The organism is Rhizobium bangladeshense, from assembly GCF_017357245.1.
Lineage (GTDB): Bacteria > Pseudomonadota > Alphaproteobacteria > Rhizobiales > Rhizobiaceae > Rhizobium > Rhizobium bangladeshense.
The window spans coordinates 113,142-168,956 of record NZ_CP071616.1; the positions used below are offsets into that span (position 1 = coordinate 113,142).

Consider the following 55,815-nt stretch of genomic DNA (forward strand, 5'->3'; position numbering starts at 1 on the left):
CCGGACCCTTGCAGCCAACCCTGCTCGACCGCCTGACAGGTTCCAAATCGTTGGAATTCTCGCCGGCCTTCATCATGTTCGACCTGGTGACACGGCTGATGTCGCCCTACCAGTTCAACCCCTTCAATTTCAATCCCCTGCGCCAGGTGCTGGAACAGTCGATCGATCTGGAGGCAATCCGGATGGCACGCTGCCCTGTCAAGCTCAGCATCTGTGCCACAAACGTTCGCACCGGCAAGGTAAAGGTATTCGGGAACGACGAACTCTCGATCGATGCCATCATGGCGTCAGCCTGTCTGCCATTCTTGTTCCAAGCGGTGGAAATCGGAGGGGAAGCTTATTGGGACGGTGGCTATATGGGCAATCCCGCGATCTTCCCGCTGATTTACGGCTGCGACACGCCCGACGTGATCGTGGTTCACATAAATCCGATTGAACGAACGGAACTGCCGCGCACGGCTGGAGAGATTCTCAATCGAATCAATGAGATCAGTTTCAATTCGTCATTGCTGAGGGAAATGCGGGCCGTGGCCTTCGTTACACAGCTGATCGATACGGCAGCGACGCCGCCTTCCAATCTCAAGCGCATTTTCGTGCACGGTATCTCAGACGACGAGGCGATGAAAAACCTCAGCGTCGCGAGCAAGCTGAACGCCGACTGGGGAGCGCTCATGGACTTGAGGGATCGCGGCCGCCGATGCGCTGACCTCTGGCTGGAAACGAATTACCAGGATATCGGCAAACGATCGACCGTGGACGTCCGCGAACGCTATCTCTGATCCTCGGCTATCTCAGAAAGTCCCGCCTCCCGCCTGCAACTTGAGCCCCCGCCTCCGGCGGGGGTTTTTTGTCGTGAGGATCAGCCGCGACGCATAGAGACAGCGTATCGAAATCATGCAGAGACAGCATTTCAGGTGAAGGCTGACTTCTGGGAAGGTGAGGACAGGCAAGCCGATGGTGGTTTGACCTCACGCAACCCAGGAGATTCTCATGAATGCCACTCGTCTTCTCATCAGTTCAGCCCTCGCGGCCGCCGCCTCTGTGGCGGCGGGCAATGCCTTTGCCGGCCCGACCGCCAAGCCGGATTTCTCGTTCGAAAAATGCTTCGGCGTCGTCAAGGCCGGCCTGAACGATTGCCAGACCGCCAGCCACTCCTGCGCCGGCACCTCCACCGCTGACAATGCCAAGGATTCCTGGATCTACGTGCCGGCCGGCACCTGCACCAAGATCACCGGCGGAAGTAACCAGCCAAAGGCCTGACCTTTCCGAGTTTTCAACCAGAGGAGTAGTCGATGTCCAAGATATTTCCCAGCAATCCGGTGCCAACCGCCGCGGGCATCGGTCTTCGCTCCCAGCATATCGGCGAAATGCTGTCTCGCCGCCCTTCGGCGGGATGGCTTGAAGTCCATGCAGAAAACTACATGGGCGGCTCGGCGGCCGTCGATGCTCTCGAGCGGCTGCGGGAAAGCTATCCCTTGTCCATCCACGGCGTCGGCCTTTCACTTGGAAGCAGTTCCGGTCTCGACCGCGACCACCTGGAAGGTATGCGCAAGCTCTGCCTGCGTTTCCAGCCCGGCTTGGTGTCCGAGCATCTCGCCTGGAGCGCCGCTGATGGTGCCTATCTGAATGATCTCCTGCCTCTGCGTTACGACGCCCAGGCCCTGGTCATCGTCGCCGCCAACGTCTCGAGGCTGCAGGATACGCTTCAGCGGCGCGTCTATATTGAAAACCTGTCAGCCTATGTCGCCTTCGAGGGATCGACAATGACCGAGTCGGAATTCCTGGCCGAACTCGTGCGCCTGACAGGCTGCGGCCTGCTCCTCGATATCAACAATGTTCATGTCTCGGCCTGCAACCTCGGTTTTGAACCCAAAAACTTCATCGATCAGCTTCCCGCGTGCGCCATCGGTGAGATTCATCTTGCCGGACACGCGGTCAACGAGGTCGAAGGCGATATCGTGCTGATTGACGACCACGGCTCGCGCGTTCCGCCGCCGGTCTGGTCGCTCTATGCTTATGCGATCCGCAAAATCGGCCCGCGGCCGACGCTCATCGAATGGGATACGGATGTTCCCGCTCTCGACGTGCTGCTCGGTGAAGCCATGTGGGCCGACATGCTGGCTCAATCGATCGCCTTTGAAGATCACAGGCTGGCGAAAAGGCCCACCCCCAAACAAGCAGGTTCGACGGAATGCTCCTTCCATTGCGGTCCGACAGTCCGAAGGGACCGATGCCGGCTTTGGCGGCACTTGCAACCATCAAGCCTTCCGTCTTCGCCAACCATTCCGGCGCAAGGAGGATTGGCCATGCTCTCTAATTGCGCCCTGCAATCGCGGGTCGCCCAAGCCATTCTTGGTGACGATGGCTGCGATCTTGCGCCGGTGCTGGCGAAAGGTGCTTTCGACCCGCTGCGCCGGTTCAACATTTACCGCAACAACACGTTCGCGTCGCTGACGGCAACATTGATCGCCGTTTTTCCGATCACGGTGCAGCTTCTGGGCGAAAACTACTTTCGTTATGTTGCCGGCGTCTTCATCCGGAACAATCCGCCGCAGGAAGCGCGGCTTGTTCGCTATGGCGGCAGTTTCCCTCGCTTCATGGCCGGCTTCGAAGGCATCCGCTCCATGCCCTTCGTTGCCGAGACGGCGCGGCTTGAATGGCTGGTTGCCGAGGCGCTGGATGCCCCGGCGCTGCCGGGCTGTAGCTTGGAGCAGTTGGGGGATGGTGAAGCCGACACCGCTCCCGAGATTTTCGTTCAGCCCTCGCTACGCCTGCTGGTTTGCCGTTGGCCTGCGCTGGGCATATGGGAGGCGCATCAAGCCGGCGGAAATATCGAAGCATTGGCGAGGCTAAGCCGTCGACCGGAGCGGATCGCGCTCTGGCGCGGCAGCGAGAGCATGCGTTTTCTGCGCCTGGATGCCAGCCATTTCGCGTTCCTTCACGCGCTGAAAAGGCGCGCAGGCCTGGAGGCTGCGGTCAGCCGCGTCCTCGCCCGCGCTCCCGGCTTCGACCTAAGCGGTGCCTTTGACGGTCTTTTCGCCTTTGGCCTCGTAGCTCGCATTCGCCACATCAAACCCGCAACCAAGTGAACAGGATTGAAATCATGACTATGATATCTCCTTCTTCAACGCGCCACAGAGGCGGCATTGCCGGACTCTATGTTGCCGCTCTCGAGAGCTTCAACAGCGTGCCGTTGTCCCTCGTCCAGCTCGTTTCGCGTGTGGCAGTCGCCCACGTCTTCTGGCAGTCGTCGCAGAGCAAGCTTGCCTCCTGGCAGGTGACAGTTCAGCTGTTCACGCTCGAATACCAGCTGCCCGTCATCGATCCCGGAGTGGCCGCGGTCCTTGCGACGACTGCCGAAGTGAGCGGCTCGGTTCTGATGTTTCTCGGCCTGTTCTCTCGGCCCGCCGCCCTCATGCTGCTTTGCGTCATCTCGACGATCCAGTTCCTCGTCTACCCGCAGAACTGGCCGGATCACCTGCTCTGGACGGCGCCGTTGCTGTTGATTCTGGCACGGGGCGCCGGCACCGTTTCGATCGACTATGTGGCAGCACGTCTGTTCCCGAAGGAGCGCTGAGCCATGCGCGCCACGATTCAAGAGCCCAGTGGCAGTTCCCTGTCCGTGGAACCGGACACCCGCCAGGTGGTGGCGCGCCGCGCGAAAGTCGTCATCCTGGGAGCCGGATTCGGCGGCCTCGCAGCCGCGAGGGGACTTCGGCATGCGGACGTGGAGTTAACGGTCATCGACCGACGCAACTATCATCTGTTCCAGCCGCTGCTTTATCAGGTTGCGACGGCCGTGCTTTCGCCGGCCCAGATCGCCATGCCGATCCGCCGCATTCTCTCTCGGCAGTCCAATGTGACGGTGCTGATGGAGCGTGTCGAGGGGATAGACAAGGAGAGCCGGACCGTCCAGACCACAAACCGCCGCATCACATATGACTATCTGGTCGTCGCCACCGGCGCCAGGCACGCATATTTCGGTAAGGACGAATGGGCGGAGACCGCGCCCGGGCTGAAAACGATCGCCGATGCGACCGAAATTCGCGCCCGGATCCTGTCGGCCTTCGAGCGCGCAGAGGCAGTGGAGGACGAAGCCGAGCGTCAACGGTTTCTCACCTTCGTGGTGGTTGGCGGCGGTGCGACTGGCGTCGAACTGGCCGGAGCCATTACCGAACTTGCAAGAAGGGTCATCGTCCGTGACTTCAGGCGCATCGATCCGTCGTCGGCGCGGGTGGTGCTGGTCGAAGCTGGCAATGTTGTTCTGCCGACCATGCCGCCGAAATTGTCCGAAGAAGCGCGGCGGCACCTCGAGACGCTTGGCGTCGAAGTATTCCTCGGAGAGGCGGTGACGCGCTGCGACGCTGAAGGTGTCGCGCTTGCCGGGGGCCGGCAAATCCGGTCGTCTTGCGTGCTGTGGGCGGCTGGCGTTATGGCTTCCAGGGCGGCGAAATGGCTCGGCGTACCAGCCGATCGCGCCGGCCGTGTCCATGTCGATCGCAACCTTAACCCGCCGGATCACAACGAGATTTTCGTGATCGGCGACACCGCCTCCGTCATCGGCAAGGACGGCAGGCTGGTTCCGGGAGTTGCGCCGGCTGCCAAGCAGATGGGCGAACACGCGGCCCGTGCCATTCTCTCCCGCCTCGATGGCCGGACCACCGGCCCATTCGACTATCGCGATTACGGCAATCTGGCGACGATCGGACGCAAGGCGGCGGTCGCCGATCTTCGGCGGATCCGGCTGTCGGGTTTCTCCGCCTGGCTGCTTTGGAATATCACCCATCTCTGGTTTCTCATCGGTTTCCGCAATCGCGCCGTTGTCTTTGTCGATTGGGCGCTGGCCTATGTCTGCTGCGACCACGCCGCCCGTCTGATCACCGACCGCCATGAACGCTAGAACATTCCCACGGCTGAAAATGGGACGTGCGGTCGCTGCCCTGCTACTGCTTGCGGTTTTGTCGACGGCAGCGCTCGTTCATCTCGTGTGGTATCACGCAGCGACCCAGAACATCGAAGCGGTAGTGGCCAGCCTGGACGCTCAGAGCACCGCTGCGGTTCGCAATGAGCTAGCCTCAAACCTGGCCTTGGTATCGAGCAGCGCCGAGATCGTCAGATCTGTCTTCTTTCAGGGTGCGATCAGGCCAGACGACGAGGTGAAGCGTGAGTTCCTGTTCCTGTCGCTGCTTCGTGAGCAGCCGGCAATCACCTGGATCGGCTTCGGCTTCCCCGATGGCCGCTTCTTCGGCGCGCATGCGCTGCCGGATGGTAAGATCGAAATGGTGGAGATCGGCCAGGCACCGCCGGGAAAGTCGCGTCCTTTGCGCCGCGATCTCTATAGGCCGATCCCCGGAGACATCTTTTTCGAAAATCGCCTGAAGGCCGAGAGCGTCTACGTTCCGGAGGGCTCGCCATGGTACAGACTTGGCCGGACCAGCGCGGAGCCGGCATGGAGTTTCGTCAATATCCTTCCAAACGGCTTCGAACCGGCCATCGTAGTCTCGAAGAAGGTCGAGGTATTCGGGCATTTCGAGGGGGTGGTGATGGTGGCGGTCAGCCTGCATCGGCTGTCGGCCATTCTAGGAGGGCTCAAGATACCTGAAGGCAGCAAGGCCTTCGTGCTGGCGCGGGATGACGCGGTACTCGCGACATCCGAGCCCACCGACGGTCTCGTCGCTGCCCATCTCAAGGATTTCGCCGCGTCTGATGCCCTGGCGGCGGCAGTCGCCCTGGCCACGGGGAGGGACGAGGCTGATCGCTCCCGCATGCAGGTAGCAAGCAAGTCCCTCGGTCCGATCTTCGTGTCATCTGGCAAGTTGCCGTTCGAGGACTGGCGGCTGGTCACCGCAATACCGCGGGCTACTTTTGCCGGCGATATCGATGCCAATACCGAGAGACTGATTTTCATCATCGGGGGAATTGCCGTGTTGGCGGCCGTGACGGCGGTCCTTTTTGCCAGGATTCTCTTCTCTCGGCCACTATCGCGCCTTGCCGAGCAGCTGCACATGATCGAGAGGTTTGAGCTCGACGCCGTGCACCATCGACCGGCGCTGTTGACCGAACTCGATGAGTTCTCCTCCGCCCTCAAGCGCATGTCGAGCGGCCTTTCCGCGTTTGCCCGCTTCATGCCGGTCGAGGTCGTTCGTCCCCTTGTCGATGGCGGTGTCCAGCCCCGACCAGGGGGCGAGCTCAGGGAGCTAACGGTGCTGTTTGCCGACCTGCCGGGGTTCACGGAACTCACGGAAGAGCTCGGCGCGGGTGTCGAACCAAGCCTGACGCGCTTTCTGACCCTTTCAATTGCCGCTATTCATGCCGAGGGCGGCACAGTCGACAAATTCATTGGGGATGCAGTAATGGCGATCTGGAATGCGCCCGGCGATGAACCGGATCACGCATTGCGCGCGTGCCGCGCCGCGTCGGCGATTCGTGACGCGATGCATGCCATGGCGCCGATCGCGCCCAAGCACGATGCGATTCGCGTTCGTATCGGTATCAACACGGGTGTAGCGCTTGTCGGCAATATCGGCTCGACAGAACGCCTGAGCTATACGGCGATCGGCGACGCCGTCAATCTCGCCAGCCGGCTCGTTGGCGTGGCCAAGGACAAAGGCGTGGAGATTGCGTTGAGCGACGAAACTTTTCGGAGGACGCATGGCCTTCTCGATGCGAGGCTGCTTGGCTGCGTCCGCATACGGGGAAAGATGACGCCGGTCCGTGTGCACACGATCGACCCGGTGGTTCCGGCGGACTGAAGGGAGCGTGACTTGACCATGCTGCTGCTCACGATGCTGATTTGGTTGCAGGTCAAGCATTTCATGGCTGACTATGTGCTGCAGGCCGAATGGATGATTGGCGGCAAAGGGAACCTGAGGAAAGCCGGGCCCTATGCCCACGCGGGCATCCACGCCGTCGCCACCACGCCAATCCTCTGGCTTTCAATCAAGGATTCTAGCTGGATTGTTGTCATTGCCTGCGGCGAGTTTCTGGTCCATTTCCTGATAGACCATCTGAAGGCCATCCACGGTCATCGTCAGCCGCACCCTATGAATACGCGTTCATTTTGGGTGCTGCATGGTGCCGATCAGCTGGCTCATCATCTCACCTATTCGGCGATTTTGGCTATTACGTTCTGGCATGGTAACCTCCCCAACGGATAAAGCCCTCATAATCCTCTTATTCCTCATAGGTGCGAAGATATGTGCTCTCGCTGCGAAGGTCGTCAGCAAGAGCTGTCGTGACGAAAAGAACCAGCAATCTCGTTCTTCGCCATTCACCCTTGCCGCCGGTATGGCGGTGGGATTGCAGCAGACCGCCGCCGGCTAAACCCTCGAACCTGAATTGAATGCGGTTGCTGGCCGACATGACCGCGGTCGCCGAAATAGCCCGCGTCCCGCCTTCTTCCACCCACGTTTCAGGCGCGTCGCCTGTTCGGCGGCGAACATGATCGAGTAGGGGAAATAGAGAAAGTCGATATGCACTCAGTCCGGTCGCATACCCTGTTCGAGGAATGCGCGATAAACGCCCCACATGGCTTCGGGATAGGGCTTGTCCTTGCGGGCATAATTCACGAGGTAATCCGCATTCCTGCGTTTCGGGAGGACGAGGATGCCCACCTCGCCACGAACGAGCTTAGCTTCCCACAGCATTGCCTGCGCCGGATCGTTCGCCATTTCGCCGCATGTCGGAACGTGCGCGCGCCCGTCGAGCAGCTGACGCCAGCGCGAGTTCAGGACCCCCGCCCGCGCCGCTGGCAAAGGAGTCATGGTCCAGATGCCGATGTCGTAGGTACCGCTCGGCGAGCGGTTCCATAAATGGCCTTTATGCCTCAACGCATTGATTTCGTTGAAGCGGCGATTGTTTCTTGAGGATCACTGGTTCAAATCCTTTCAACTGCACCAACCCAAACTCGGCTGCAGTTCCACGAATCCAGCACACGAAAATCATCTCCAGATCCGGCGGCCTAAGAAACCTGAATCGCTATCTCGGCTGCTCTCGACCCGGACGCGACTGTGGCCGTCGACTATATGGCTGCGGAACAGCGCAGCCAGGACTTCCGCGCCGTCTAGAATCCGCGCTCCTGGAGCAAAGCGGCCAAAGCCTCGTCAGGCCAACCCGCCATCTCGAACAGCGCCTCATAAGGATTGCACGTCTCGAGACCGAGCGTAGCTGCAAATGCGGGCTCGGTTTTCATGCCGCCGCCTCGAAGCTGCATGACGGCCGCGCGGAAGCGGCTTCCACCGATTCCAAGGAGCCTATGCTCGACCTGAAAATGCTTCCAGCCATGCTGCTCGGGCACCGGCAGAGCTTGACCAAACAGTTCGAACGTCCAGTCAGCGGCTGCAAACACGGCGATGATCGGCTTTTCTCTACCGGTCCACTGCCGGACAGAAAATTCATCGCACGTGGAATAGGCGTCCCAAACGGTCTGGGTGAATACCTGTGGATCTGGAGCAAAGCAGAGGATGTCTAGATCGCTGGTGGGCAGATCGAGGCCGAGTGGCGGCGTACCCGCGACATGGGGATCGAATGGAGCCAAGGTTTCCAGAAGATTTATCCGGCTCAACGCTTCCATAAAGTAAGGTCTTTTCATGGATTCAAATTTATCCGAGAGACGGATCATTGCAAAGCGTATCGCCTTGCACCCGTCGATGCGACGAAGCCATCTTTGTGTCGCCGGTCATGCGATGGATAGCCGATGGGCAGTCGAAGACCGCAAACGCGCTGGTTGCGGTCGCGCTCGACAAGCGGGGCCAACAGGACGGCGTCCGTGCCTTTTCTCTTCATCCCGGGCAGATTCTACCGATCTCGCGCGCCATCTGCGAGGCCGCGGGGTGCGAGGAGCTGTTTCGAGAAATCGCATGGCGAGACCACTGGTCTACTCGCCAATGGTTTGGTTCTCCAGACCAAGTCACAATATCCATCCTACTTGCCGCTTTGTAAAAAATACTCAAGGATGCAGATCGTAGCCAGGGTATGCTAAGTATACATATAATGCAGATTCTCTGCTTTGCAGCTATAAGGAGACATATATTGATACAACTCAATTAAAAACGAATTTTACTGATGAGATTTTGAAGGGATTCCCAAAAATTGATTGTGGATTCACTGGCATTTTAGCCGTCAATTGTGAAGCAAAACGATCACCCATCCATCGGCGCAAGCCGGAGAACAATCGTCCGCCATGAACGGATACGGGATAATCGATGACAGAAACGAAATCACATGAACTGGCCGATCCCGGCCGACGCGACCTGCTTGCCCTTGGGCTCGGAGCGACGACGCTGGCCCTATTGCCGAGCTCGCCGGCCGCAGCGCAATCAACCCCAGCTCAAAACTCAATCTTTGAAAGGAACCAAAGCATGGCCACCGTCACCACACGCGACGGCGTCGAGATCTTCTACAAGGACTGGGGTCCGAAGACCGCCCAGCCCATCATGTTCCATGGCTGGCCGCTATCGTCCGATGACTGGGACACGCAGATGCTGTTCTTCCTGCAGCACGGTTATCGCGTCGTGGCGCACGACCGGCGCGGGCACGGGCGCTCGGCACAGGTGAGCGAGGGCCATGACATGGACCATTATGCCGCCGACGCAGCAGCGGTCGTCGAGCATCTCGACCTCAGGAATGTCGTGCATATCGGCCACTCCACCGGCGGCGGCGAGGCGACGCATTACGTGGCCAAACACGGGCAGCCGCAAGGCAGGGTCGCCAAGCTGATCATTATCGGTGCGGTCCCCCCGATTATGGTGAAAACGGCAGCCAATCCCGGCGGCTTGCCGATCGAGGTCTTCGACGGACTGCGTAAGGCGCTGGCCGACAACCGTTCCAAATTCTACGTCGATCTGCCGTCGGGTCCTTTCTACAGCTTCAACCGGCCTGGCGCGCAGCCGATCCAGGCTGTCATCAACAATTGGTGGCGACAGGGCATGATGGGCGGCGCCAAGGCGCATTATGACGGCATCAAGGCCTTCTCCGAGACCGATTTCACGGAAGACCTGAAGATCATCACCGTACCTACTCTGGTTATGCATGGTGACGACGATCAGATCGTGCCGATCGCGGACTCCGCGCTTCTGTCGGCAAAGCTGCTGAAGAACAGCACGCTGAAGGTCTACGAGAAGTTTCCCCACGGCATGTGCACGACCCATGCCGATGTGGTGAATCCCGATCTCCTGGCCTTTGTGAAGGCGTGAGTCAGCGCAGGCCGGCGTCCGGGGCGCCGGCCTCCGGCCAGCGTTTCAATGGAGACAAGTTCATGAAAATCGTCGTTATCGGCGGCAGCGGACTGATCGGGTCGCGCACCGTCACCCTGCTGCGCCAAACGGGTCACGAAGTGTTCGCCGCCTCGCCCAGCACGGGTGTCAACATGCTCACCGGCGAAGGGCTCTCGGAAGCCCTTGCCGACGCGGAAGTGGTCGTCGATGTTGCCAACTCGCCCTCGTTCGAACCACAAGCGGTGCTCACCTTCTTCGAAACCTCAGGCCGGAATCTGCTGGCGGCTGAACGTGCGGCGGGTGTGCGCCACCATGTTGCTCTGTCGATCGTCGGCACAGACCGCATGCCCGACAACGGCTATTTCCAGGCCAAGGTGGCACAGGAGAAGCTTGTCGAAGGCTCGGGCATTCCCTTCAGCATCGTGCGCGCCACCCAGTTCATGGAATTCCTCGGCGCCATCGCCGATACCAGTGTTGTCGATGGAACCGTCCGCCTGCCGGACGGTCTGTCCCAGCCGATTGCCGCGGACGATGTGGCAGCTATCATAGCAGAAACGGCTACCGGCGCTCCGCGGGGCAAGCATTTCGATATCGCGGGCCCCGACCGGGCGCCTTTCGACCGGATCATTGCGCGCTATCTTGAGGCGATCGGCGACGGCCGACGCGTCGTGAGCGATCCGCAGGCGCGATATTTCGGCGGCACCTTCGTGGAGACCTCGCTGGTGCCGCTTGGCGAAGCGAGACTCGGTCGCATCTCGCTCGACGATTGGCTGCGCGGCCACCGACCCACCTGACGCTTGCAACTTCAAGGATATGCGATGAAATACTATTTTTTCCCATTGCTCTTGGCTGCCGGCTACGCTGTGCCTGCATTCGCCGATAATGTGCAAGGCGCCAAGAACGCGAAGATTACACTTGTCTACGAGCATGCGCTGCCAGATGTGCCCGGCAAAAGCATTCGGGGCGTTCTCGTCGAATATGGTCCCGGCGGCTACTCTCCGGCACACACGCATGCGAAGTCGGCGATCATCTATGCGACGGTCCTGGAAGGCGCCGTGAAGAGCCAGATCAACGGAGGGCCGGTCCGGACCTTCAAGGCCGGCGAGAGCTTCACGGAATTGCCGGGCGACCACCACGGCGTCAGTGCAAATGCCAGTGACAAGGAGCCGTCTAAACTGCTGGCGGTGTTCGTCGTCAATACCGACGAGAAGGTGCTGACCATCCCGGATCAGAAGTGACGTGCAGCCGCCGCTCGCCATCCGCGGGCGGCCCATCCAGCAAGAACCGGAGTCGACCATGACTGAAACTGCCAGTCGGATGCTTGCCGGCGTGTCCGTTCCCGACACACCGCTCGTAAACAAGGCGATCGACTACGCGCGTGAAAACTGCGAGCCCTATCTGTTCAACCACGTAATCCGTTCCTGGCTGTTCGCGGCGCGGCTTGGGCAGATCGATAGCATCGACCACGATGCGGAAGTCGTTGCCGTCGGGACACTGCTCCACGACATCACGCTGAACGCAAGGTTCGCCGGACCCCGCCGTTTCGAGGTGGAAGGGGCGGATCTTGCGCGAACATTCGCGACGCAAAGCGGTGTCGAAGGTCGTCGCGCCCAACTGATCTGGGACAGCGTCGCTCTCAACTCGACACCTTCGATCGGTCTGTACAAGGAACCGGAGGTCGCGCTCTGCACCGCCGGGATCGGCCTCGATGTCATCGGTTGGCGCTACGACGCTCTTCCCCCTGCCGAGATGGCGAGGATCGTTTCGGAGTTTCCCAGACTGGGAATGAAGCGGAAGATGACGAAGTGCTTTTGCTGCATCGTCGAGAAGAATCCAGAGACGACATATGACAACTTCGCGCGGGATTTCGGCGAACGCTTCGTTCAGGGCTACGAAGCTCCCTCGGTCGTGGATCTCGTCCTGAACGCCCCCTTCGACGAATGAGATCCTGCTGCGGCTCTCCGACCGCCAGCCTCCTCCCGGTAGCCGGTCAGGGGGCCGTCAATTGATGCTCATATTTGAGCATCCAGTCGCGCATCTCGCGGAGCATCGGCATCAGGTCGATGCCGGCCTGCGACAGCTCATATTCCACACGCGGCGGAATCTCCGCGAAGGCGTTGCGGATCACGATGCCGTTGTTGGCGAGATCTCGCAGCTGTTCGGTCAGCATATGCTGGGTCACCCCCGGTAGCCGTCGGCGCAGTTCGCCGAACCGGAGCGGCCCTTCGACCAGGATGCAGACGATTTCGATCTTCCACTTGCCCGTGATGGCGCGAATGGCTCGTTGGAAGCGCAGGATATCGATCGGCTCCGGGCCTGTGCATCCGGCGCATTCGCCTTCGTCGTAGACACGTGGCTCAATGGTCTGATTTTTCATACTGGGTCCGAAAATCCATCCTACTTGATAATTCCATATAACAGCTCGATGTTGCGGTAAAGCAAACAATCAGAGTGATGTTATGAGCAAGATTTTGGTTACAGGTGGTTCTGGTTTTGTCGGCAGCCACGTCGCTGCAAAGCTTCTGAAGGAAGGTCACGAGGTTCGTACGACAATACGGAGCGCCCGCCGCGAAGCCGAAGTTCGGTCGATGGTGCGCAATGGTGGTGCCGAATCCGACCAGGCGCTTTCTTTCAGCCAGACCGATCTGACTGATGATCATGGCTGGGCCGCTGCCGTTAGCGGATGCGACTATGTATTGCATGTGGCTTCGCCGTTTCCACAGCAAGCTCCCGATAACGAGGATGAACTGATCGTTCCGGCGCGTGACGGTACGTTGCGCGTTTTGCGCGCCGCCAGAGACGCCGGCGTGAAGCGTGTCGTATTGACCTCTTCCTTTGCAGCCATCGGATACGGCCACACCAACTACGACAAGGTCTTCGACGAGGAGGACTGGACGGACCCGAACGGACCAGATGTGCAGCCCTATATCAAATCCAAGGTCCTTGCCGAGCGAGCCGCCTGGGACTTCATCGACAGGGAAGGCGGCTCTCTGGAAATGTCGGTCGTCAACCCGGTGGGCATTTTCGGGCCGGTTCTGGGGCTGGACATTTCTGCTTCGATCGCCTTCATCAAACGGTTACTCGAAGGCGCTCCGCCCCTGCCTGGCTTGAGCTTCGGCACGGTCGATGTCCGCGACCTGGCGGAACTCCACATCCTCGCCATGACGGCGCAGGCGGCTAGGGGACAGCGCTTCATCGCTGTGAGCGGCGACGTCGTCACGTTCTTCGATATCGCGAAGACCCTCAGGGAGAAGTTGGGCGAACTCGCTCCAATGGTACAAACACCGGAGATGGAAAAGGTAGCGAGCGCGCCCGTTCGCAGGAGCACCAGCGAGAAGGCTATGCGAGTGCTGGGATGGCGTCCTCGCCCCCAGGAGGAAACCATCATCGATACGGCCCGGAGTCTATTTCGTTATGGCGTCTTAAGCTCGGTTTAGCGGCCACCGCATGTCTTGGTGTCGATTGGGCGAATGCGAATTGCGGTATTTGTTCTGATCTCTTGAGCTGCTGCGGACGAAGAATGACGGAATCAAAGATTCTGCTCCCGTCAAGAGCAATGGCGTTGATTATCATCGCCGGCCGAAATGATGCGTCACGTGACGCCGACACCCAATGTCGAACACGTGGCTTGCCTGTCCAGAGATGATGCTTCGCTTCATCACTGCAGAAAATCGGTCGTGTCCCCTGACTGCGTAAATTAGCTTAGGTGTCGTCTCCGGCGCCTGTCGAATGCAGGCTTCAGACCTGAGCCATGCCCCCGTCAACCGCAATTTCTGCACCTGTGGTAAAACTGCTCTCGTCGCTTGCTAGGAAGAGGGCAGCCGCCGCCACCTCATCAGGTCTGCCCATCCGCCCAAGAGGGATCATCCTGGAGAGTGCGTCTCGAATGTCCTGTGAGGCGGCGGCCATCATCGCCGTATCGGTCGGTCCAGGGCTAACGACGTTGACGCGAATGCCCTTGGCGGCGAGTTCGTTAGCCCATGTGCGTGTGAATGAACGGACTGCGGCCTTGGTCGCACCATAGACGCCGTATCCTTTGGTGCCTATATCGCCTGCGATGGAGCCAATCAGCACAATCGTTCCGCCGGGCTGCATGATGTCGATTGCGCCCTGTGCCGCGAATACGAGGGATCGGACGTTCAGGCCGAACGTTCGATCGAAATGCTCCTCAGAAATGTCTGCAAGGGGTGCATATTCGGACAAGCCCGCATTGACGACGAGCACGTCGACGCGCCCTTGTTCCGATCGAATCTGATTGAGGACGCGCTGAAGATCGGCTTTGTTGCTGGCATCCGCCCGAAGCAGGCGAAAGCTACCCATGCCGACTGACACTGATGTGCTCTCCGCGCCCTTGCGGCTGGTCGCGTAGACCTGCGCTCCTTCGATGGCGAACCTCTGAGAAATGGCTCCGCCGATGCCGCCGACTCCGCCGATCACGAGGGCAATCTTGTTTGCTAATCTGCTCATGTGAACTCCATCAACAATAATGATGACGTTAGATATAGCCTCTATATCTACGGTCAATAACGCACTATATGTAAAGCAGATATCGAGGAGTATACCCATGTCCGCAGCGAACGAAGGTCTGCCCGTCAAAGCTTGCTTGCCACACAGGCCCAAGGCTGTCTCCAGTGAGGCATTACTGGACGTAGAGAAAGCGCGGCCGGCACTTGAGCAGATCGCTAACAAGTGGTCGGTCCTGATCCTGACCGTTCTGTGTACCAGGCCGTCACGGTTCAACGAGATCATGCGGCGCCTCGACGGGATCACGCACAAAGCGCTCGCCGACGCGTTGAAGCGCCTGGAGCGCAATGGGCTCATACGCCGAGAGGTACTTACGACAACGACGCCGGTCGGCGTCGAATATACCATCACCTCGCTCGGCCGCTCCCTTCAGCAACCGTTCGAGGCGCTCTATGCGTGGTCCATGACCTACGGCCCGGAGCTTGAACGCGCGCAGGAAGAATACGATCGGGTTCGAGATTAGCTCGAGTGGCATAGGCCGACGGCCTATGGCGCGGCCGGACCGCTCATCATGCGGTCGCGTTCACGAGATGGTCCGATACGGTTGCGATAAAGGCGCGAAGCCGCTGAAGACGTCGTAGGTCCCGGTGATATCCCATCCAGATGTCTCGCGCCGGCGGTGGCATCGGCAGTTCCAGTCTGCGGATACCCGCTATCTGATCGCCGACCACGCGGGGAAGGACGGCGATCCCGACGCCTTGCCTACACATGCGCCCTTGGACGTTGCGATTGTTCGATCGCAGGACCGGTCTCGCGTTGGGGAAACTCTCGGTGAGCCAAGCGATATCGGGAAACTGACCGGTCGAGGTATCATGGGTGATCAGCCGGAAACCATTCCCGTCGCCATATTTTGGATCAGGCGACTCCTCGGCGATGTAGACGCCGTATTCGAGCCTGAAAAGCCGCCGCTGAACCACATCGGCAGTGTTGAAGGGAACGATACGAAAAGCGACGTCGGCCTCGCGCTGAGCGAGGTTGAACAGGCGCGTGCCGGTCAGGATCTCGACGTCGACATTGGGGTAGGCGTTCGCAAAATCCGCCAGGATGGGAGGCAGCACATAGGCGCCGAACCAGTCCGCTGATGAAACGCGCAGACTGCCTTTGAGATTCTGCTCCTGCCCGGCAAGCCGGCGCTCCATGGCCAGCGCTCCCTCTTCCATCTGCTCCGCCAGCGCGATGATCCCGTGGCCTTCGTCGGTCAGGACAAGACCGTCCGCGGTCCGCTGGAAAAGCGTGTGGCCGATCGCCTGCTCAAGTGCGCGCAGGCGCCTGCCGACGGTGGGATGGCTCGTCTGAAGAGAACGCGCAGCACCGCCGAGCGTGCCAGATCGCGCGACAGCAAGAAATATTCGGACGTCACTCCATTCCATCGCCACACCCTTACAAAACTGCACGACGAGAATACATTTATGTCACTTAAAGAACAAATCTAAGCACCTAGATTCCAGCTGTCATCTGGAGGTGCCTCCTTCTGTTCATTCATCGGACCCATGAGGACCGCCGCTTGGGTGCAGGAAGCGCGATCCTTGACGTTGTCTAAAAACAACTCGGAGAAAAAGTAATGAAAACCTGGCTCATCACAGGCTGCTCAAGCGGCTTCGGCCAGCGGCTCGCGATCGCTGCAGCACAGCGCGGCGATCAGGTCATCGCGACTGCCCGGAATGTCAAAACGATCGAAGAAATGTCTGAGCCCTTCGGCGGCCGCATGATCATCTTGCCGCTCGACGTGACGGATGCGGCGGCAGCCAAGGCGGCGGTCGCAAAGGCGGTCGAGACATTCGGCGGCTTTGACGTGCTCGTGAACAATGCCGGTTACGGGCTGTTCGGGTCGATCGAGGAAGGCACGCCCGAGGAATATCGACCGATGTTCGAGGTGAACGTCTTCGGTCTGATCGAAACCACCAGAGCGGCTCTGCCTGTCCTGCGTCGTTCGGGCGGCACGATCGTCAACATGTCGTCCGGCGCAGGCATCGCAGGCAGCGGCGGCGCTGGATATTACAATGCTGCCAAGTTCGCTGTGGAAGGGATATCAGAGGCGCTCGCCGGCGAGCTGAAGCCGTTCGGGGTCCGCGTGCTGATCGTCGAGCCGGGGCCGTTTCGCACCGAGTTCCTTGGACGCTCGATCACGATGGCAGCCAACGAGATGCCGGAATACGCCGCGAGCTCGCGCAGGCACTATCGCGAAACCAACAACGGCAATCAGGCGGGCGATCCCGACAAGGCGATTGCGGTGATCCTGCAGGCGGTCGACGCCGATGACGCCCCGCTTCATCTGCCGCTTGGCCCGATCGCGCATTCGATCGCTGAGCGAAAGCTGGCCTCCTTTCGTAGCGATATCGACGCCTGGCGTGACATCACGATCGCCACCGATTTCGACGAGCCCTGAGGCCTGGCCGTAAGCTCTGTTTGTATGGATCGACTGGAAGTAATCATGATCGCAACTCTGAAGGGGTTTACCCAGCAGCTGGTGCCGGCGAATGGCATCAAGATCAACGTCGTTACGGGGGGCTGGGGCCTGCCGATCCTTCTGCTGCACGGCTGGCCGGAGACATGGTGGGAATGGCACCACGTGATGCCGCGGCTCGCCGAGCAATTTAGCGTGGTGGCCATGGATCTGCGCGGCGCGGGTTTTTCCGACTGCCCGCTTGACGGCTATGACAAGGCGACGATGGCGCGCGACGCGCACGAAGTCATGGTTGCCCTGGGCCACGAACGCTACGCCGTGTGCGGCCATGACATTGGAGGAATGGTGGCGTTGCCGCAGGCCGCCATCTATCGAAAGGCCGTTACCCACCTGGCCGTCCTCGACGTTCCGCTTCCCGGCTGGACGCAATGGGAGGCGACGACGGCAGGGATCTGGCACTTCAGCTTTCATATGAACCGGGATCTACCGGAGCGCCTGATCCATGGACGTGAATATGATTATGTTTCGGCCTTCATGGCTGAACGGTTCTACGATCACAGCACCTTCGATCCGGCTGACATCGAGATCTACGCGAAAGCGATGGCTCTTCCTGGCCGCACGCGCGGCGGCATGGAATGGTATCGCACGCTGGCCGGCGATCATGCGGCTGCGCTCGAGTACAAGAAGCAGCCGCTCGAGATACCGGTGCTTGGCCTGGGTGGGGAACAGCGTTTCGGTGCGAAGATGGTCCCCATGCTTAAAGAGTTTGCCACCAATGTGAGGGGCGGCTCGATTGCGCGGTGCAGCCACTATGTCGCTGACGAGCGGCCAGATGAAGTGGCGGCCGCTCTGATCGATTTCCTCCGGGCCAGTTGAAACTCTGCGACTGCCCCGTCGTCGGCTGGGATTGTGCGCGAGTGGCGCCCGCACCTATCGCGTTCGATTAATTAAACAAGAAAGGAAAACTGTCATGACCGCACCTGTTGTTCGCGGCGTAAATCATATCGGCATCACGGTGGCCGACATCGAAGCTGCAAAATTTTTCCTGGTGGAAGCTTTTGGCGGCGAGGTAATCTATCAGTCCTTCGGACCACAGGATCCGCCGCGGCAGGGACCTGAATTCGAGCGGGCCACTGGTGCTTTCCCTGGAACGGTCGTGCGCGCGCAGGCGGTGGTCAAGATCGGAACCGGACCTGACATCGAGCTTTTCGAAATGCACGGCCCCGAACAAGCCCAGCCGGTTCGAGCGAGCGACTTCGGCATTACGCATTTCGGAGTCTACACCGACGACATCGACGCATCAGTTGAGCGATTCGAAAAAGCTGGAGGCACGTCTCTTACCGCGCCGCGCGCTATTCCCTACGCAACCGAAAAAGGCCCCGGAAACAAGGTCTGCTATTGTCGTATGCCATGGGGCACGACTGTGGAATTCATCACCACGCCCGACCGCATGGGCTATCATGACCAGACGGATCTGCGCAGGTGGCAGGACTAGGACAGAGCGTTATGAGCTTCGACCACAATGTCTCGCCGCAGGTTTCTGCCGCTCTCGGCGATAGCTGCGGCCTCGGTGCTGGCAGTTTGCTCCTCCACCTCCGGCACCAGCCGGACGGTGGGGCAGCAGCCGGTACGGTGTTACCGGACAGGCAGATCCGATCGGAGAGCCTGTCGGCCATGATTTCCCGATTCGACGACGGCGGCGATGACGATTGCGGTATCGAGGGCTTGGGCAAACGAGCCTGCGCCTGAGCCGACGCCCGTCACGATCCAAGGTCCTTCACCATCAAGACCGCTGATGACGGACAGATCGACGCTGCCTGCCGGGTCCGAAGGATTGCCTCGGGCGCGTCCGCGCGGTCGATCTGAACAAAGCCAAGCCTTTCAAAGAAAGGTGCCGCGGATGTCGTCAGCAGATAGGCTTGGGTGGCACCGAATCGGCGAGCCTGTTCAAGGACGTCCAACGCTATCCTCTTGCCGATGCCCCGACCTTGGTGGCCTGGGGCTACGGCAATCGACCGGAGCAGGATATCGTGGCCCGTGGGTTCAAAACCGCCGCAACCGCAGACTGATCCGTTCTCAGCTGCAATAAAGAATATCCGCCCGACGCCTTCAAGGTCGTCGGTGGGCAGGCCTGCGCCATCTAGCAAGGCCTTGAGAGAGGGGTCGGTTCCACCGACCGGTTCGATATCGATCACTGAGAGCTTCTCCGGACCTCGAGGAGCGCAGCAACCCCCGGCCGTGCCAACGGGGGCGCATATTTCTGGGTGGGCCGCACGGCGGTCCTGCATCTGAAAGGGCGCCCTCGGTTTAGCATGAACTTCGCCGTTCCGTCACTCGGACCCCGACCGCGGTATCTACGCGGGTATTTCGACGCGCGAAATGTTGCAGCTTGCTGTCTTGCAAGACGGTTATTCCATGATGATGAAGTTCGTTTCATCAGCGGTTCATCGACAATCGTGAAAGTTGCTTTACTCTAAAACAATCGTCCGCTTCAGGCGCCGAATCCAGTCTTCCAACGCGTGGGATAATGCCAAGCCTTCTATCCTTGAATTACCGGAAATCTCCGGCTTTAGGGAGTAGGCTAGGCACAGGCTCGGAATAAATCCCGGATCTTCCCATCGATACGCTGAAGGTGAAGAACCAGTATTTTCATTGAGCGTAGCCGACTATATGAAAGCCTAAGGCTGCTCAAATGCGGATCCAGACGATCGTCCAGTGATCACAAGGGTGATACGTTTTCTGCCTTCGACTTTCCGGTTTTGCGATCTTGGCCGACCTCGAAGCTGACCTTATCGCCTTCGCGGAGTGATCCGCCGCGCTGCAAGGCAGATACGTGAACGAAGACGTCCGGTCCGCCATTCTCAGGCGTGATGAAGCCAAATCCCTTATCTTCGTTGAAAAATTTAACAGTTCCGGTAGGCATGACAATTCCTCTTCGCTTGCGCACCAAACGCACACGGGCTGAACGTATAACGCGAATGCGCTGCCATCAACGGAAAGCTTTTCGCCCATGCAATGATTCGAAAATCTCCACGAGGCTGGCTCGTCAACTTGAGCCGGATGAGGCCTTTTTTCCAAGGCGGCAGCCGTAGCTTTGTACAAGGGACTTGTGCGGCCGACTTCATTGGGGCAGCTCTCTTCCTTCGACGTGCAAGCTCAAAAGCTTTCTATAGAATAGGGAGCATCCTTTGAACCGAAACGGGGCTGAACCCCGAGTAGAGGAGCGGCACGAGCGATAATCGCCTTCACCATCGGCGCCGCAGTGGATGCGGCGGTTCGTCCGCCGTGCACGCCAGTCTTCGGCGCGTCGATGATCGAAAGGACCATGTATTTCGGCTTGTCCATCGGGAAGGCCCCAACGAAGGCGTTGAAGTTGAGGTCGCTGGCATAGCGTCCATTGACGACTTTGTCGGCGGTTCCGGTCTTGCCGCCAATATCGAAGCCCTCGACTTGGGCCGCCCGGCCCGATCCCTTCTGCCCGTTCCTCCTAAAGAGGGTGCGCATGTCCTCGCTCGTGCTTTGCTTGACAACGGTTTTCACCAGCGTCGCGGCCTGTTCCGGCGACCGTGGCAGGAAGGTGGGCGGAATAAGTTTGCCGCCATTGATGAGTGCCGAGGCTGCTGAGGCGGTCTGAAGTGGCGTTGTCGCTACGCCATGGCCAAAGGAAATCGTGACTGAATTGATCTTCTTCCAGGTGCGCGGTTGGGTCGGTGTGGCCACGCCCGGCATCTCGGTCTCCATCTTCGAGAGAAGGCCGAGTCTGGTGAGGAACTCCTGGTGGCCTTCTATCCCCACCATGTCCGCGACGGCCGCGGTGCCGATGTTCGACGAGTATTGGAAGACCTCCGGAATCGTCAAGGGCCTGTTCTTGCCTTTAAAATCCTTGATTGTGAAGCCGCCCATGCGGATCGGCCGCGATGCATCGACCACAGAATTTAGAGTAATCTTTTCGGCGTCCAGGCCCATCGCCAGCGTGAAGCTCTTGAAGGTGGAGCCCATCTCGAAGGTGGCGTTGCTGATGCGGTTGAACCAGCCCTTCTCATACTCCTTGTCGACGCTGCCGTCAGTCAGCGTGCGCGACGGCTCGTTAGGATCGTAGTCGGGGACCGAAGCCATTGCCAGAACTTCACCTGTCTCAACGTCGAGAACGATAGCGCCGGCCGCCTCCGCCTGATAGGCGTTCATCGCCTTTGCGGCGACGTCGCGCACGATGTTCTGAACGCGGATGTCGATCGAAAGCCTGACGGGCTCGAGCGAAACGCCCGAAGTCATTCCGATGGCCCGCAGGTCGGCTAGACCCTGTTGGTCGAGATAACGCTCCATGCCGGCCAGGCCGAGATTATCGACGTTCACGTGGCCGACAATATGTGCCGCCGAACGACCGCCGGGATAGAAACGGCGTTTTTCAGGTCTGAACCCGATGCCGGGAATGCCGAGGGCGAGGATATCAGCCTGCTGCCGTGGTGTCAGTTGTCGCCGCAGCCACTGAAAGCCGCTATCCGTCCTCAGCTTCCGATGTGTGTCTCGCCAGTCGAGGTTCGGTAGGATGGCGGCGAGCTTCTCCACTACCTCGTCGGCATCGATGATCCGTCGGGGATCTGCGTAGAGAGAGACCATGTTCACGTCGGTCGCCAGTAGCTGGCCATTGCGGTCGACGATATCAGGCCGCGACGCAACGGCACTTGGATTTCCGAGAGAGGCGGTCGTCGGCTCCTCGGCAAGCCCGTACTGGACAAGGCGCCCACCAATCAGCAGGAAGCCGCAGACGAAAGCGCCGACCGTTATTCCCAAGCGCTGCCTTGCCTGGCCACCCCGCTTGTTTCTTGTGCCGAGGATTTTTTCCGGAAACAACCCGCTTTCTGGTCTGGTGATCAGGATATGAGAGCGGCTTTTGACCTTCAATATGCGGGCAATGAGACTCATCGAGATCATTCAGAGGTGAAGACTGAAATCAAAGAAACATCGCCCGAAGCGCGACACGATTTCGGGTTGTCTCTCCTGGAGCACTAACGTCTAAAATTGCACCCTATGTCTTAGAAGAGCGTTAACGCCTTGCGGTTTTGAAGTCGCGCGGGCCCGCTCCTGACGGAACTCAGCTTCTCGACCTAAAGGCGAACCGTGCGGAGATCGTGGTCATCTTACACGCTCCTATAGTGAGGTCGACCGTTCGATACCTTTCAAAAGCAAGTCGCGGCGCCTGCACTAAACAGCTCGACCACAGCTTCTGCGGCGCTACCCGGACCACATAAACTTGCGAAGAGGAAATCCTCCGGCCGCTGCCGGCAGGGACATTCGGGGTCAAGCGCCACGCGGGCGCTTTTTCCAGCCGATGCTGGCGTCTAAAGCGCCAACCTCAATTGCGGCTCCGTTGCTGAGATGCGCCGCTCCAATGACGACAATGTCACGCCGAGCAGACGGATACCTTTTCGCGGCGGGAAGATCGGTGAAAGCAGGAGGCCAACTATCTCTTCGAGGTCGGCGATCGCCGCCAGAGGTGCCGGAACCGTCTTGCTGCGGGTGATCTGGTTGAAGTCGGCATATTTGACCTTCAGCGTCACCGTCTTGGCGCCGATTTCATTGGCCTCGCAATACCCCCACACTTTTTCGATCAGCGGCTGAAGCCCTTGGCGGGCCGGCTCATAGGCGTGGAGATCCTGTGAGAAGGTATCCTCCGCGCCGACAGATTTGCGCACCCGGTTCGGCTTGACCTGGCGCTCGTCGATGCCGCGGGCAATGCCGTAGAAATAGGGTCCCGATTTCCCAAAATGTTCGACGAGGAACTCCTGCGTCTTCTCCTTGAGGTCGGCGCCGGTCTCGATCCCGAGCCCGTGCATCTTTTTGGCCGTTGCCGGACCGACGCCGTGGAATTTCTTGACGGGGAGAGCCTCGACGAAGGCCGGCCCGTTCTTCGGGGTGATGACCGCCTGGCCGTTTGGCTTGTTCAAGTCGCTTGCCATCTTTGCCAGGAACTTGTTGTAGGAAATTCCCGCGGACGCGTTGAGGCCGGTCGCTTGCTTGATCCTGGCGCGGACTTCCGACGCGATCTCGGTGGCGATCTCCATGCCCTTGAGATTTTCGGTGACATCGAGAAAGGCCTCGTCCAGTGAGAGCGGCTCGATCAGTAGCGTGTATTCGGCGAAGATTTCGCGAATCTGCTGCGACACCGCCTTATAGACATCGAAGCGTGGCGGCACGAAGATCAGATCCGGGCATTTGCGCTTGGCGGTCACCGATGGCATCGCCGAATGGACGCCATAGGCGCGCGCCTCGTAGCTCGCTGCGGCCACCACGCCGCGGGCGGCCGATCCGCCGACGGCGATCGGTTTGCCGCGCAGTCCCGGATTATCGCGCTGCTCGACCGACGCATAAAAGGCATCCATGTCGACATGCACGATTTTTCGGACGGGAGGTGAACTCTTTTCGTTCATAGCGGCTTCGCCAATCAATCGGCATCTGAACTCGCGCCGAAAACAAAAAGGGAACATAGCAGGCTTGTGCGCGATATCAACCGTTACGATGGGCGCCGTGTCGCAGCTTGCGAAACTACCGTCCATCAGATGTGGCATCGGCGCCACCCACTGCCTTTCCTCTCCGCTTTCACAATTGGCAGGAATCGTGCGATGATTGCTCTGTCCTCCTGACAGGAGCCCCGTGAACCTCAACACCCATAACCGCTTTGTCCTGGACTTCATGGCCATGCGCACCATAACGGTCACTGAGAGCGTGCCGGTCGAGTTGATATGCCAAACTGCAATGGCGTCCGAAAGCAGAAATTTTCATGATGGAGCCCAGCAGTAAGACGTGAGGCTGTGATACAAATACCTGTCAGACGAGAGCACAGACTTATACAAAGCAGGTTGCAACGATGCTGAAAACCGATACCCGCCAAGCGAATTGGCGTCGTGCCAATCCGGGCAAATATGATGCTCACCTTGCTGTGCAGCGAGCAGTGAAGACAGGCGAGTTGGAAAAGCAGACGTGTGAGGTGTGCGGGGTCGAAGCGGTTGATGCCCATCACGATCAATACGACGAGCCTTTGAGGGTGCGGTGGTTATGCCGACGGCATCACACAAGGCTTCACCACTACGGCGAAGACATGTTTCCGATCAGGAACGCATTTTAGATGCCTCCGCGCGCCGCTCCTCAGCATTTTCCGGTGAAGCAGATCACACCTTGCCACCACGCGGCGACTCTCAAATGGTGTCTGCCCGGAGAGAGGGGAGGCTCATGCGAAAACGGGAATTCCTGATCGGCGTGGCCTGGCGGGGATCAGCGCCCTAACCGTACGCAGGCCGAAATCTCGTCGCGAGATTGCTCACTGTCTCATCGCTTTCGAGCCCGAATATCCGAGTTGGAACGATAAACGTTGTGTGGTCTCCAGGAGCATGGAGATATAGGGGCTGTCGGGCGTGTTGCTCATGACCGTTTCGCTGTGATGCGGCCCGTTCTCAATCGGGGAGATGATCCCGGCTATCGGCCTCGGCACATTCGAGACCTAAGATCTCCGCCCAGAATAACCACGCGGGCATGTCGGCGAGGGCGTCCACCGGTTCGATGAAAATGGCGGAAGGGTCATCGAGACATCGCCGCTCTATGGAATGTCTGAAGTGTGCGTCGGCGATCTCATCACCGATCTTGGCACCTCCGATGACATTTTCATCACCAACAAGACCTGGATGGACACTAATCCAGTCGTCGAAACAATCACTTTCGTGAGTAACGGGCACGTCGCGTTCAGCTCGGTCCAGACCGTCCTTGAACCTTTCGGATGCTCGTCCATTGAGAGACATGGATGGAAGCAAAAGGATCGTGATGTGGGACTGCATTGGCCTCTGCGCCACAACCTTGCTCCGGTGGTAAGGCAATCACCGCACCCAATCTTCATCAGCGTCTTACACAGCAAGACCGGAGCCGTCGATCTTCCGCACTTGGCTAACCCAATTTCAATCCCAGGACTTACGCAATGAACGACGACCATCCGGAAAGCAAAAGCCCAACAACGCCGGCCGCGGCAGGATTAACACCCGCCTTAGCCCGCAACATCGAAGCCATCATGCGGCGCCGCCGGCAGAGCCAGAACGCAGCATCTGCTCAGGAGCGTGCTGCTGCTGCGGTCAGCAAGTTTGCGGGTTCAATGTTGTTCGTCTACATTCATATCGTTTTTTATGGCGTCTGGATCATCGCAAATGTGGGATGGATCCCACAGGTGCAACCCTGGGACCCCTCTCTAGTGATCCTTGCGATGGAGGCGTCGGTCGAGGCGATCTTTCTCTCCACGTTTGTCCTGATCAACCAGAACCGAATGGCTGCACAGGACGACATCCGGGCCGACCTCGACCTTCAAGTCAGCTTGTTAAATGAGCACGAAACGACACGCCTGATCGCCATGGTCGAAGCTATTGCAAAGAGGCTCGAAGTCCCGACCGCCGCAGATCATGAAGTCGAAGAGCTCAAAAAAGACATTGCTCCGGAAGCTGTGCTGGATCGCATCCAGGCGGAAGGCGAAGACAAATAAAGCTCGGCTCCGGGCTGATGTTCGGCCGGCACCTGAACTGATGGGGTGGATGCCCCCTTCGGCCTGCGTCAGCTTATGATGTCCGCTCAGCGTCGTGGTGGCGCTCGCGAAGGAGAGGCAGATGACAGCAAGACGTATCCTTGCGATCGACCTTGCAAAACGGAGCTTCCAAGTCTGTGCAACGGATCGCGGCGGGGCGGTGCTATTTAACGGGTTCTTTCTCGAGCTCGATTGCAGCAGTTTTTGAGCGAACAGTCGCCGTGCATCGTCGCGATGGAAGTCTGCGCGACCAGTCGCTTCTGGGGCCGGTTTGCTCAAAATTGTGGTCACGACGTGCGGCTGATTCTCGCTCCTAACGTTGGCATTGACCAGCGCGTCGAGAGGCGAGACTGTCGCATCTCTAACTGGCCCAACTGTCGCCTGATAACCTATTGGCATCTATCGCAAGTCGCACTTCATCGTTGAACCCACCCCGGCTACATGGGGTGTGGCGGTCAGGTTGAAGTGTCCGCCGTTGCGCAAAGTAGAATGTCACTTTGGGCTGCCACACGGCACGCCGAGTCGGGCCGAAATCCGCATAACGTTCACGAACCAGCGTCACCGCATAATCCCGAACACCATCGCTGATCCGGTTGTTCGACGGCCGGCCGATCGCCTTGTGCCGGATCGATGCCGCGCCGGTTGTTCTGATCCTATCCAGCAGCCGCCGCACCTGGCGCTCGCTCAGATCAAGCAAATGTGCCGCCGACACCATCGTCATCCGGCCGGCGATCACCTTCGACAAAACCTCGATCCGCTGCACATCACGCTCGCTCATCGCAATCAGTCCCATCCGCAATCTCCCAGGCCATCAAACGCGGGGAGACTGACATTCCAACTTTGCAGAATCAGGACACTTCAACTTTGCGGCTACATGCGAATCTGGCGTAATCGACATTATGGAACTTGAACTTAGCAGAGCGGCGCTCATCATCGGCGGCTTCATCAGCCGCAGTCGTCTCTGGCGATCCTGTCCATCAACGTCGCGCTCGGGGAGTTTGGGCTTCGAAGGTAAAACCCTTGAATAGGTCACGTCCCCGTAGGCTGAATCGACATCACCGGATAATAATGCGGCTTGCGCTGTGGGTGACCCACCTACAGGCGGCGCGCTTCGCTCTCGTCGCTCAAATATTAAGCAAATGCTACCAAGTGTACACACTGCAAAATAGCCACGGAAACGACGTCAGAAAAATCAACAGCTTGTAAGCTGGCACACCTCTTGCACGTAATTTGCCGAGTTGGTGGCTAGGGTTCCGGCGCATTACACAAGCGCGGCTGGTCCGAGAGCCACCACCGGCGGGGAGAAATCCGTCGGGTGCACGGCGGGACAAAAGCCCGGGAGACCTCGTAAGCCAAGGGATTGGTGGCACGATGGTCATTGCCCGATCCCTTTTGAAGAAAAGCAGAAGGGGAATTTCAATGCAGACTTTTTCGAAGATCGTTTCAACCACAGCCCTGGCGGTATCACTGATGCTGGGGCTCGGTTCCGCAAAGGCGGAACAGAAGACGGATTTCAAGGTCGCCTGGTCTATCTATGTCGGTTGGATGCCCTGGGGCTATGCGGCCGACCATGGCATCGTCAAGAAATGGGCGGACAAATATGGAATCAAGATCGAAGTCACGCAGTTCAACGACTACGTGGAGTCGATGAATCAGTACACGGCCGGCGCCTTTGACGCCGTGACGCTGACCAATATGGACGGCTTATCGATCCCGGCTGCGGGCGGCGTCGATACGACCGCCGTGATCATCGGCGACTTTTCGAACGGCAATGACGCCGTGATCCTGAAAGACAAGGCGAGTCTTGCCGACATAAAGGGCCAGAACGTTAATCTCGTCGAATTCTCCGTCTCGCACTATCTGCTCGCCCGTGCGCTCGAGAGCATCAAGCTGGCGGAGCGCGATGTGAAGGTGGTCAACACGTCTGATGCCGACATGGTCGCGGCGTACAAGACGCCTGACGTCACCGCTGTCGTCACCTGGAACCCGCTGGTCTCCACCATCCTCGAGGATCCCACTGCCAAGAAGGTTTTCGACAGTTCTGAAGTGCCGGGTGAGATCATCGATCTGATGGTCGCCAATAGCGGCGTACTGAAGGACAACCCGAACTTCGGCAAGGCGCTCGCCGGCATCTGGTATGAGACCGCCGCACTGCTGCGCGCCGAGACCGCGGAAGGCAAGGCAGCCCGCGAGGCCATGGGCTCGGCTTCGGGCACCGATCTCGCCGGCTTTGAAGCCCAGCTTGCTGCCACCAAGCTCTTTGACAAGCCCGCTGACGCCGTTGCCTTCACAACCTCACCTAACTTGCCGAAGACCATGGACCTTGTGCGCAACTTCCTCTTCGAGAAGGGACTGCTCGGCAATGGCGCGTCGTCCGCCGACGTCATCGGGATCGAAATGCCCGACGGCAAGATATTGGGCGATACCGGCAATGTGAAGCTGCGCTTCACCGATTCCTACATGAAGGCAGCCGCGGACGGCTCGCTCTGATCGTATTGGACGCGCGGTTCACCCGCGCTCCCTCCCCTTCATCAGCGGAGCATTTCCATGCGTTGGATCAATACGAGGCCGAGCCGCGGCGCGCAGTTCGCCTTGATGCTTCTGCCCTTCGTGCTGCTCGCGTTATCCTATGCCTTCGGCTCGGCCACGCGACTGGCAGAGAACGCCAATGACAAGCTTCTGCCGAGCCTTGCCGGCTTTGCCGATGCGATCAACCGTCTGGCCTTTGTCGCCGACCAGCGCACCGGCGAGTTTCTGCTCTGGTCGGATACGGGCGCGAGCCTGGTCCGCCTGCTCTCCGGCCTCGGCATATCGACGGCGATCGCGCTCGTTATCGGCACGGCAATCGGCATGCTGCCTTATCTCAGATCTCTGCTCGCCCCATTCATCGCCGTCATTTCCATGGTACCGCCGCTGGCGCTGCTGCCGATCCTATTCATTGTCATGGGGCTCGGTGAAACCTCCAAGATCGCCCTGATCGTCATCGGCGTTGCTCCGACGATGATCCGCGATTTGGCGTTGAAGGCGCTGGAATTGCCGCGGGAACAGATCGTCAAGGCCGAGACGCTCGGCGGCTCCTCCTGGCAGATCGGCCTGCGTGTCGTGCTGCCGCAGATCCTGCCGCGGCTGATCACCTGCCTCAGGCTGCAGCTGGGCCCAGCTTGGCTGTTCCTGATCGCGGCCGAGGCGATCTCCTCGGACTCCGGCCTCGGCTACCGCATCTTCCTCGTCCGCCGCTATCTCTCGATGGACATCATCTTTCCCTATGTCGTCTGGATCACCCTGCTCGCGGTGGTCATGAACACCTTGCTCGATCGCCTGCGCATTGCCGTCTTCCCGTGGTCGGAGCTGGAGAAGCAGGCATGAGCGAATTGAAGATCGAAAGGGTCTGGAAGGAGTATGGCGACCAGATCGTTCTCGAAAACGTCTCCCTGACCGTCGCCTCGCGCGCCTTCGTCGCCCTCGTTGGCCCTTCCGGCTGCGGCAAGACCACCTTCCTGCGCATGCTGCTCGGCCAGGAGCAACCGACGAAGGGCAAGATCCTGCTCGACGGCGAGCCGCTGCCGGCGGAGCCGGGGCCGGACCGCGGCGTCGTCTTCCAGCGCTATTCCGTTTTTCCGCACCTCACGGTGCTCGGCAATGTGCTGCTCGGCAAGGAATTTTCCGCTGCGCGTTACAAGGCCAGGCTTTTCGGCGCGGCACGCCGCAACGCCATTGAGGAAGCACGCGAACTGATCTCCGAGGTCGGGCTCGCCGGTTCGGAGAGCAAATATCCCGCGCAGCTTTCCGGGGGCATGCAGCAGCGCCTTGCGCTCGCCCAGGCTCTCATCATGAAGCCGAAGGTGCTGCTGCTGGACGAGCCCTTCGGCGCGCTCGACCCCGGCATTCGCGCCGAAATCCACACACTGATGAAGCGGCTCTGGCATGAAACGCAGATGACCGTCGTCATGGTTACCCATGACATGCGCGAAGCTTTCACGCTCGCAAGCCGGGTCGTGGCCTTCGAACGCCGCCGTGATCGGCCGGAGGAGAAGGAGCGTTACGGCGCCACCATCACCAAGGATATTTCCATCTGGCCGCCGCGCCTTGCCGGCCAGCTATCGATTTTCAGCCCCGACCGGGACGGCCCGGTCGCTTCCCCGGGGCGCAGCCGGGACGACCTGGCATCATCAGGAGAGATGCTATGATGCATGTGAGACGATCGCCCCAAGAAATCGCCGCCAATCGCGCGCGTTACGAGGAACACCAGAAAAAGGGTCTGGAATTCGCGCCCAAGGCCCTGCCCGGCCCAAGCCGGCTGCCGGCGCCGGCCATCGATGCCGCCGCGATCATCCACCAGGAGATCGTTCCGGGCGGCTGGTACTGGTCGACGAGGCTTCTGCGCGGCGAAGCAATCCGCATCGACCAGGGCGAAGGAAATTCCACAGTGGCGCTTGCCGCATGGAATGCCGAGGATACGAGCGAGCGGATCAATCTCGTCGATACCGCCAAGGTCCAGTGGACGACGGCGCTCGGCAAGGGGCGGGTAATCTTTTCCGACATGGGCCGCGTCATGTTCTCGATGATCGAGGACAGTTCCGGCGCCCATGATTGCCTGATGGGCGGCTCGACGGCGGCCTCGAACGCAGCGAAATATCCCGGCGAAAAAACACGCAATACCCGCGACAACCTGATCCTCGTCGCCGTCAAGCTCGGCCTCGACAGGCGCGATATCCCCGGCATCCTCAATCTCTTCGCGCCCGTCCGCCTGTCCGAGGGCGGAAGCTTCGGCTGGCTGGGCAAGCGCTCCAACAGCGGCGATTACGTCGATCTGCGCGCCGAGATGGACATGCTGGTCGGCTTTTCCACTTGTCCGCATCCGCTCGATCCGGATCCGACATACCAGCCGAAGCCTGTTGTCATCACGCGCTATAAGGCGGCGCTTCCGCTTGCCGATGATCTTTGCCGCACGGCAACGGCCGAAGCTGCGCGCGGTTTCGAGAACAACGCCCTGATGCAGGCCTGAGGAGAGAACGATGTCCGATTTCATCCAGACCTCACCTGCCCGCAGCCTGCAGAATGCAACGCAGGAGCATTTCATCGCGGCCGAAGCCCCATGGTCCGGAATCGTGCGCAAGGGTCAGACGATCCGCATCGAGGACAGTTACGGCCAGCAGGCGATCGACACGCTCTTCTACCGCGCCGATGATTTCTCGGAGCGCTATTCCAATCAGGATACGATGCGCATGCAGGGCGCCGCCTATATCGGCATCGACACCAAGATCATGTCGAATGAAGGCAATGTCATGTTGACCATGACGGCCGACAGCTGCGGCCGCCATGATACGTCCGCCGGCGCCTGCTCCTGCGAGAGCAATACGGTGCGTTTTGGCCACGGCACGAAGTACCTTCATGCTTGCCGCGACAATTTCGTGCTCGAAGTTTCGAAACACGGCATGGGCAAGCGCGACATCGTGCCGAACATCAATTTCTTCATGAACGTGCCGATCAAGCCGAATGGCGAGATGACGATCGTCGACGGCATTTCTGCGCCTGGCGATTATGTGGAACTGGTCGCCGAGATGGACGTGCTCTGCGTCATTTCCAACTGCCCTCAGATCAACAATCCCTGCAACGGCTTCGATCCGACGCCGGTCCGGGTGCTGATCTGGGATGGCGAGGACTGAGCATGTTCAAGAAGGTCCTGATCGCCAACCGCGGCGAAATCGCCATCCGGGTCATCAAGACGCTGCGACGGATGGGCATCGCCTCTGTCGCCGTCTATTCCGATGCCGATCGTTTCGCCAAGCCCGCGATGATGGCTGATGAGGCAGTGCGTCTTGGGCCGGCGCCGGCCAGCGAAAGCTATCTCAACGTCGATGCGGTTATCGCGGCCTGCAAGGCGACAGGCGCTGAGGCCGTACATCCCGGCTACGGCTTCCTGTCGGAAAATATCGATTTCGCCGAGCGCCTTGCCGCCGAAGGCATCGCCTTTATCGGCCCGCGGCCCGAGCACCTTTCTGCTTTCGGGCTGAAACATACGGCGCGAGAACTCGCCAAGGCGAGCGGCGTGCCGCTCCTGCCCGGCACGGGTCTGCTATCAAGCGCCGATGAAGCGCTCGTGGCGGCAGAATCTATCGGCTACCCCGTCATGCTGAAAAGCACGGCCGGCGGCGGCGGCATTGGCATGCAGCTCTGCGCCGACGCCGAAAGCCTGAAAGCATCCTTTGAAAGCGTGCAGCGCACCGCACGAGCAAGCTTCGGCGATGCGCGCGTCTATATCGAGCGTTTCGTGGCAGAGGCGCGGCATGTCGAGGTGCAGATCTTCGGCAATGGCAAGGGCGCGGTGATCGCCCTCGGCGAGCGCGACTGCTCGCTGCAACGGCGAAACCAGAAGGTGGTCGAGGAGACCCCCGCCCCCGGACTTTCCGCTGCGACCCGCGCCCGCCTGCACAAGGCGGCCGTCGATCTTGGTGCCGCGGTCTCCTACGAATCCGCCGGCACCGTGGAATTCATCTATGATCCGCTGCGCGAGGAATTCTATTTCCTCGAGGTGAACACCCGTCTGCAAGTCGAACATCCGGTTACCGAAGCTGTTTTCGGCATCGACCTCGTCGAATGGATGATCCGTCAAGCTGCGGGTGAGGATGTGCTCTCGGGCGCTGAAGCCCTGCAGCCGAAAGGAGCGGCAATCGAAGTACGGGTGTATGCCGAAATGCCGCACGCCGATTTCCGACCCAGCGCCGGTCTGCTGACCGAAGTCGTTTTTCCCGATTACGCGCGTATCGACGGCTGGATTGAGAACGGCACTGAGGTGACGCCCTTCTACGACCCGATGCTCGCCAAGGTGATCGTTTCGGCTGAGGATCGTCCGGCGGCGATTGAAAAGCTGAAGGCGGCCCTTGCCGGCACGTCGATATCGGGCATCGAGACCAATCTCGACTATCTCAGCGCCATCGCCAGCTCCGAGCTTCTGGCGAGCGGCAAGGTCGCGACGACGGCGTTGCGCGACTTTTCCTTCGTGCCTGACGTTATCGAAGTCATCGCGCCGGGCGCCCAATCCAGCATTCAGGAACTGCCAGGCCGGCTTGGCCTCTGGCATATCGGCGTGCCGCCGAGCGGCCCAATGGACGAGCGCTCCTTCCGCCACGCCAACCGTCTCGTCGGCAATGGCGACGCGGTCACAGCACTCGAGCTGACAGTGTCCGGCCCGGTGCTGAAATTCCATACCGATATCGTGATTGCCCTTGCCGGCGCCAGAATGACAATGAGCGTCGATGACGAGAAACTGCCGCATGGCGAGGCCATTACCATCCGCGCCGGTCAGATCCTCTCAATCGGCAGCATCGATGGACCTGGGCAGCGCGCATACCTCGCGGTAACAGGCGGTTTTTCCGCCCCCGTCGTACTTGGCTCGCGCGCCACATTCGGGCTCGGCCAGTTCGGCGGCAATGCCACCGGCACGCTGAAGACCGGCCACGTTCTGCATCTCGCACGCCAGGCCGCGGCCGAGCCGCCGATGCCGGCAACGGAGCCAGCGGAACTGACGCGCGAATGGGATGTCGGCCTTGTCTATGGTCCGCATGGGGCGCCTGATTTTTTTCAGGACGGTGATATCGAGACTTTGTTTTCGACGCTCTACGAAGTGCATTTCAACAGCGCCCGCACCGGCGTTCGCCTGATCGGCCCTGCGCCGAAATGGGCGCGCAGCGATGGCGGCGAGGCCGGCCTCCATCCCTCCAACCTGCATGACAATGCCTATGCGATCGGCGCGATCGATTTCACCGGCGACATGCCCATCATCCTTGGGCCGGACGGGCCGAGCCTCGGCGGCTTCGTCTGCCCGGCGGTCATCGCGCGCGACGAACAATGGAAAATGGGCCAGTTCAAGCCGGGTGATCGCATCCGCTTCCATCCTGTCGCGCGACCGGACGATCCGATCGCCGGCCCGGTCGTGCATCGGGCGAAGCAAGAGACGGGCTCGCCTGTCATCGGCAAACGGGACGACGGGCCTGTCTCCGTCGTCTATCGCCGCCAGGGCGATGACAACCTGCTAGTCGAATACGGGCCGATGACGCTCGATATTGCCTTGCGGCTGAGGGTGCATCTTTTGATGCAGGCCGTCTCGCAGGTCCGATTGCCCGGCATCATCGATCTCACGCCCGGCATCCGCTCGCTGCAGATTCATTATGACGGCACGACGCTGACCCGCAAACGCCTGCTCGGTCTGCTCTCTGAGATCGAGGCAAGCCTGCCGGCGGCACAGGATGTCACCGTGCCGAGCCGCATGGTGCATCTGCCGCTTTCCTGGAACGATCCGGATGCGGAACTTGCCATGCGCAAGTATCAGGAACTCGTGCGGCCGAACGCACCCTGGTGCCCTGACAACATCGAGTTCATCCGCCGCATCAATGGCCTGGCGGATGAACAGGCCGTGCGCGACGTTGTCTTCAATGCCAACTATCTCGTGCTTGGCCTTGGGGACGTCTATCTCGGCGCGCCGGTGGCCACACCGGTCGATCCGCGCCACAGGCTGGTGACGACGAAGTACAATCCGGCCCGCACATGGACGCCTGAAAATGCCGTCGGCATTGGCGGAGCCTACATGTGCATCTATGGCATGGAGGGTCCAGGCGGATACCAACTCTTCGGACGCACCATCCAGGTCTGGAATACTTGGCGGCAGACGCCGGTCTTTGCCAGGGGCAAGCCGTGGCTGCTCGACTTTTTCGATCAGATCCGTTTCTTCCCGGTCGACCATAGGGAACTGGCGGAAGCCCGCAGCGCCTTCCCGCACGGGGGCTATCCCGTCCGGATTGAGGAGGCGGAATTCTCATACGCCGCCTATGAGCGGGAATTGCAGGCCAATGCCGCCTCGATCGGGAACTTCAAGACTCGCCAGCAGGCCGCTTTCGATGCCGAACGCCAGCGTTGGAAAGAGGCGGGCCTCGACAGCTTTGTCACCGACGAAGGCTCCAGCGAAGGCCCGGATGGGGACATCCCCGAAGGCTGTTTCGGGGTTGCCAGTGCCGTGCCCGGCAATATCTGGAAACTGCTGGTCGAGCCGGGCGCACCGGTTGCGGCCGGTGACACTCTTGCCATCATCGAATCCATGAAAATGGAAATCAACGTTACCGCACATGCGCCAGGCCGCGTTCGCGACCTGCGCGCCGGCCCCGGACGAAACGTCAAAGCGGGCGATATCATTGTTGTTCTGGAGGAGTGCTGACCCATGCTGCCGACCATTCTTGATTTAACCAGCCTTCGCGCAGCCTATGAGGCAGGCAAAAGCCCGCTCGATATCATCGAGATCGTCATTGCCCGCCGGGCCGCTTCGACGGATCCCGCTGTCTTCATCACGCCGACGCCTGACGAGATATTGCGGGCCGAAGCGCGCGCTCTGACGGAGCGTGCACCGGAGCCGAACAGCCTGCCGCTTTGGGGCATTCCCTTCGCGGTAAAGGACAATATCGACGTGGCGGGCCTGCCGACGACAGCTGCCTGCCCTGCCTTTTCCTACCAGCCGCAGAAGGACGCAACTGTGGTTGCGAGGCTTAGGGCCGCGGGCGCAATCGTCATCGGCAAGACTAATCTCGACCAGTTTGCGACCGGTCTCAACGGTACGCGCTCGCCCTATGGGGCGCCGCGCTCGGTCTTCGACAAGAACTATGTGTCGGGCGGCTCGAGCTCCGGCTCGGCGGTTGCCGTCGCCTCGGGCTTGGCGAGCTTCGCGCTCGGGACGGACACGGCCGGGTCCGGGCGCGTGCCGGCGGCTTTCAACAATCTCGTCGGCATCAAACCGACTCCGGGGCTGGTGCCGAATGTCGGCGTCGTGCCTGCCTGCCGCAGCGTCGATGTCGTCACCGTCTTCGCGCCAACGGTCGGCGACGGCGTTGCCATCCGCAAGGTGATGGAGGGTTACGATGCCGCCGATCCGTTCTCGCGCAAGGCGGTTCCAGCCAACCTGCCTGCCTCCGGCCTGCGGATCGGTGTGCTCGAGGGAGCAGAGCGGGAATTCTTCGGCAACAGGCAAGTCGAAGCCCTATATGACGCCGCGATCGAAAGGGCGCGCGCGCTCGGCGCCACCATCGTTCCCTTCGACTACACGCCGTTCCGGCAGGCGGCTGAACTGCTCTACAACGGCCCCTGGGTCGCCGAACGGCTGGCGGCGGTCAAAGAGTTCCTGGCAACAAATAGCGAAGATTTCGACCCGACAGTGCGGGCGATCATCGAAGGGGCCAGAGCTTATGACGCCGTCGACGCCTTCGAAGGCCGGTACAGGCTGGAGGCGCTGCGGCAGAAAACCCGGTCCAAATGGGAGAAGGTGGACTTCCTGATGCTGCCGACCTCCCCCACAACCTACACCGTCGAAGAGATGCAGGCGGACCCGATCGTCAAAAACAGCCATTTCGGCCGCTATACCAACTTTGCCAACTTGCTCGACTGCGCGGCGATTGCCATTCCCGCCGGCTTTGACGCCAGCGGCCATCTGCCTGCAGGTGTGATGTTGGTGGGGCCTGCCTTCACCGACGATGCGATGGCGCCCTTCGCCGATGCCATGCACCGGGCGGCAGAGACCGGCATGGGTAAGGACCGCAAAGCCGCGCTGCCGGAGGCAAGCCGCGTGATACTTCCAGCCGATGACTTCGTTCCGATCGTGGTCGTCGGCGCGCATCTGACCGATATGCCGCTGAACCATGAGCTGACGCGGGTGGGCGGATACAGGTTGCGAGCAGCCCGAACGGATGGCAGCTACCGGCTCTTTGCCCTCAATGGCACGGTCCCGCCCAAGCCGGGGCTGGTGCGAGATCCGGACTTTTCCGGCAATGGGGTGGAAGTTGAAGTCTGGGCCCTGCCACCGGCAGCATTCGCCCATTTCGTCCAGAACATTCCGGCTCCGCTTGGTGTGGGCAAGATCACCCTCAATGATGGAACTTGCGTAACGGGATTTCTCTGCGAGGGGCATGCGGTGGCCGGTGGACGAGAGATCACCCAGTTCGGCGGCTGGCGCAACTATATCAGGGCAGTCAGCCCGGCGGCCTGAAGGGAGACCGGATGCAAAAGCTCCTGTCAAAGATGATGCAGCTGGTTCTTGCGGGTCTCATTGCCAGGACCGGCGCGATCTGGACGGGCAGGCGATAGGGACGGAGTGCATCTGCCCGCCTTCAGTTCATTTTATTTCTGTGCGTCGGTGTCTGGAACCCGCGCACACTTTGATGCGGCATGCCCTTATTTGTGTCCGCGATGGGCAAAGGCTCCGAAGAGCAACAGGGCTTCACCAGCCTCTAAAAGGCATCGGTATGGGCGTAAATTGATGCTTTTCGCGCGCAATAATTTTCCCTACTCACTGCTTGATAAGCAATGAGAGGTGCGGCGATGGCAATGCCATTCTACTGGAGTGAACTGAACAGCTATGATTTTGCCGGGCTTCCCGCTGACACTACGATCGCCGTGCTTCCCATCGCCTCGACTGAACAGCATGGCCCCCATCTTCCTGTCGCGACCGATGTCGCCATCGCCAACGGCATGCTTGCCGAGTTGCGGAAGCAGAAGCCAGCTGATCTCGATTGTCTGGTGCTTCCGACACAGGAGATCGGCAAGGCCAACGAGCATATCTATGGACCGGGAACGCTGTCGCTCGGCGCCGAACTGCTCATTCAGGTCTGGACCGCGATCGGCGCCAAGGTTGCCGAAGCCGGCATCCGCAAGATGGTGATCGTCAATTCGCATGGCGGCAATGTCGATATCATGAGCATCGTCGCGCGGGAGCTGCGCGTGCGCTACGCGATGGCGGTCGTCTCCACGCAATGGGGTCGCTTCGGCCATCCCCAAGGCATGATCAGCGAACATGAATTGAAATACGGCATCCATGGCGGCGAGGTGGAAACGTCGCTCATGCTCTACTTCCGGCCCGATCTCGTACGGATGGACAAGGCTGAGAATTTCACGTCGAAGGCGGAATGGATGCGCGAGCAATCGAAATACATGCAGCCGCTGCCGCCACATTCGCTCGCCTGGATCGCCCATGACCTCAATCCCCATGGCGTCGTCGGCGACGCATCTCTGGGCACAGCCGAAAAGGGCGAGGCCATTTGCCGCCATCAGGTCAAGGGTTTTGTCGAACTGCTTTACGACCTGAAGAGCTATCCGCTTTCCCATCTTTACGCGAAGTAAAGCCTTGTCCGAACCGTGGCTTATATCGCGACGGACGTATCTGCCGCGATATGACCCTTGGCCTGCAGCTCCTGCACCAGCCCGGCCAGTTCCGCCAGCAGATATTCGACGAATAGGCTAGTGGCGGAATCAAGCGGCGCGCGTGCGCGCGCAAAAAGCTTCATCGGCTGGCGGCGCGCATGCGGCTCCGCGATCGGTCGGAAGACCAATTCGCCCTGCCGGCATTCGGTGATGACATCGAGCGGGTTCAGGATCGTCAGCCCCGCCCCCGACTTGACCAGCTTCTTCAGCATCTCCGAGGCATTGGTTTCGAGCACCGGTTCGACATGCACGTCCAGGCGCGCCAGGGCCAGATTGATCACGTCACGCAGGCTCGTCCCTTGCTGTGCCAGCACAAGCCGCTCCTGGACGATATCCGCCAGGTTGATCGGCCCGGAGCCGATCAGGTGGTGACCGGGCGGCAGAACAACGCCTATAGGAATGTCGAAATTGCCGAGGGTGCGGATGCCGGGCGTTGCCGGAATGTTGAAGCCGAGGCCGATATCCACCTCGCCTGACAGCACCGGATTGACCGTCATCGTGCCGGCGTCATTGCGCAATTGCATGAAGACGCGCGGATGTTCCGACTGGAACCGCGCGATGATTTCCGGCAGCGGCCCTGCCGCAAGGCCAACCGTCGTCACCAGCCTGACCTTGCCCGCCTGCTGCATCTTCAGGCTGCGGATGCGCCCCTCCAGCCGTTCGTAATTCTTCAAGACGTCGCGAATATGTTCGATGCAAAGCTCGCCGGCGGCAGTCAGGCGCAGCCCGCGCGGCAGGCGCTCGAACAGCGGCGCGCCCATTTCCTCCTCCAGCGCGAGAATCTGCCGGTTGATCGCCGAAGACGCCACATTTAGCCGTGCCGCCGCCTTTCGGATCGAGCCCGATCGGGCGATCTCGTTGATATAGAGCAGCTTTCTGGAGTGCAGCATCAGGACCTCGTTGCACAAAAATCAAGCGCGGAGCGTAAATTAGGCACAGGCTTTCGGTGAGATGCCGAAAAGGCATCATTGCGCACGAATTTTGATGCTTTTCAAAGAGCAAAGCAATCGCTCCTATGAAGAAAATCGGACGTCGCCTCAGACGTTGCGAATTCAGAAGGGGAACGTCGATCATGTCCAATATATTGAAGCACAGCGTCTCTTCCGCACTTATAGGTCTTGGCGGAATGTTAGCCTGCATGGCTGGCGCGCATGCAGCCGATAAGGTCAGCTATGGCACCAACTGGCTGGCGCAGGCCGAACATGGCGGGTTCTATCAGGCGGTTGCCGATGGCACCTATGCGAAATACGGCCTCGATGTGACAATCGTCCAGGGAGGCCCCAATGCGGCAAACAGCGCACTGCTGATCTCCGGTAAGATCGATTTTTACATGGGCGGACCGCAGGGCGAGATTTCGGCCGTCGAGCAGGGCATACCGCTCGTCGATGTCGCCGCAATCTTCCAGAAGGATCCGCAGGTGCTAATCGCACATCCCGATGCAGGCATCGAGAAATTCGAAGATCTCGCTAAACTCAAGACGCTGTTTCTCAGCAAGGACGGCTATCTTACCTATTTCGAATGGATGAAGGCGAATTTCAAAGGTTTCAGGGACGAGCAGTACAAGCCCTATAATTTCAGCCCTGCGCCCTTCCTTGCCGACAAGGATTCCGCACAGCAAGGTTATCTCACCTCCGAACCTTATGAGATCCAGAAGCAGGCCGGCTTCGAGCCGAAAGTCTTCCTGCTCGCCGACAACGGCTACTCTCCCTATTCGACGATGATCACCACGACCCAGGCAATGATCGACGCCAAGCCCGATCTCGTCCAGCGCTTCGTCGACGCCTCGATCGAGGGCTGGTACCACTATCTCTACGGCGATAACACCAAGGCCAACGAGCTGATCAAGAAGGACAATCCTGAAATGACGGATGGCCAGATCGCCTATTCCATCGCCAAGATGAAGGAATACGGCATCATCGAATCCGGCGACAGTCTCGACAAGGGCATCGGCTGCCTGACCGAGGCGCATTACAAGGCGTTCTTCGACGAAATGGTTGATATCAAGGTGTTCAAGCCGGAGACGGATTATACCAAGGCCTTCACGACCAAATTCGTCTGCAAGGGCATTGGAATGGCGATGAAGAAGTAAGCCGCACACGCCATCTGCGATCCGCTGCGAACACGGCGGATCACATTCCCCTGCATGAACGAGACAGCCAATGCCCCCAGCAGAAGCTCAGGCACTATCCCCGAAAGAGACGCGCAAGCGGCCGCTGGTCGTCATGCAATCGGTCTCGAAAGCCTTCTCCAGCGGAACCGTGGCCCTTTCGAACATGTCGCTTACCGTGGAAGGCGGTGAGTTCATCAGCCTGCTCGGCCCTTCCGGATGCGGCAAGTCGACGGCGCTGCGGATCATTGCCGGCCTAGGCGACGTCACGTCGGGCGCGATCGACTGGCCGAGTTCGCGCATCAATTCCAAGGGCCTTCCGGAGGGGGATATCGGCTTCGTTTTTCAGGAGCCGACGCTGATGCCCTGGAAGAACGTGTTCGACAATGTTCACCTGCCGCTGAGGCTTCGACATATTTCCAAGAAGGCGGCGCATGATCAGATCATGGAAGCGCTGACCACCGTTGGCCTCGAGGATTTCGCCAGCGCCTACCCGCGCGAGCTTTCCGGCGGCATGAAGATGCGTGTGTCGATCGCTCGCGCGCTGGTGACGAAGCCGAAGCTGCTGCTGATGGACGAGCCCTTCGCGGCTCTCGACGAGATCACCCGCCAGAAGCTGAATGACGACGTGCTCCGGCTTTGGAAGGTGACCGGCATTACCGTCATCTTCGTCACCCATTCGGTCTTCGAATCCGCCTATCTCTCGAACCGCATCGTTGTGATGAAGGCAAGGCCCGGACGCGTGCATGCCGATCTGCCGCTGACAGCCAGCCTGGAACGCGACGCCCATTACCGCACTTCGGAAGAGTATCGCAAAGCCTGCGAGACGGTCTCGCATTCGCTCATCGGCGCGATCAACGCCGCGGGGGATCATCGATGATTGACGAAACGGCCGCCGCACCGCTGCTTGTCAAAACCGCTGCAAGCGTCAGGAGCCGCGATCTGGCGCTGCGCGTCCTGATCCCTTTGCTTGTTATCACGGCGCTGATCCTGATCTGGTATGCCTATGTCAGACTGTCCGGCGTGCCGCCCTATATTCTGCCGGGCCCGGCCGCCGTCGCCAGTGCTTTCGTCACCGACTGGGGTACGCTTGCCCCTGCCCTCTGGGTCACAACCAAGATCACGCTGATGTCGCTGATGCTGGCGCTCGTCGGCGGCGTGGGTTTTGCGATCTTCCTCGTGCAATCGCGCTGGATCGAACTCGCCTTCTATCCGCTCGCGGTCATCCTCCAGGTCACACCCATCGTCGCAATCTCGCCGCTGATCCTTATCTACGCGCCGTCGACGCAGGTGGCGCTGCTGATATGCGCTTTCCTCGTCGCCTTCTTCCCGATCCTTTCGAATATGGTCCAGGGGCTGAAAAGCGTCGACCACAACCTCATCAACCTGTTCGAGCTCTACGGCGCCTCACGCTGGCAGACGCTGCTCTTTCTCAAGCTGCCGGCTGCCCAGCCCTATTTCATGACTGGCCTCAGGATCGGCGGCGGCCTCGCGCTCATTGCCGCCGTCGTCGCGGAATTTGCCGCAGGTTCGGCGGGTGCCGGATCCGGTCTCGCTTTCCGGCTTCTCGAAGCGCAGTACCGGCTCAATATTCCGCGCCTTTTCGCGGCGCTGCTGATGCTCTCTCTGCTCGGCGTGGCGATCTTCGCCGTCACCTCCTTCATTTCCTGGCTTGCCCTGCACCGCTGGCACGAGAGCAGCCTGAAACGGGAAAACTGATGACCTATTCCTTTATATCGCCGCCCAATGCCGGCCGCTTCGTGCTGAGTAATGCGACGCTGCCTGCCGCCGCCGTCACCGGTTATCAGGGGCTTGTTGTCGAGGGGCTCGTCCGGGCCGATATCGTCATCGCCGACGGCATCATTGCCGGTGTATTGCCACCCGGGGAAGCGCCCGTGGAGCTGGCGAAATCCGACCTGAAGGAGGGCATGGTCTGGCCCTGCTTCGCCGATATGCACACGCATCTCGACAAGGGCCACATCTGGCCGCGCAACGCCAATCCGGACGGCACATTCCCGGGAGCTTTGGAAGCCGTGCGCGCCGATCGCGAGGCGCACTGGTCGGCCGCCGACGTGAAGAAGCGCATGGAGTTTTCCCTGCGTTCCGCCTACGCACACGGCACCAGCCTCATTCGAACCCATCTCGATTCCCTTGCGCCGCAGCACCGCATTTCCTTCGAGGTCTTCGCCGAAATGCGCGAGGCCTGGAAGGACAGGATCGCATTGCAGGCCGTGGCGCTGTTTCCGATGGAAAACATGGCGGACGCGGCCTATTTCGCCGATCTCGTCGCGGTGGTCCGCGAAACGGGCGGGCTGATCGGCGGCGTCACCCGGATGAGCGCCGCTCTCGACAGCCAGCTCGACATGCTGTTCAGAACCGCGGCCGATACGGGCCTCGATGTCGATCTTCATGTCGATGAGACGGACGATCCGGCTGCCGAAACCCTAAAGGCGATCACGCAAGCGGTGCTCCGCAACCGCTTCGACGGCAAGGTGACGGCCGGCCATTGCTGCTCACTCGCCCGCCAGGATGAGGAGACGACAAAACGCACGGTCGATCTCGTCGCAGAGGCCGGTATCGCCATCGTCTCGCTGCCGATGTGCAACATGTATCTGCAGGACCGCTATTGCGGCCGGACACCGCGCTGGCGCGGCGTCACCCTGTTCAAGGAACTGGCCGCGGCCGGCGTCGCGACAGCGGTCGCCTCCGACAATACCCGCGATCCCTTCTACGCCTATGGCGATCTCGACCCGGTGGAGGTGTTTCGTGAGGCAGTCCGCATCCTGCATCTCGACCATCCGCTGGATACCGCCGCCCGCGTCGTCACCACCTCACCCGCCGATATTCTCGGCCGGCCGGATGTGGGGCGCATCGCCGTCGGCGCATCGGCCGATCTCGTGCTCTTCAGCGCCAGGCGCTGGAGCGAATTTCTTTCCCGTCCGCAGTCCGACCGCGTCGTGCTTCGCCGCGGCAAGGTAATTGACCGCAGCCTGCCGGACTATCGTGAACTCGACAGCGTCATTGGAGCCTGACATGCCGGATTATCAGACGATCAAAAAGGAACTCGAGGGCATCGCCATCGAAGACAATCCGGCGCTGGTGCGCCAGAAGAGCCGCGATTTCTATTGGTATTCGCCGATACTGAAGGCGCAGCTCGACAATGTGACGGCCGATCTCGTCGTCACGCCGAAAAACGAGGAAGAGGTCATCCGGACGCTGAAGGTTGCCTTCGCGCATGGCGTGCCGGTCACGCCCCGTGGCGGCGGCACCGGCAATTACGGGCAGGCGATGCCGCTCTCCGGCGGCATCGTGCTGAACCTGGCGGCCATGGACAAGATCAAGGAAATCCATCCCGGCCGGGTGATTTGCGAACCGGGCATCATCATTGCCCAGCTCGACAAACAGACCAAGGCCCATTCCGGCCAGGAGCTGCGGTTCCATCCCTCGACGGCTCAGATGGCGACCGTTGGCGGTTTCATCGCCGGCGGCTCCGGCGGCGTCGGCTCGATCACCTGGGGTGGCTTGCGCGATCTCGGCAATATTCTGCGCCTGCGGGTCGTCACCATGGAAGCCGAGCCGCGTGTGCTCGATCTCACCGGCTGGGACCTGCAAAAGGTCAGCCATGCATACGGCACTAACGGCGTCATCACCGAGATCGAAATGCCGCTGGCACCTGCCTATGATTGGGTCGACGTTCTCGTCGGCTATGACGATTTCATGGCATGCGTGCGATTTTCGGACGCGCTTGCCAAATGCAATGGCATTCTCGTCAAAGAGATAGCGCCAATCGCTGCTCCGATCCCTCATGACTACTTCACCCGTCACAAGCCCTATATCCGCAAGGGGCAGTCGGTGGTGGTGCTGATGATCGCACCGCATGCGATGGATGCCTTCCTGGCCTTCACTTCAGCCCACAAGGGCGAAGTGATCTTCCGCTCCGACAAGGTCGAGAGCATGAAGGGCATCCCGCATGCCTACGAACTTGCCTGGAACCACACGACCCTGCGGGCGCTGAAGGTCGATCCGGGCTTTACCTACCTGCAGGTCCAGTATCCGGGCCCGGATCACGTGGCCAAGGTCGCCAAGATGGTGGAGATCTTCGGCGACGAGGTGCCGGGGCATCTCGAATTCATCAAGTTCGACGGGCAGATCCAGTGCTCCGGTCTGCCGCTGGTGCGCTATACCACAGAGGAGCGTCTTGAAGAGATCATCCGAATCCACCAGGATCACGGCTGCCCGATCTTCAATCCGCACCGCTATACGCTGGAGGAAGGCGGCATGAAGCGCACCGACAAGGTACAGCTCGCCTTCAAGCACGAAACCGATCCCAAGGGGCTTCTGAACCCCGGCAAGATGATCGCCTGGGAGAACCCTGACTTCGATTTCAATGCCGGCAAGAACTATCTCTTCCCCGGCCTTGCGAGCGTCATGGAGGCCTCATGAGGGTTCTCGTGCTGCATTCGCATCCGGTGGAGGAAAGCTACGGCAAGGCGCTCTACAAGCAGACTCTGGAAAGCCTGCGCCACGCCGGCCACGACGTGGACGGATGCGATCTCTACGCCGAGAACTTCGATCCCGTTCTTTCCCGGCATGACCGGCTCGCCTATCACGACTATCCCGGCAATACCGAACCGGTGAAATCCTATGTCGAGCGGCTGAAGCGGGCCGAAGGACTGGTGCTGGTGACACCGGTCTGGAACTTCGGTTTCCCGGCGATACTGAAAGGCTATTTCGATCGCGTCTGGCTTCCCGGTGTCTCCTTCGAACTCATTGAGGGCAAGGTGGAATCGCGGCTGCGCCATATAAGACGGCTTGCCGCTGTGCTGACTTATGGAGCAACGCCATTCCGCGCCTTCGCCGCCGGCAACCCGCCAAAGAAGATCGTCAAGCGGGTTTTGAGGGCGCAGATCAATCCGCTACGCCCGGTCACCTTCCTTGCTCATTACGACATGAACAACTGTACGCCTGAAACGCGAGCGCGTTTTCTGGCGAAGGTGAAGACGTCGATGGAAAATTTCTGAAGCGCATCGCGCCACTGGGCATCATAGTATTTTGGCGGCTGTGACTTCGACTTCGACGAGAAATTCCGGCCGTGTGAACCCGCTAACTATGATCAATGTCGAGACCGGCTTCGGGTCCAACGTATACTTGTCGCGCACCGCCATATAGGTTGGGAAATCCTCCCGCTTCGTTACGAACCCGGAAATGCGGATGACGTCCGCAAAACTCATCTGCGCATCTTCAAGAATAGCCTTGATCGCTTCGAAGCACATCTCGGCCTGTTTGCCGATGTCTTCCGGCACGTCATCGTCGAGACCAATGCCGAGCTGACCTGAGGTGACGAGCAGCGAAGCGCCCGGCGGCACAAGCAATCCATGATTATAATTACCGAACGGACGGCGGACCGAGGGCGGATTGAAAATCTTCTTCATCGGCATCTCCTGCTCAAAGCGGAATACGGAGCGTTATTCTAGCTGTTGGATAGCAGGGGCGTGATTGAGTAAATAGCCGGTTTTTCGGTTCCAAGATCGATCGAGTTTCGTTTCGGTCTTCCGCCAGTATAAGCTCACCGCCCATGTGCAGTGCACAAATAGAAAGCTCTTGCTAATGCAGGCGAGACATAAACGCATAAAACATTATCATGTTGCGTCGATGCTCAACAAATAGGCAATGCCTGATTTTCAAACTTCCTGGATAATTTTCAAAGCATTATCCGACTTTTCTGAAATTGGCACGCTGATTGCAGGCCTCCTAAATGCATCGGTCAACGGCGACCGGCGCAGATAGGCGCGGCATAAGCGCTTACGTTAGACACCGACGTCGCAAGGTTTGCCATCGGGACTATCCATCCCGTGGACGCATTCCGGCGGCGTTTTTTTGTGTCCAAATTCAGCCAGCAGAGGGAACCTGCGCATGACAAAGAATTCGAGACCCGGCATCACCCGCCGCAACATTCTCAAGACGACTGCGACGGCCGCCCTCATCGGTGCCGTCAAGACTGCCTTTCCATCCGGCGCGTTCGCAGCTGGGCCCGGCCCTGAAGTGAAAGGCATCAAGCTCGGCTTCATCGCGCTCACGGATTCCGCGCCGCTGATTATCGCTAAGGAGAAAGGCCTTTTCGACAAGTATGGCCTGCCAGAAACCGATGTCGCCAAACAGGCCTCCTGGGGTGCGACCCGTGACAATCTCGTGCTGGGTGGCGCGGCGAACGGTATTGACGGCGCCCATATCCTCTCGCCGCTCCCCTATTTGATGCATACCGGCAAGGTGACGCAGAACAACAAGCGGGTGCCGATGGCGGTCCTCGCCCGGCTCAATCTCGACAGTCAGGGTATTTCCGTCGCCAAGGAATATGCCGAAACCGGCGTCCAGCTCGACGCCTCGAAGCTGAAGGCGGCTTTCGAAAAGAAGAAGGCGGAAGGCAAGGAAATCAAGGCTGCAATGACCTTCCCGGGCGGCACTCATGACCTCTGGATCCGCTACTGGCTCGCTGCCGGCGGCATTGACCCGAACAAGGACGTTTCGACGATCGTCGTGCCGCCGCCCCAAATGGTGGCCAATATGAAGGTCGGCAACATGGACGTCTTCTGTGTGGGCGAACCATGGAACGAGCAGCTCGTCAACCAGGGGATCGGCTTCACCGCCGCCACCACCGGCGAGCTCTGGAAGGGCCACCCTGAAAAGGCGCTGGGGCTGCGCGCCGAATGGATCGAAAAGAACCCCAATGCCGCCAAGGCTCTGCTGATGGCCGTCATGGAAGCGCAGCAATGGTGCGAGAGCATGGACAACAAGGCGGAGATGGCTGAGATTCTCGGCAAGCGCCAATGGTTCAACGTCCCGACCAAGGATGTGCTCGGCCGCCTCAAGGGCGACATCAACTATGGCAACGGTCGCGAGGTCAAAGCAACCGACCTCTACATGAAGTTCTGGAAGGACGGCGCCTCCTACCCGTTCAAGAGCCACGATAGCTGGTTCATGACCGAAAACATCCGTTGGGGAAATCTGCCGGCGACGACGGATATCAAGGCGCTGGTCAACGAGGTGAACCGCGAAGACATCTGGCGCGAGGCTGCCAAGGATCTCGGAATCGCTGCTGCCGACATTCCCGCATCGTCGTCCCGCGGCAAGGAAACCTTCTTCGACGGCAAGGTCTTCGATCCTGAAAATCCCTCCGCCTATCTCGAAAGCCTTTCGATCAAGGCTGTCTCCTGAGCCGTTTCCGGCGCGCGACCAGCGCGCCGGCCCCTTTTTCACGTGAGGAGCGCGTCGATGTCCGCCCTGGCAAATAAACAAAATCCCTCCACGGCCGTCTCCGTTAAGCGGGCGGCAAAGGTCCTGCCGTTTTCGGGCGGGCATGGACCACGGATCGACTTGCACCGTGCGGGTCTGGCCGCATTTCGCAATGTCGTTCCGCCAACCGTCGTACTGGCGCTTCTCCTGCTGGTCTGGCAGGTGCTGTGCTCTTCGGCCGACGCGTCTCTACCCTCCCCGCATCAGGTCTGGCAGGACAGCTATGACCTGATCGCCTATCCCTTCTTCAATTACGGTTCCCAGGATATCGGGCTCGGCTGGCGAGTGCTCGTTTCGCTGCAACGTGTCGCTTACGGCTTCGGGCTAGCGGGGGTGGCCGGCGTCATCATCGGAGCCATCATCGGACAGTCTGTCTGGGCAATGCGCGGCCTCGATCCGATCTTCCAGGTGCTGCGGACGGTTCCGCCGCTCGCCTGGCTGCCGCTCTCGCTCGCAGCCTTCCAGGATTCCAGCCCTTCGGCGATCTTTGTCATCTTCATTACTTCGATCTGGCCCGTCATCATCAATACCGCCGTCGGCGTTCGCAACATTCCGCAGGACTACCGCAACGTCGCTGAGGTGCTGCGCCTCAACCAGTTCGAATTTTTCCTGAAGATAATGCTGCCTTCGGCAGCGCCCTACATCTTCACCGGTCTCAGGATCGGCGTCGGGCTCTCCTGGCTTGCGATCGTCGCGGCAGAAATGCTGACCGGCGGCGTCGGCATCGGCTTCTTCATCTGGGATGCCTGGAACTCGTCGCGTCTTCCGGACATCATCGTGGCGCTGGCCTATATCGGCATCGTCGGCTTTGCCCTCGACAAGCTGGTGGCGGCGCTCGGTAACATCGTCACCCGCGGCGCCATGGCCAATTGAGGAGCGCGACTTATGAACGCCTATCTGAAGCTCGACCGTATCGACAAGCATTTCGACCGCGGCGGTGTGCGCGCCGATGTCCTGAGGGATATTAACCTGACAATTTCCGAGGGCGAGTTCGTTTCGATCATCGGCCATTCGGGCTGCGGCAAGTCCACCTTGCTCAATCTCATTGCCGGTCTGACCCCGGTTTCTGCAGGCGCGGTGCTCCTTGAGGACCGCGAGGTCAACGAGCCGGGTCCGGAACGCGCTGTTGTCTTCCAGAACCACTCGCTCCTGCCTTGGCTGACGGTCTATGAGAACGTCAATCTTGCCGTTTCGAAGGTCTTCAGCAGAACGAAGACCAAGGCCGAGCGGCATGACTGGGTGATGGCCAATCTCGACCTCGTGCAGATGGCCCATGCCAAAGACAAGCGGCCTTCGGAGATATCGGGCGGCATGAAGCAGCGCGTCGGCATTGCCCGCGCGCTTTCAATGGAGCCGAAGATCCTGCTGCTCGACGAGCCGTTCGGCGCCCTCGACGCGCTGACCCGCGCCCATCTTCAGGATGCTGTGATGGAGATCCATAGTCGGCTCGGCAACACGATGGTGATGATCACCCATGATGTCGATGAAGCGGTGCTGCTGTCCGACCGAATCGTGATGATGACCAACGGCCCGGCAGCACGCATCGGCGAAGTGCTCGATGTAACGATTCCTCGTCCCCGCAATCGCATCGACCTTGCCTCTGACCGGACATACCTCAAATGCCGCGAGGCGGTGCTGAAATTCCTTTATGAACGTCACCGCTTTATCGAGGCTGCGGAGTAAGTCGCATATAGCCATGAGGGTTTTGCCGTCGTGGCTTTTCTTCCGGCTGATCCGAGGCGCCGGATTTCAGCCGTCGTGCGCGCCCGGCTCCCCGGCGGTTGCAAACACCGCGCTGGCATCGCTGACCATCTCCACATGGGAGTAAGCCGCCTGCGCAGCGGCAGCGCCATCAGCGCGCATGATCGCGGTCACGATCCGGTCGTGCTCCTCATAGGATTTCGCCAGGCGTCCGGGTAGCCGGAACTGGGCCCGTCGAAAGGGCGCTAGCCGCGCCCGCGTCTGGGTCACCATCTCGAAAACATGATCGTTATGCGCGCCGCGATAAAGGCGGGTGTGAAATTCGGTGTTGTGCGCGGCATATTCCTCTTCCGCGCCGGTATGCACGAGCCTCATCGACGCCTGGTGCTCCAGCTCCAGTGTGCGCCGCTCATCGACCGTCATACGCTCAGCCGAGAGCCTGGCGCAGATCGCTTCAAGTTCCGCCATCGCCTCGAACATTGAATGCAGGTAGGATTCGGTCACGTTGGTGACGACGGCGCTGCGGTTCGGCTCTCGGTCGACCAGCCCCATCGCCCCGAGCTCACGAAGCGCCTCACGTACGGGCGTGCGTGACACGTCAAAACGGGCCGCCAGCGAGACTTCGTCAAGCTTCTCGCCCGGCAGCATCCGCCCCGTGACAATCATGTCGGCAATCGCTCGTACCATCTGTTCGACGGTGGTTCCTGCCCTGATGAGCTCTCTGCGCCTGACTTGCTTCAAGGAATGATTCTGCATTGTTGCGGTTGCATACAGATGCATGCTCGGACAGGCGAAGTCAAATGTCGGCGTATATGTTTGATGTATATAGATAAAAAATGAACTTTCTACTAACGCTTCATATGACACCTCCAGCTGATGGCGTAGGCGCAGGACAATTTTGTAGGCGGTGCATAATTTTTGATCGCATATTGAGATGAAATTGCATGCACCTTTCTTCAGCCGGATGCCTACTTAGAATTTATCTCACAGAATCAATACTCTAAAATCTGGCACGACCATTGCATACACTTTGCTGTATTCAATTGAAAGCGGCTAAACCGCCGCAAGGGGAGCATTCCGATGACCAGACTCCTTTCCATGAAACGACGCCATTTCCTTCAGGCTTCTGCCGCTGCCGCTCTCGTCGGTGCAGCGCCTGGTCTCCTCTCCTCGCGCGCGCTTGCGCAGACGGCGCTGACCGTAGGCTTCATCTATGTGGGCCCCAAGGATGACTATGGCTACAACCAGGCGCATGCCGAGGGGGCTGCCGCGGTCAAGGCGCTGCCGGGCATTACCGTCGTTGAAGAAGAAAACGTGCCCGAGACGGTGGACGTTCAGAAGACGATGGAATCGATGATCAATCTCGATGGCGCCACCCTGCTCTTTCCGACCTCCTTCGGTTATTTCGATCCGCACATGCTGGCAATGGCAGCCAAATATCCGGATATCCAGTTCCGCCATTGCGGCGGGCTGTGGCAGGAGGGCAAGCATCCGGCCAATACCGGCTCCTATTTCGGCTATATTTTTCAGGGCCAGTATCTGAACGGCATCGCCGCGGGCCATACGACGAAGAGCAAGAAGATCGGTTTCGTCGCCGCCAAGCCGATCCCGCAGGTGCTGCAGAACATCAATGCCTTCCTGCTCGGCGCGCGCAGCGTCGATCCGACGATCACCTGCCAGGTGATCTTCACCGGCGAATGGTCGCTGGCGGTCAAGGAGGCGGAAGCCACCAACGCGCTGGTCGACCAGGGCGCCGACGTTATCACTTGCCATGTCGACAGCCCGAAGGTGGTGGTCGAAACCGCTGCCGGCCGCGGTGCCTTCGTCTGCGGCTACCACGCCAATCAGAGCCCGCTTGCGCCCGAGAAATACCTCACCGGCGCCGAATGGGCCTGGGGGAATGTCTATAGCGACTTCGTCAAGAAGGCCCAGGTTGGCGAAAAGCTCGGCAACTTCGTGCGCGGCGGCCTGAAGGACGGTTTCGTCAAGATGAGCGCGCTTGGCCCTGGTGTTCCCGAGGCGGGCCGCAAGGCATTCGAAGCGACGCATGCCGAGATGATGAAGGGCGGTTTCTCCGTCTTCAAAGGTCCGCTCAAGGATAACAAGGGCAACTCCGTCGTCACGGCAGACAAGAGCTACGCCGAAGATGCCATCGAGCTCGAAAGCATGAGCTATCTGATCGAAGGCGTGGTCGGATCCACGGCGTAAACCGCAACAGAGGGGGAAGCGCCATGACCGTTCAGGCCAATGATCCCGCAATATCGGTCGCTTCCGGCAAACCAACCTCGCTGCGACCCCTGCTCGAATGGACCGCGCGCAGGGCCGAACCCATTGTTATCGGCCTTGTGGCCATCCTGATCGGTCTCGGGCTCTTCTCCCTCTTCATCCTGGCGATCGGCAGATCGCCGGCCATGCTCTTCCAGCTCATGGACACCGGCGGCTTTGGCAGCTGGTTTTCCGTACAGAACAGCTTAAGCCGCGCCGCACCCCTTCTCCTGACGGCGCTCTGCGTCGCCCTGCCCGCCCGCCTCGGCCTCGTCATCATTGGCGGGGAAGGAGCGGTCGTGCTGGGCGGCGTTGCCGCCGCAGCCATGGCCATGCCGCTCGTCGGGACTGCTCCTGCCCTCCCTGTCCTTGTTCTCATGGCGATCGCCGCCATGGTGATCGGCGGCGCCTGGATCGGCCTTGCCGGTTTCCTGCGCCACTATCGCGGCGTCAACGAAACCATATCGTCACTACTGCTCTCCTATATCGCCATCGCGCTGATGAACCAGTTCGTCGAAGGCCCGCTGCGCGATCCGGCCAGCCTCAACAAGCCCTCCACCGAGCCGCTGCCAGCGGACTACATGCTTGGCAACATCCCCGGTATGGACGTGCATTGGGGGCTCGTCATCGGCATCCTCGCCTGCATCGTCTCCTGGATACTAATCGAGATGACGAGCTACGGTTTCGCCGCCCGCGTCGCCGGCGGCAATGTACGCGCCGCCCAGATTCAGGGCCTGCCCGTCGGCAGGCTGATTGCCGGCTTCACCGCGATCGCCGGCAGTTTCGCCGGCCTGGCCGGCATGGTCGAGGTCTCCGCTGTGCAAGGCAGCGCCAATGCATCGCTTGCGGCAGGCTACGGTTATACCGGCATCCTCGTCGCCTTCCTCGCCCGCCACAATCCGCTGGCGATCATCCCGGTAGCGATCCTGCTCGGCGGCATCGATGCCTCGGGCGGCCTCATCCAGCGCCGCATGGGCTTGCCCGATGCAACGGTGCTGGTGCTGCAGGGCACGCTCTTCATTGTCATTCTCTTCTGCGAGACCTTCTACGGGCGCTTCAAGGTCTTCAATCCCGACCTTTGGAAAAGGAGCCTCTGATGGAAGAGACGGGTATCGGCATCTGGGGGGTGCCGCTGGCGATCCTGGCAGGCGCCATCCGCGTTTCCACGCCCTTTATCTTCGTCAGCCTGGGCGAGACGATCACCGAACGCTCCGGCCGCATCAACCTCGGTCTTGAAGGCACGCTCGTCTTCGGCGCCATGACGGCTTACGCCGTCGCCGTCATGACCAATTCACCGTGGCTCGGTGTGTTGGCGGCCATGGCAATGGGCGCGGTCTTCGGCCTCGTCCACGGCTGGATCTGCAAGTGGCCGAAGGTTAACGATATCGCGATCGGCATTGCCATGATGCAGTTCGGGCTCGGCCTTGCCTTCTTCCTCGGCAAGCCTTTCATTCAGCCGGCCGCGCCGCATCTGCCGGCAATTCCGCTTGGCTTCTGGTCCAGCATGCCGCAGATCCAGGCGGCGCTGAACGTTAACGTGCTCTTCCTGCTTGGCGCAGCACTCGCCTTTGTTCTCTGGTGGGCTTTCAAGAATACCCGTATCGGCCTGATCCTGCGCGTGGTCGGCGACAGTACCGACGCAGCGCGCGCCATGGGCGTCAATCCGGATCGGGTGCGACTGCTTGCCACCGCCGTCGGCGGTTCGCTGGCGGCAATCGGCGGCGCCTATCTGTCGCTTTATTATCCCGGTTCCTGGAACGAAGGAATTTCTTCCGGCCAGGGTCTAATGGCCGTGGCGCTGGTCATCTTCGCCCGCTGGAACCCGATCGGCTGCTTCCTTGCCGCCCTGCTCTTCGGTGGCGCCGGTGCACTCGGCCCGGCACTGCAGTCCGTCGGCGTCACTCAGGGCTATTACCTCTTCTATGCTGCCCCTTACGTGCTGACTCTGGTCATCATGATCGCGACCTCGTCACCCACCCGTTCGCTCGCCGGCGCGCCTGGCGCGCTTTCCCTGACGAAATAAGCCCGAACGACATAGGTCTGAAAGGAGTCAAACGATGAACGGCCTCGGCGGATTGAACAAATCGGAACATGGCGTCGGCATCGGCCTTGTCCAACTGCAGCTTCCCGTCACGGTCACGAGGGAAGACCTTGCCCGCCAGACACAGGTGATCGTCGATCTCGTCGGCAAAGCGCGGCGCAACCAGCCCGGCATGGATCTGGTCGTCTTTCCGGAATATGCCCTCCACGGCCTGTCGATGGATATCAATCCCAAGATTATGTGCACGCTCGACGGTCCGGAGGTCTCCGCCTTCAAGAAGGCCTGCAGCGACAACGCGATCTGGGGCTGCTTCTCGATCATGGAGTTGAACCCGGAGGGCATGCCCTATAATTCCGGTTTAATCATCGACGATAAGGGCGAACTTAAGCTCTATTACCGCAAGATGCATCCTTGGGTGCCGGTCGAACCATGGGAGCCCGGCAATTTCGGAATTCCCGTCATCGACGGGCCGAAGGGAGCCAAACTCGCGCTCATCATCTGCCATGACGGCATGTTCCCGGAGATGGCGCGCGAATGCGCCTATAAGGGTGCGGAAATCATGATCCGCACGGCCGGCTATACAGCGCCGATCCGCGAAGCATGGCGCTTCACCAACCAGTCGAACGCCTTCTGCAATCTCATGGTCACGGCGAGCGTCTGCATGTGCGGCTCCGACGGCACGTTCGACTCGATGGGCGAAGGCATGATCTGCAATTTCGACGGCTCGATCATCGCTCACGGCACATCCGGCCGCGTCAACGAGATCGTCACCGCGGAAGTGCGTCCGGATCTTGTGCGCGAAGCACGGCTCGGCTGGAGCGTCGAAAACAATATCTACCAGCTCGGTCACCGCGGCTATGTCGCCGTCGCCGGCGGCGCTGATGACGCGCCCTATACGTACATGCACGATCTCATCGCCGGCAAATACCGCCTCCCGTGGGAGGATCAGGTGAAGGTTACGGACGGTACGTCCTGCGGCTTCGACAAGCCGGCGCGCCGCTACGGCGAAACACTCAAACTCGCGGGTGAATAGGAGAAAAACGATGGTCGCCATGGTCGAAACCAGAGGACATTATATCGACGCCGATCCCTATGCCTGGCCTTATAACGGCGCCCTGCGTCCGGATAATACCGCTCTCATCATCATCGACATGCAGACGGATTTCTGCGGCAAGGGCGGTTATGTCGACCACATGGGATACGACCTTTCCCTGGTCCGGGCGCCCATCGAGCCCATCAAGAAGGTTTTGGCCGCCATGCGCGCCAAGGGCTATCACATCATTCACACTCGCGAGGGTCATCGGCCCGATCTTGCCGACCTGCCGGCCAACAAGCGCTGGCGTTCACAGCGCATGGGCGCAGGCATCGGCGATCCAGGCCCTTGCGGACGCATCCTCACACGCGGCGAACCGGGCTGGGACATTATCCCAGAACTCTATCCGATCGAGGGCGAGACGATCATCGACAAGCCGGGCAAGGGCTCCTTCTGCGCCACCGATCTGGAGCTGATCCTTAACCAGAAGCGTATCGAGAACATCATCCTGACTGGCATCACGACGGATGTCTGCGTGTCCACCACCATGCGCGAGGCGAACGATCGCGGCTTCGAATGCCTGCTTCTGGAAGACTGCTGCGGCGCGACCGACTACGGCAACCATCTCGCTGCGATCAAGATGGTGAAAATGCAGGGCGGCGTCTTCGGCTCCGTGGCGAATTCCGCAACGTTCGTGAGCCAGCTGCCATGAGCACGATCCGCGACACGCCGCTCCCGCGACCCGGCAAGGCCGTCGGCATCGACACGATCGACATGACGATGCGTTTTGGCAGTTTCACCGCCCTCGACCGTGTTTCGATCAAGGTGCCCTCGGGCTGCTTCCACGCCCTGCTCGGCGAGAACGGCGCCGGCAAGTCGACGCTTGTCAAATGCATCATGGGCTTCTATCACGCGACGTCAGGTTCTCTCTCCGTCGACGGCCGCGAGGTGGCGATTTCCTCGCCCAAGGATGCGGCGAGTTACGGCCTCGGCATGGTCTATCAGCACTTCACGCTGGTCCCTTCGCTGACCGGTGCCGAAAACCTTGTCATCAGCCGCGCGGAAGTCCCCGCTTTCATCAATTGGGCCAAGGAACGAATGGATCTTTCCGCCTTCATGGAGCGGATGCCCTTCAAGATCCCGCTCGACCGGCCGGTGAGCGAACTGGCCGCCGGCGAGAAGCAGAAACTCGAAATTGTCAAGCAGCTCTATCTCGGCCGCTCCTTCCTTGTCCTCGACGAGCCAACCTCCGTGCTGACGCCTGCAGAAGCCGATGAGATCCTCGGTCTCGTGCGCGGGATGACAGAGCGTGGTGAACTGACCGCGCTGATGATTTCCCACAAGTTCCACGAGGTGACGAAGTTTGCCGATGCCGTTTCGGTCCTGCGTCGCGGCAAGCTTGTCGGCTCTGGAAAAGTCGGGGAACTCTCCACGGCCGAGATGGCCGC

General features: G+C 60.1%; 56 protein-coding genes, 1 pseudogene and 1 riboswitch (2 of these 58 running past the window's edge). Of the genes and pseudogenes, 42 read left to right on the forward strand and 15 right to left on the reverse strand.

The features are described 5' to 3' along the window. The 7 genes from J2J98_RS28280 to J2J98_RS28310 form a co-directional block, all read left to right on the forward strand. On the forward strand, positions 1 to 779 hold the 3' portion of the coding sequence (locus J2J98_RS28280) for a patatin-like phospholipase family protein (protein ID WP_207604141.1). Its footprint begins 295 nt before the window's first position; the window shows 779 of its 1,074 coding nt (coding positions 296-1,074); its start codon lies beyond the left edge, outside the window; its stop codon occupies positions 777 to 779. Between the two features lie 211 nt (positions 780 to 990). Further along, a complete protein-coding gene (locus J2J98_RS28285; RefSeq protein ID WP_207604142.1) occupies positions 991 to 1,260 on the forward strand; it encodes a BufA1 family periplasmic bufferin-type metallophore in 270 nt (89 codons plus the stop codon). 32 nt (positions 1,261 to 1,292) lie between these two features. Further along, positions 1,293 to 3,089: an MNIO family bufferin maturase gene (gene bufB, locus J2J98_RS28290; protein ID WP_207604143.1), complete on the forward strand. Its 1,797-nt coding sequence runs from the start codon at positions 1,293 to 1,295 to the stop codon at positions 3,087 to 3,089. A 14-nt stretch (positions 3,090 to 3,103) separates the two neighbouring features. Continuing rightward, on the forward strand, positions 3,104 to 3,577 hold the full coding sequence (locus J2J98_RS28295; protein ID WP_207604144.1) for a DoxX family protein: 474 nt from the start codon (positions 3,104 to 3,106) through the stop codon (positions 3,575 to 3,577). 3 nt (positions 3,578 to 3,580) lie between these two features. Further along, positions 3,581 to 4,900, forward strand: coding sequence for an NAD(P)/FAD-dependent oxidoreductase (locus tag J2J98_RS28300; protein WP_207604145.1), 1,320 nt, complete (start codon positions 3,581 to 3,583; stop codon positions 4,898 to 4,900). Further along, positions 4,890 to 6,752: an adenylate/guanylate cyclase domain-containing protein gene (locus J2J98_RS28305; RefSeq protein ID WP_207604146.1), complete on the forward strand. Its 1,863-nt coding sequence runs from the start codon at positions 4,890 to 4,892 to the stop codon at positions 6,750 to 6,752. The genes J2J98_RS28300 and J2J98_RS28305 overlap by 11 nt, the downstream gene beginning before the upstream one ends. A gap of 18 nt (positions 6,753 to 6,770) precedes the next feature. Continuing rightward, positions 6,771 to 7,157 (forward strand): DUF3307 domain-containing protein, encoded by a 387-nt coding sequence (locus tag J2J98_RS28310; protein ID WP_246569496.1) that lies wholly within the window; start codon positions 6,771 to 6,773, stop codon positions 7,155 to 7,157. A 16-nt stretch (positions 7,158 to 7,173) separates the two neighbouring features. On the opposite strand, the gene J2J98_RS30805 is transcribed toward J2J98_RS28310, so the two are convergent. The 3 genes from J2J98_RS30805 to J2J98_RS28325 all read right to left on the reverse strand — a co-directional run bounded on the left by J2J98_RS30805 (position 7,174) and on the right by J2J98_RS28325 (position 8,620). After that, positions 7,174 to 7,362 carry a hypothetical protein gene (locus J2J98_RS30805; RefSeq protein ID WP_207604147.1) on the reverse strand — a complete coding sequence of 63 codons (189 nt, stop codon included), beginning with the start codon at positions 7,360 to 7,362 and terminating at the stop codon, positions 7,174 to 7,176. Positions 7,363 to 7,478: 116 nt separating this feature from the next. Next, complete coding sequence (locus tag J2J98_RS30810) at positions 7,479 to 7,829, reverse strand: hypothetical protein (RefSeq protein WP_207604148.1); 351 nt, start codon at positions 7,827 to 7,829, stop codon at positions 7,479 to 7,481. Between the two features lie 233 nt (positions 7,830 to 8,062). After that, a complete protein-coding gene (locus J2J98_RS28325; RefSeq protein WP_221109939.1) occupies positions 8,063 to 8,620 on the reverse strand; it encodes a DUF4269 domain-containing protein in 558 nt (185 codons plus the stop codon). Between the two features lie 739 nt (positions 8,621 to 9,359). Between J2J98_RS28325 and J2J98_RS28330 the strand changes: the two genes are divergently transcribed. From J2J98_RS28330 to J2J98_RS28345, 4 genes are all read left to right on the forward strand, one after another. Continuing rightward, positions 9,360 to 10,193, forward strand: a complete 834-nt coding sequence (locus J2J98_RS28330; RefSeq protein ID WP_207604149.1) for an alpha/beta fold hydrolase — start codon at positions 9,360 to 9,362, stop codon at positions 10,191 to 10,193. Positions 10,194 to 10,255: 62 nt separating this feature from the next. Further along, positions 10,256 to 11,008: an SDR family oxidoreductase gene (locus tag J2J98_RS28335; protein ID WP_207604150.1), complete on the forward strand. Its 753-nt coding sequence runs from the start codon at positions 10,256 to 10,258 to the stop codon at positions 11,006 to 11,008. A gap of 24 nt (positions 11,009 to 11,032) precedes the next feature. Continuing rightward, positions 11,033 to 11,452, forward strand: a complete 420-nt coding sequence (locus J2J98_RS28340; protein ID WP_207604151.1) for a cupin domain-containing protein — start codon at positions 11,033 to 11,035, stop codon at positions 11,450 to 11,452. Between the two features lie 58 nt (positions 11,453 to 11,510). Further along, positions 11,511 to 12,158 carry an HD domain-containing protein gene (locus tag J2J98_RS28345; protein ID WP_207604152.1) on the forward strand — a complete coding sequence of 216 codons (648 nt, stop codon included), beginning with the start codon at positions 11,511 to 11,513 and terminating at the stop codon, positions 12,156 to 12,158. 46 nt (positions 12,159 to 12,204) lie between these two features. Here the strand turns inward: J2J98_RS28345 and J2J98_RS28350 are convergent, their stop codons facing one another. Beyond that, positions 12,205 to 12,591 carry a winged helix-turn-helix transcriptional regulator gene (locus J2J98_RS28350; protein WP_207604153.1) on the reverse strand — a complete coding sequence of 129 codons (387 nt, stop codon included), beginning with the start codon at positions 12,589 to 12,591 and terminating at the stop codon, positions 12,205 to 12,207. Positions 12,592 to 12,673: 82 nt separating this feature from the next. On the opposite strand from J2J98_RS28350, the gene J2J98_RS28355 reads away from it, so the two are divergent. Next, complete coding sequence (locus J2J98_RS28355) at positions 12,674 to 13,651, forward strand: SDR family oxidoreductase (RefSeq protein ID WP_207604154.1); 978 nt, start codon at positions 12,674 to 12,676, stop codon at positions 13,649 to 13,651. A gap of 301 nt (positions 13,652 to 13,952) precedes the next feature. Here the strand turns inward: J2J98_RS28355 and J2J98_RS28360 are convergent, their stop codons facing one another. Beyond that, a complete protein-coding gene (locus tag J2J98_RS28360) occupies positions 13,953 to 14,681 on the reverse strand; it encodes an SDR family NAD(P)-dependent oxidoreductase (RefSeq protein WP_138396995.1) in 729 nt (242 codons plus the stop codon). Between the two features lie 97 nt (positions 14,682 to 14,778). Here J2J98_RS28360 and J2J98_RS28365 point away from each other — a divergent pair, with 97 nt between their 5' ends. Then, a complete protein-coding gene (locus J2J98_RS28365; protein WP_138396996.1) occupies positions 14,779 to 15,201 on the forward strand; it encodes a winged helix-turn-helix transcriptional regulator in 423 nt (140 codons plus the stop codon). A gap of 46 nt (positions 15,202 to 15,247) precedes the next feature. Here J2J98_RS28365 and J2J98_RS28370 read toward each other — a convergent pair whose 3' ends face one another. Then, entirely contained in the window at positions 15,248 to 16,108 is an 861-nt protein-coding gene (locus J2J98_RS28370) for a LysR family transcriptional regulator (protein WP_138396997.1), read from the reverse strand. Positions 16,109 to 16,299: 191 nt separating this feature from the next. On the opposite strand from J2J98_RS28370, the gene J2J98_RS28375 reads away from it, so the two are divergent. The 4 genes from J2J98_RS28375 to J2J98_RS28390 all read left to right on the forward strand — a co-directional run bounded on the left by J2J98_RS28375 (position 16,300) and on the right by J2J98_RS28390 (position 18,891). Then, entirely contained in the window at positions 16,300 to 17,124 is an 825-nt protein-coding gene (locus J2J98_RS28375; protein ID WP_138396998.1) for an oxidoreductase, read from the forward strand. A 45-nt stretch (positions 17,125 to 17,169) separates the two neighbouring features. Further along, on the forward strand, positions 17,170 to 18,018 hold the full coding sequence (locus J2J98_RS28380; RefSeq protein ID WP_138396999.1) for an alpha/beta fold hydrolase: 849 nt from the start codon (positions 17,170 to 17,172) through the stop codon (positions 18,016 to 18,018). A gap of 94 nt (positions 18,019 to 18,112) precedes the next feature. Then, complete coding sequence (locus tag J2J98_RS28385; RefSeq protein WP_138397000.1) at positions 18,113 to 18,637, forward strand: VOC family protein; 525 nt, start codon at positions 18,113 to 18,115, stop codon at positions 18,635 to 18,637. Between the two features lie 11 nt (positions 18,638 to 18,648). After that, positions 18,649 to 18,891 (forward strand): hypothetical protein, encoded by a 243-nt coding sequence (locus J2J98_RS28390; RefSeq protein ID WP_138397001.1) that lies wholly within the window; start codon positions 18,649 to 18,651, stop codon positions 18,889 to 18,891. A gap of 11 nt (positions 18,892 to 18,902) precedes the next feature. Here J2J98_RS28390 and arsN2 read toward each other — a convergent pair whose 3' ends face one another. The 4 genes from arsN2 to dinB all read right to left on the reverse strand — a co-directional run bounded on the left by arsN2 (position 18,903) and on the right by dinB (position 23,570). Continuing rightward, a complete protein-coding gene (gene arsN2, locus J2J98_RS28395) occupies positions 18,903 to 19,337 on the reverse strand; it encodes an arsenic resistance N-acetyltransferase ArsN2 (protein WP_246569494.1) in 435 nt (144 codons plus the stop codon). 524 nt (positions 19,338 to 19,861) lie between these two features. Beyond that, entirely contained in the window at positions 19,862 to 20,065 is a 204-nt protein-coding gene (locus J2J98_RS28400) for a cold-shock protein (RefSeq protein ID WP_138397003.1), read from the reverse strand. A gap of 233 nt (positions 20,066 to 20,298) precedes the next feature. Beyond that, positions 20,299 to 22,065 carry a peptidoglycan D,D-transpeptidase FtsI family protein gene (locus J2J98_RS28405; RefSeq protein ID WP_207604155.1) on the reverse strand — a complete coding sequence of 589 codons (1,767 nt, stop codon included), beginning with the start codon at positions 22,063 to 22,065 and terminating at the stop codon, positions 20,299 to 20,301. A 416-nt stretch (positions 22,066 to 22,481) separates the two neighbouring features. Next, on the reverse strand, positions 22,482 to 23,570 hold the full coding sequence (gene dinB / locus J2J98_RS28410) for a DNA polymerase IV (protein WP_138397005.1): 1,089 nt from the start codon (positions 23,568 to 23,570) through the stop codon (positions 22,482 to 22,484). A gap of 437 nt (positions 23,571 to 24,007) precedes the next feature. Between dinB and J2J98_RS28415 the strand changes: the two genes are divergently transcribed. Then, positions 24,008 to 24,265 carry a hypothetical protein gene (locus J2J98_RS28415; RefSeq protein WP_082928146.1) on the forward strand — a complete coding sequence of 86 codons (258 nt, stop codon included), beginning with the start codon at positions 24,008 to 24,010 and terminating at the stop codon, positions 24,263 to 24,265. 325 nt (positions 24,266 to 24,590) lie between these two features. Here J2J98_RS28415 and J2J98_RS28420 read toward each other — a convergent pair whose 3' ends face one another. Further along, complete coding sequence (locus J2J98_RS28420) at positions 24,591 to 24,968, reverse strand: hypothetical protein (RefSeq protein ID WP_207604156.1); 378 nt, start codon at positions 24,966 to 24,968, stop codon at positions 24,591 to 24,593. A 137-nt stretch (positions 24,969 to 25,105) separates the two neighbouring features. Between J2J98_RS28420 and J2J98_RS28425 the strand changes: the two genes are divergently transcribed. Then, positions 25,106 to 25,657 (forward strand): DUF1003 domain-containing protein, encoded by a 552-nt coding sequence (locus J2J98_RS28425; protein WP_064713042.1) that lies wholly within the window; start codon positions 25,106 to 25,108, stop codon positions 25,655 to 25,657. Positions 25,658 to 26,207: 550 nt separating this feature from the next. On the opposite strand, the pseudogene J2J98_RS28430 reads toward J2J98_RS28425, so the two are convergent. Continuing rightward, positions 26,208 to 26,489 (reverse strand): annotated as a pseudogene (locus tag J2J98_RS28430) (helix-turn-helix domain-containing protein); the annotation flags it as partial. 441 nt (positions 26,490 to 26,930) lie between these two features. Then, positions 26,931 to 27,040: riboswitch (guanidine-I (ykkC/yxkD leader) on the forward strand. 75 nt (positions 27,041 to 27,115) lie between these two features. On the opposite strand from J2J98_RS28430, the gene J2J98_RS28435 reads away from it, so the two are divergent. From J2J98_RS28435 to J2J98_RS28470, 8 genes are all read left to right on the forward strand, one after another. Then, positions 27,116 to 28,186, forward strand: coding sequence for a putative urea ABC transporter substrate-binding protein (locus tag J2J98_RS28435; RefSeq protein WP_207604157.1), 1,071 nt, complete (start codon positions 27,116 to 27,118; stop codon positions 28,184 to 28,186). 57 nt (positions 28,187 to 28,243) lie between these two features. Further along, positions 28,244 to 29,062 carry an ABC transporter permease gene (locus J2J98_RS28440; RefSeq protein WP_207604158.1) on the forward strand — a complete coding sequence of 273 codons (819 nt, stop codon included), beginning with the start codon at positions 28,244 to 28,246 and terminating at the stop codon, positions 29,060 to 29,062. Next, a complete protein-coding gene (locus J2J98_RS28445; protein ID WP_064709218.1) occupies positions 29,059 to 29,883 on the forward strand; it encodes an ABC transporter ATP-binding protein in 825 nt (274 codons plus the stop codon). Before J2J98_RS28440 ends, J2J98_RS28445 begins: the two co-directional genes overlap by 4 nt. After that, on the forward strand, positions 29,880 to 30,701 hold the full coding sequence (locus J2J98_RS28450; protein ID WP_207603993.1) for an urea amidolyase associated protein UAAP1: 822 nt from the start codon (positions 29,880 to 29,882) through the stop codon (positions 30,699 to 30,701). Before J2J98_RS28445 ends, J2J98_RS28450 begins: the two co-directional genes overlap by 4 nt. A 10-nt stretch (positions 30,702 to 30,711) precedes the next feature. After that, entirely contained in the window at positions 30,712 to 31,362 is a 651-nt protein-coding gene (locus J2J98_RS28455; RefSeq protein ID WP_207603994.1) for an urea amidolyase associated protein UAAP2, read from the forward strand. Between the two features lie 2 nt (positions 31,363 to 31,364). After that, entirely contained in the window at positions 31,365 to 34,904 is a 3,540-nt protein-coding gene (gene uca / locus J2J98_RS28460; protein ID WP_207603995.1) for an urea carboxylase, read from the forward strand. A gap of 3 nt (positions 34,905 to 34,907) precedes the next feature. Continuing rightward, positions 34,908 to 36,719 (forward strand): allophanate hydrolase, encoded by a 1,812-nt coding sequence (gene atzF / locus J2J98_RS28465; protein WP_207603996.1) that lies wholly within the window; start codon positions 34,908 to 34,910, stop codon positions 36,717 to 36,719. A gap of 332 nt (positions 36,720 to 37,051) precedes the next feature. Then, on the forward strand, positions 37,052 to 37,849 hold the full coding sequence (locus J2J98_RS28470) for a creatininase family protein (protein WP_064713049.1): 798 nt from the start codon (positions 37,052 to 37,054) through the stop codon (positions 37,847 to 37,849). Between the two features lie 20 nt (positions 37,850 to 37,869). On the opposite strand, the gene J2J98_RS28475 is transcribed toward J2J98_RS28470, so the two are convergent. Continuing rightward, the gene (locus tag J2J98_RS28475; protein WP_138397057.1) at positions 37,870 to 38,820 is read right to left on the reverse strand and encodes a LysR family transcriptional regulator; all 951 of its coding nucleotides are present in this window, start codon (positions 38,818 to 38,820) and stop codon (positions 37,870 to 37,872) included. A 182-nt stretch (positions 38,821 to 39,002) separates the two neighbouring features. On the opposite strand from J2J98_RS28475, the gene J2J98_RS28480 reads away from it, so the two are divergent. The 6 genes from J2J98_RS28480 (at position 39,003) to J2J98_RS28505 (ending at position 45,058) form a co-directional block, all read left to right on the forward strand. After that, positions 39,003 to 40,019, forward strand: a complete 1,017-nt coding sequence (locus tag J2J98_RS28480; RefSeq protein WP_207603997.1) for an ABC transporter substrate-binding protein — start codon at positions 39,003 to 39,005, stop codon at positions 40,017 to 40,019. 70 nt (positions 40,020 to 40,089) lie between these two features. Further along, a complete protein-coding gene (locus J2J98_RS28485) occupies positions 40,090 to 40,917 on the forward strand; it encodes an ABC transporter ATP-binding protein (RefSeq protein ID WP_138397059.1) in 828 nt (275 codons plus the stop codon). After that, positions 40,914 to 41,756, forward strand: a complete 843-nt coding sequence (locus J2J98_RS28490; RefSeq protein WP_207603998.1) for an ABC transporter permease — start codon at positions 40,914 to 40,916, stop codon at positions 41,754 to 41,756. Before J2J98_RS28485 ends, J2J98_RS28490 begins: the two co-directional genes overlap by 4 nt. Next, on the forward strand, positions 41,756 to 43,069 hold the full coding sequence (locus tag J2J98_RS28495) for a cytosine deaminase (RefSeq protein WP_207603999.1): 1,314 nt from the start codon (positions 41,756 to 41,758) through the stop codon (positions 43,067 to 43,069). The genes J2J98_RS28490 and J2J98_RS28495 overlap by 1 nt, the downstream gene beginning before the upstream one ends. Position 43,070: 1 nt before the next feature. Continuing rightward, positions 43,071 to 44,480, forward strand: a complete 1,410-nt coding sequence (locus J2J98_RS28500) for an FAD-binding oxidoreductase (protein ID WP_207604000.1) — start codon at positions 43,071 to 43,073, stop codon at positions 44,478 to 44,480. Next, on the forward strand, positions 44,477 to 45,058 hold the full coding sequence (locus J2J98_RS28505) for an NAD(P)H-dependent oxidoreductase (protein WP_064709230.1): 582 nt from the start codon (positions 44,477 to 44,479) through the stop codon (positions 45,056 to 45,058). The genes J2J98_RS28500 and J2J98_RS28505 overlap by 4 nt, the downstream gene beginning before the upstream one ends. Positions 45,059 to 45,079: 21 nt before the next feature. Here the strand turns inward: J2J98_RS28505 and J2J98_RS28510 are convergent, their stop codons facing one another. Further along, positions 45,080 to 45,469, reverse strand: coding sequence for a RidA family protein (locus J2J98_RS28510; protein WP_064709231.1), 390 nt, complete (start codon positions 45,467 to 45,469; stop codon positions 45,080 to 45,082). A 481-nt stretch (positions 45,470 to 45,950) separates the two neighbouring features. On the opposite strand from J2J98_RS28510, the gene J2J98_RS28515 reads away from it, so the two are divergent. Genes J2J98_RS28515 through J2J98_RS28525 form a run of 3 tightly spaced genes read left to right on the forward strand, consistent with a single transcriptional unit; the run spans position 45,951 to position 49,010 of the window. Then, positions 45,951 to 47,249: a CmpA/NrtA family ABC transporter substrate-binding protein gene (locus tag J2J98_RS28515; protein WP_207604001.1), complete on the forward strand. Its 1,299-nt coding sequence runs from the start codon at positions 45,951 to 45,953 to the stop codon at positions 47,247 to 47,249. A 57-nt stretch (positions 47,250 to 47,306) separates the two neighbouring features. Continuing rightward, positions 47,307 to 48,200 (forward strand): nitrate ABC transporter permease, encoded by an 894-nt coding sequence (gene ntrB / locus J2J98_RS28520; protein ID WP_207604002.1) that lies wholly within the window; start codon positions 47,307 to 47,309, stop codon positions 48,198 to 48,200. Between the two features lie 12 nt (positions 48,201 to 48,212). Beyond that, on the forward strand, positions 48,213 to 49,010 hold the full coding sequence (locus tag J2J98_RS28525; protein WP_138397065.1) for an ABC transporter ATP-binding protein: 798 nt from the start codon (positions 48,213 to 48,215) through the stop codon (positions 49,008 to 49,010). Between the two features lie 66 nt (positions 49,011 to 49,076). Here the strand turns inward: J2J98_RS28525 and J2J98_RS28530 are convergent, their stop codons facing one another. Beyond that, complete coding sequence (locus J2J98_RS28530; protein WP_207604003.1) at positions 49,077 to 49,769, reverse strand: GntR family transcriptional regulator; 693 nt, start codon at positions 49,767 to 49,769, stop codon at positions 49,077 to 49,079. A 339-nt stretch (positions 49,770 to 50,108) separates the two neighbouring features. Here J2J98_RS28530 and J2J98_RS28535 point away from each other — a divergent pair, with 339 nt between their 5' ends. The 6 genes in view from J2J98_RS28535 to J2J98_RS28560 are tightly spaced (at most 34 nt apart) and all read left to right on the forward strand, a layout consistent with a single transcriptional unit that may run on beyond the window. Then, entirely contained in the window at positions 50,109 to 51,236 is a 1,128-nt protein-coding gene (locus J2J98_RS28535; RefSeq protein ID WP_207604004.1) for a BMP family ABC transporter substrate-binding protein, read from the forward strand. Between the two features lie 23 nt (positions 51,237 to 51,259). Next, on the forward strand, positions 51,260 to 52,390 hold the full coding sequence (locus J2J98_RS28540) for an ABC transporter permease (protein ID WP_207604005.1): 1,131 nt from the start codon (positions 51,260 to 51,262) through the stop codon (positions 52,388 to 52,390). Continuing rightward, positions 52,390 to 53,316, forward strand: coding sequence for an ABC transporter permease (locus J2J98_RS28545; RefSeq protein ID WP_207604006.1), 927 nt, complete (start codon positions 52,390 to 52,392; stop codon positions 53,314 to 53,316). Before J2J98_RS28540 ends, J2J98_RS28545 begins: the two co-directional genes overlap by 1 nt. A 34-nt stretch (positions 53,317 to 53,350) precedes the next feature. Further along, entirely contained in the window at positions 53,351 to 54,367 is a 1,017-nt protein-coding gene (locus J2J98_RS28550; RefSeq protein ID WP_207604007.1) for a formamidase, read from the forward strand. A 10-nt stretch (positions 54,368 to 54,377) separates the two neighbouring features. Beyond that, on the forward strand, positions 54,378 to 55,079 hold the full coding sequence (biuH, locus tag J2J98_RS28555; protein ID WP_207604008.1) for a biuret amidohydrolase: 702 nt from the start codon (positions 54,378 to 54,380) through the stop codon (positions 55,077 to 55,079). Continuing rightward, positions 55,076 to 55,815, forward strand: partial view of an ABC transporter ATP-binding protein gene (locus tag J2J98_RS28560; RefSeq protein WP_207604009.1) — the 5' portion only. It continues 811 nt past the right edge of the window; 740 of the gene's 1,551 nt are visible here — the first part of the coding sequence; it begins with the start codon at positions 55,076 to 55,078; its stop codon lies off the right edge, out of view. Before biuH ends, J2J98_RS28560 begins: the two co-directional genes overlap by 4 nt.

Bases quoted from the DNA above. Each gene is read 5' to 3' on its own strand.
- J2J98_RS28285 (WP_207604142.1), top strand. From the start codon at position 991: ATGAATGCCACTCGTCTTCTCATCAGTTCAGCCCTCGCGGCCGCCGCC.
- J2J98_RS28475 (WP_138397057.1), bottom strand. From the start codon at position 38,820: ATGCTGCACTCCAGAAAGCTGCTCTATATCAACGAGATCGCCCGATCG.
- J2J98_RS28500 (WP_207604000.1), top strand. From the start codon at position 43,071: ATGCCGGATTATCAGACGATCAAAAAGGAACTCGAGGGCATCGCCATC.
- J2J98_RS28310 (WP_246569496.1), top strand. From the start codon at position 6,771: ATGCTGCTGCTCACGATGCTGATTTGGTTGCAGGTCAAGCATTTCATG.
- J2J98_RS28415 (WP_082928146.1), top strand. From the start codon at position 24,008: ATGCTGAAAACCGATACCCGCCAAGCGAATTGGCGTCGTGCCAATCCG.
- J2J98_RS28480 (WP_207603997.1), top strand. From the start codon at position 39,003: ATGTCCAATATATTGAAGCACAGCGTCTCTTCCGCACTTATAGGTCTT.
- J2J98_RS28420 (WP_207604156.1), bottom strand. From the start codon at position 24,968: ATGCAGTCCCACATCACGATCCTTTTGCTTCCATCCATGTCTCTCAAT.
- J2J98_RS28295 (WP_207604144.1), top strand. From the start codon at position 3,104: ATGACTATGATATCTCCTTCTTCAACGCGCCACAGAGGCGGCATTGCC.
- J2J98_RS28380 (WP_138396999.1), top strand. From the start codon at position 17,170: ATGATCGCAACTCTGAAGGGGTTTACCCAGCAGCTGGTGCCGGCGAAT.
- J2J98_RS28370 (WP_138396997.1), bottom strand. From the start codon at position 16,108: ATGGAATGGAGTGACGTCCGAATATTTCTTGCTGTCGCGCGATCTGGC.
- J2J98_RS28495 (WP_207603999.1), top strand. From the start codon at position 41,756: ATGACCTATTCCTTTATATCGCCGCCCAATGCCGGCCGCTTCGTGCTG.
- J2J98_RS28335 (WP_207604150.1), top strand. From the start codon at position 10,256: ATGAAAATCGTCGTTATCGGCGGCAGCGGACTGATCGGGTCGCGCACC.
- J2J98_RS28325 (WP_221109939.1), bottom strand. From the start codon at position 8,620: ATGATCCGTCTCTCGGATAAATTTGAATCCATGAAAAGACCTTACTTT.
- J2J98_RS28350 (WP_207604153.1), bottom strand. From the start codon at position 12,591: ATGAAAAATCAGACCATTGAGCCACGTGTCTACGACGAAGGCGAATGC.
- J2J98_RS28455 (WP_207603994.1), top strand. From the start codon at position 30,712: ATGTCCGATTTCATCCAGACCTCACCTGCCCGCAGCCTGCAGAATGCA.
- J2J98_RS28365 (WP_138396996.1), top strand. From the start codon at position 14,779: ATGTCCGCAGCGAACGAAGGTCTGCCCGTCAAAGCTTGCTTGCCACAC.
- J2J98_RS28485 (WP_138397059.1), top strand. From the start codon at position 40,090: ATGCCCCCAGCAGAAGCTCAGGCACTATCCCCGAAAGAGACGCGCAAG.
- J2J98_RS28470 (WP_064713049.1), top strand. From the start codon at position 37,052: ATGGCAATGCCATTCTACTGGAGTGAACTGAACAGCTATGATTTTGCC.
- dinB (WP_138397005.1), bottom strand. From the start codon at position 23,570: ATGAACGAAAAGAGTTCACCTCCCGTCCGAAAAATCGTGCATGTCGAC.
- uca (WP_207603995.1), top strand. From the start codon at position 31,365: ATGTTCAAGAAGGTCCTGATCGCCAACCGCGGCGAAATCGCCATCCGG.
- J2J98_RS28400 (WP_138397003.1), bottom strand. From the start codon at position 20,065: ATGCCTACCGGAACTGTTAAATTTTTCAACGAAGATAAGGGATTTGGC.
- J2J98_RS28440 (WP_207604158.1), top strand. From the start codon at position 28,244: ATGCGTTGGATCAATACGAGGCCGAGCCGCGGCGCGCAGTTCGCCTTG.
- J2J98_RS28450 (WP_207603993.1), top strand. From the start codon at position 29,880: ATGATGCATGTGAGACGATCGCCCCAAGAAATCGCCGCCAATCGCGCG.
- J2J98_RS28340 (WP_207604151.1), top strand. From the start codon at position 11,033: ATGAAATACTATTTTTTCCCATTGCTCTTGGCTGCCGGCTACGCTGTG.
- J2J98_RS28360 (WP_138396995.1), bottom strand. From the start codon at position 14,681: ATGAGCAGATTAGCAAACAAGATTGCCCTCGTGATCGGCGGAGTCGGC.
- J2J98_RS28510 (WP_064709231.1), bottom strand. From the start codon at position 45,469: ATGAAGAAGATTTTCAATCCGCCCTCGGTCCGCCGTCCGTTCGGTAAT.
- J2J98_RS30805 (WP_207604147.1), bottom strand. From the start codon at position 7,362: ATGTCGGCCAGCAACCGCATTCAATTCAGGTTCGAGGGTTTAGCCGGC.
- J2J98_RS28390 (WP_138397001.1), top strand. From the start codon at position 18,649: ATGAGCTTCGACCACAATGTCTCGCCGCAGGTTTCTGCCGCTCTCGGC.
- J2J98_RS28330 (WP_207604149.1), top strand. From the start codon at position 9,360: ATGGCCACCGTCACCACACGCGACGGCGTCGAGATCTTCTACAAGGAC.
- atzF (WP_207603996.1), top strand. From the start codon at position 34,908: ATGCTGCCGACCATTCTTGATTTAACCAGCCTTCGCGCAGCCTATGAG.
- J2J98_RS28425 (WP_064713042.1), top strand. From the start codon at position 25,106: ATGAACGACGACCATCCGGAAAGCAAAAGCCCAACAACGCCGGCCGCG.
- J2J98_RS28490 (WP_207603998.1), top strand. From the start codon at position 40,914: ATGATTGACGAAACGGCCGCCGCACCGCTGCTTGTCAAAACCGCTGCA.
- J2J98_RS28305 (WP_207604146.1), top strand. From the start codon at position 4,890: ATGAACGCTAGAACATTCCCACGGCTGAAAATGGGACGTGCGGTCGCT.
- ntrB (WP_207604002.1), top strand. From the start codon at position 47,307: ATGTCCGCCCTGGCAAATAAACAAAATCCCTCCACGGCCGTCTCCGTT.
- biuH (WP_207604008.1), top strand. From the start codon at position 54,378: ATGGTCGCCATGGTCGAAACCAGAGGACATTATATCGACGCCGATCCC.
- J2J98_RS28375 (WP_138396998.1), top strand. From the start codon at position 16,300: ATGAAAACCTGGCTCATCACAGGCTGCTCAAGCGGCTTCGGCCAGCGG.
- J2J98_RS28355 (WP_207604154.1), top strand. From the start codon at position 12,674: ATGAGCAAGATTTTGGTTACAGGTGGTTCTGGTTTTGTCGGCAGCCAC.
- J2J98_RS28550 (WP_207604007.1), top strand. From the start codon at position 53,351: ATGAACGGCCTCGGCGGATTGAACAAATCGGAACATGGCGTCGGCATC.
- J2J98_RS28525 (WP_138397065.1), top strand. From the start codon at position 48,213: ATGAACGCCTATCTGAAGCTCGACCGTATCGACAAGCATTTCGACCGC.
- J2J98_RS28545 (WP_207604006.1), top strand. From the start codon at position 52,390: ATGGAAGAGACGGGTATCGGCATCTGGGGGGTGCCGCTGGCGATCCTG.
- J2J98_RS28300 (WP_207604145.1), top strand. From the start codon at position 3,581: ATGCGCGCCACGATTCAAGAGCCCAGTGGCAGTTCCCTGTCCGTGGAA.
- J2J98_RS28435 (WP_207604157.1), top strand. From the start codon at position 27,116: ATGCAGACTTTTTCGAAGATCGTTTCAACCACAGCCCTGGCGGTATCA.
- J2J98_RS28385 (WP_138397000.1), top strand. From the start codon at position 18,113: ATGACCGCACCTGTTGTTCGCGGCGTAAATCATATCGGCATCACGGTG.
- J2J98_RS28540 (WP_207604005.1), top strand. From the start codon at position 51,260: ATGACCGTTCAGGCCAATGATCCCGCAATATCGGTCGCTTCCGGCAAA.
- bufB (WP_207604143.1), top strand. From the start codon at position 1,293: ATGTCCAAGATATTTCCCAGCAATCCGGTGCCAACCGCCGCGGGCATC.
- J2J98_RS28445 (WP_064709218.1), top strand. From the start codon at position 29,059: ATGAGCGAATTGAAGATCGAAAGGGTCTGGAAGGAGTATGGCGACCAG.
- J2J98_RS28405 (WP_207604155.1), bottom strand. From the start codon at position 22,065: ATGAGTCTCATTGCCCGCATATTGAAGGTCAAAAGCCGCTCTCATATC.
- J2J98_RS28515 (WP_207604001.1), top strand. From the start codon at position 45,951: ATGACAAAGAATTCGAGACCCGGCATCACCCGCCGCAACATTCTCAAG.
- J2J98_RS28345 (WP_207604152.1), top strand. From the start codon at position 11,511: ATGACTGAAACTGCCAGTCGGATGCTTGCCGGCGTGTCCGTTCCCGAC.
- J2J98_RS28505 (WP_064709230.1), top strand. From the start codon at position 44,477: ATGAGGGTTCTCGTGCTGCATTCGCATCCGGTGGAGGAAAGCTACGGC.
- J2J98_RS28535 (WP_207604004.1), top strand. From the start codon at position 50,109: ATGACCAGACTCCTTTCCATGAAACGACGCCATTTCCTTCAGGCTTCT.